Genomic DNA, 56484 nt, shown 5'->3' with positions numbered 1-56484 from the left:
ATCAGCGCGCCGCCGAACTGCGTGCCCTCGAACACCAGCGGTTCCAGCTGGGCCCGTGCCGCGTAAACGGCAGCGGTGTATCCGGCAGGACCCGACCCGACGACGATCAGGTCCTGCACCTCTTCTTGTCCCTCAAGCATTTCCGTGAACCTCGCGTGCTCAGTCGAAGGTGAACGAGTAGGCCTGCAGACCCGGGCTGAGCGTCAACGTCAGCTGACCGGTGTGCAGGTCCGGCGTCTGGGTCAGGCGGTAGAGGTTCGGGGTCCCGGACACGGTGACCGTGCGCGGCGGGCCGTCGCCGTTCGCGATGGTCACCGTGCCTTCGCCTGCCAGCACCAGGTTCGTGCTCTTGGCCGTGTAACCGAGCCGGACCTCCGCGCCCGCGCCCGCCGTGGACTTCTCGTAGTCGATCGTCCAGTTGCCGGCGAAGGCGACCTTGCCGTCCGGCACCGTCTGCGGGAACGCGTACGTCGTTTCCTTCTCCAGCGCCAGCGGGGTTCCGCCCGGGGCGTAGTTCTTCGGCAGCTCACCGCGGCTCAGGTACGTCTCGCGGGTCGTGCGCTGATCGGTCGGCCTGGTGTCGGGCAGGTCTCCCGCCTTCAGCAGCGCCACGCCCGGCTTGGCCTGCTGCAGCAGCTGACGGACGAGGTTCTCCGTCTGGTCGTAGTCGCCTTCACCGAGCTTGAAGTAGCGGACCTGCCCGGTCGCGTCGATCAGGTAGCGGGCCGGCCAGTACTGGTTGCGGAAGTTGTTGAACGTGCTGGTCTCGTTGTCGATCGCGACGGGGTAGGTGATGCCGAACCTCTTCGTCGCGGCCTCGACGTTGCCCTTGTCGTGCTCGAACGCGAACTCCGGCGTGTGCACACCCACGACCTCGAGACCGTCGGCCTGGTAACGGGAGTAGAGGTCCTTGATGTGCGGGATGCTGCGCTGGCAGTTGATGCAGGAGTACGTCCAGAAATCGACCAGCACGACCTTGCCCTTGAGCCCGGCCATCGTCTGCGGCGAGCTGTTGATCCAGGCGTCGATGTTCTCGAACTCCGGCGTCGGACCGCAGTCACGCAACTGCCCCTGGTCGTTGTTCGCGCACTTGTCCAGCGCCTGGTTGCTCGCGTCACCGAGGTTAGACAGCCGCAGCTTGCTGATCGCGTCGCTGCCCTCCACCTTCTCCTGCAGGGCGCCCGTGTAGTTCGGCAGCTTGGTCTGCAGCAACGACGGCAGGTCGAAGTACAGGGCAACCGCGAGCAGCAGCATGACGACGCCACCGATCGCGCGGACCTTGCCGTTGTTCTTGCGGAAGAACTTCACCCGCTCGGAGATCTTGGCGCCCGCCAAGGCGAACACGAGCAGCGGCGCCGTCGCGCCGATCGCGAAGGACACGGTCAGGGCGACGGTCTCGACACCGATCTTCCCGTTGGCCGCGGCGATCGTGATCGCGGTCAGCACCGGCCCGGCGCACGGGACGTACAGCAACCCGAGCCCCAGCCCGAGACCGAAGCCACCGCCGTTGGGATTGACCTTGCGCTGCGGCAGCTTCGAAAACGGCTTCTCCAGCAGGCGTTCCAGAGGCGGGATCAGCAGGCTTAACCCCACGACCGAGAGCACGACCAGCCCGACGATCCGCAGGATGTCGTCCGGCAGGTTCAGTGCCTTGATCAGCAGCGAACCGAGCAGGGTGAACACGGTGAAGCTCAGGACGAGCCCGCCGATCACCGCGTACGGACGGCGGTTGCGGGCCCGCTGCTGCTTCTTGGTGGCCAGGGCGACTCCGCCGTCCGCCTCGGGTTCCGTCCCGGGTGGTGCTTCACCGTCGGCCGTCTTTTTGGCGCCGCCGGCGAAGAACACGACCGGCAGCACCGGCAGGATGCACGGCGACACCCCCGTGATCAGGCCACCGAGCAATCCGATCAAGATCAAGGTCCACATCGCCGTATCCCTCCGCAGTTCCGGCCCGTCGTTCGGCGCCGCACACGGGTCATTCGCGGCAGCTACGGATCGAGACGGGTGTCTGTCACCGCGTTATCGGTTCGAAAGATCCGATCAGCCCGCAGATGCGGAACACCGGGTCCGGCAGGAGGAGGCGGCGATGGAGCGGACGCGGGTCGCGGTTCAGCGCCCCCGACCCCACGACCGGCACCCGCTACAGCAGGGTCCCGGAGAGCGAAGGCACGATCTGCCACCTGACTGGCGGATGCCGGTGGCCGTTCGCGGATGGATTTCGAAGGAGGCGGCGCTCATGGGCATCGGCAAGCGGCTCGCCACGCAAGGCGGTGCGTCGCAACCTCGGCATCACACACTGCGCAAACGACAACCGCTTACGCAGTCACGAGAAAGCAGGAGGGACGGTGATGGCGACAATCGAGGTTCCGAGCCGGGCCGCCGCTTTCGTGATCGGGCGACGCATCCTCGACACCTATCTTCCCGTTGCACCCGTGGCGCTTCACCGTGATCTGCTTCCTCACGGCGGAACCACCGAATGCTGGTCACGCAACGCCGGCTACCCGGACCTCGCCGAAGTCGCGGCGCACTGACCAGTGCGCAAGGTGTCACCAGGACCCAACGTCAGTCTTCCCGCTCCAGCGGTGCCGTGAGCTCGAGCTGGATCCCATCGGGATCGGTGACGGACAGCACCGCGATCCCGAACGGCTCCAGTTCCGCGAGTTCGCCGTGCTCGTACCCTTCGGCGGCACACCGGTCACGGATCTCGGCGAGTTCGGCGCGACTGCCGACCGAGAAGCTGACGTGGTCGAGGCCGACACGCAGGGGGTCGAACCGGTCACCGGCACGGCGGCGCGGGTCGTCGCAGGGCCGCAGTCCGAGTTGCAGCTGCCCGTTGGTCAGCACGATCCCGCCCTGCAGGTTGTAGACCATCAGCCAGTAGTCCGGATCATCCTTGGGCGGCAACGTGTCCACGGCCACCGAGAAGCCCAGCACGCGGGTGTAGAACTCCCGCGCACGGGCCACGTCGGTGACGGTGAGCCGGAGGTGGTGGACCGGGCCGACGGCGGTCATCGGGCCAGGAACGCCAGCAGCGCCTCGTTGAACTCCCGGACGTGGGAGGCGTTGATCGCGTGCGGGCCACCCTTGATCACGACCAGTTCGCTGTTCCCGAGGGACTCCGCCGAGCGCTTGCCGCTGACCTCGAAGGGCACGATCGCGTCCGCGTCGCCGTGGATCACCAGCGTAGGCACGCTGATCTTGGCGACGTCGGCGCGGAAGTCCGTGCGGCCGAACGCCGCGATGCAGTCGAGGGTTCCCTTCGGCGACGCGAACGCCGCGATCTCCTGGGCGTACGCCCGCTGCTCCTCACTGACCAGCAGCTTGCCGTTGGCGCTGAAGAAGTCCGTCGTGAACTGCTTCAGGAACGCCAGGCGGTCACCGCGGACACCGGCTTCGAACTGGCCGATCGTCGCGTCGTCGAGACCGCCGTCCGGGTTGTCGTCGCTCTGGTACAGGTACGGCGGGACGGCTGCCGCGAGCACGGCCTTGGCGACCCGGCCGGTGCCGTGCGCGGCGATGTGGCGGACGACCTCACCGCCACCCATCGAGAAGCCGACCAGCGTGACTTCACGCAGGTCCAGGTGGGTGAGCAGGGTTTCGAGGTCGGCGGCGAAGGTGTCGTAGTCGTAACCGCCCCACGGCTGCGACGACCGGCCGAAACCGCGCCGATCGTAGGTGATGACGCGGTAGCCCGCTTCGACCAGCGCCGGCACCTGCGCTTCCCACGAGCGGCCGCTCAGGGGCCAGCCGTGGATCAGCACGACCGGTTTCCCGGCGCCGTGGTCCTCGTAGTACAGCTCGATCGACGCGGAGTTCTCGTGGCCGACGGTCACGCGGGGCATGGATCCTCCCAACAGGATTGAGGTGCACCGGTGGTTCGCAGCCAGGACCGCCATCGGATTGGTGGCACGCCGATCTTGGCTCCATTGAGGACGCTCAGCCGGGTTCGCCCAGCATGCCGCGCAGCAGCGTCGCGATCGTCCGGCGGTCGGTGACGCCCAGCTTGCCGCGGATCCGGGCCATGTGGTGCTCCACGGTCTTGCCCGAAATGTGGAGCTTCTCCCCGATCTCACGATAGGTGTGGCCCGCCACGACCAGGTGCCCGATGTCCTGTTCACGCGGGGTCAGCGCGGGCGCGGAGGCCGCGGTTGCCGCCTCACCGGTGATCCCGGACGAGAACCGCTTGGCCGCACGCAACAACGTCACCATCGCGGTGCGGTCGGTCACGCGGATCGCCGCCTGCCCGGCAAGCCGCGCGGCGTCCCAGCGAAGTCCGGCGCGGTGCAGCAGTTCGGCCCCGGCGAGCACGGCGTCGGCGTCCACGGTGCCGCCGAGCACCGCCAGCCACACGTCACCGGCCGCGGCCAGCGCGGGCGCGAGACGTCCGGCCGCTGTTTTCAGCGGGGTCAGGGCGTCGCGTGCGGTCTCGGTGTCGCCGGTGATCACCGCGGCGTGGAACATCGACCAGGCCGGCCAGGTGGACCACAGCGCCGGGGCACCGAGCCGCTCGAGCAGGGCGACGGCACGAGCACGGTGCGCGGCGACGCGGGAACCCTCCTCGACGCGGGCCGCCGCGACGAGCAGCTCTCCCAGCGGCAGCAGCGTGAACAGGTCGACCGGCTGACGCATCATCGCCTCGTAGGCCGCGGGCCAGCGCGCGCGGACCGCGTCCGGGGTGTCGCTGCGCCGGGCCAGGCCGAGTTCGAGGGTGTGGAGGAAGAGTTCGTCGCGCGGAGCCAGCGGTCCGCGCACGGCCGCGCGGTGGGTTTCGGCGGCGGCCAGGTCGCCGCGGAGCATCGCGGTCCAGCCGAGCAGGAGGCTGTGCCGGTCGCCGCCGCCCGCCCGGGTGAGGACGCCGTGGGCGAGGTCGAACTCGGCGGCGTGCAACGCCACCAGAGCAGCCAGCGCGGCCGGTGAATCCGGCAGGAGGTGACCGGTGCCGGTGGCCGCCGCCGAGTCGGCCGCGGCCAGCAGCGTCGCCAACGCGGCTTCGGGACGGCCGGACACGGATTCCCGGATGCCGTCCAGCAGCTGCCCGGCGACGTGGCCGTAGGCCGGAAGCGGCCCGGCGCCATCCGGCTCGCCGGGTCTCACCTCGCCGAGGGCGGCCTCACCACTCCCGGCATCACGGAGTCTCGCCTCGCCAGCGGCTGTTCCACCAGCCCCGGCGCCACGGTGTCCGGCCTCACCGAAGGCCGCTTCGCCGACCCCGGCCGTGCTGAGTCCGGCCGCACCCAAAGCAGCTTCGCCGACCCCGGCACCGCTGAGCCCAGCCTCACCGAAAGCCGCTCCACCGCCCCCGGCACCACTAAGCCCGGCCTCGCCCAAGGCAGCTCCACCGCCCCCAACCCCGCTAAGTCCGGCCTCACCGAAAGCCGCCCCACCGACCCCAGCACCACTGAGCCCGGCCTCACCCAAGGCCGCCCCGCCGACCCCAGCACCACTGAGCCCGGCCTCACCCAAGGCCGCTTCGCCAACCCCAGCACCACTAAGCCCGGCCTCGCCCAAGGCAGCTTCGCCGATCCCGGCACCGCTGAGTCCGGCCTCACCGAAAGCCGCTCCACCGCCCCCGACCACGCTAAGTCCGGCCTCACCGAAAGCCGCCCCTCCGCCCCCGGCACCGCTGAGTCCGGCCTCACCCAAGGCCGCTTCGCCAACCCCAGCACCACTGAGCCCGGCCTCACCGAAAGCCGCCCCTCCACCCCCAGCACCACTGCATCCAGCCTCACCGAAAGCCGCTTCGCCGACCACGACCCCGCTGAGCCCGGCCTCACCCAAAGCCGCCCCACCGCCCCCGGCACCGCCAAGCCCGGCCTCACCCAAGGCCGCTTCGCCGACCCCAACACCACTAAGCCCGGCCTCACCAAGGGCGATCCCGGCGAGGTCGGCCAGCCGTCCTGCCCCCGGATCCCCCGACCAGCGCAGCAGTTCGGCGCCCCTGGCCAGGTCGCCGCGGCGGGCGATGACCGTCCCCGAGACCAGGGCCCCGTGGGTCCGGTCTGCGGGCCGGCCGGAGTTCAGGAGCTCGTCGCCGAGGGCCAGCGCCGTGTCGAACTGCCCGGACCGCACGGCGGCGCTGGCCCACCCGGCGGCCAGCCGGGTGCGCGAGCTGCCGCCCTGGGCGGCGGCCGCGTAGAGGTCGGCGGCGAGCGCAGGGTCGTCCGAGAGCGCCTCCCCGGCGGCGGCCTCGAGCCCGGCCCGCACGACCTCGCCCGCGGCGCCCAGGCGCAGCAGCTCCCGGGCGACCGGCAGCACCGGCTGCCCGGCGCCCAGCAGGACGTCGAGCATCCGGACCAGCACCGTGAGCTGCCGATCCACGCCGACGTGGTCACGGACCGCCCGCACGACCACCGGCGGCACCCGGTCGTCGGCGGCCAGCAATCCTGCGGCGCGGACCCGGGCGACGACCGCGGAGACGTCGTCGCGCGCCAGTCCCAGGGCGGCCGCGAGCAGCTCGACGTCACGGCCACTTCCGGTGCCGGCCGCGACGAGGTAGGTCCGGCCGGGGTCGCCGAGCAGGTCCAGTTCCACGCGCAGCTCGTCGATCAGTCCCCCAGCGCCGGACGCCCGCAGCCAGTGCGTCACCAGCCGCGGCACCCCCGCCGCGGCGCGCTGGACGGTGGCCGCCTGCTCGGGCGTCAGGGAACGGCCCAGCGTCTCGTGCGCGAACCCGGCGACCTCGGCGGTGGTCCACGGAGTCAGCCGGATGTGCCGGGTCCCGGGCGTGACCAGCTCGGCGGCGACGGAGGCGCCGGGGGTGTGCGTCAGCACCAGCCGGGTCGCCGCCCCGGCCAGGCCGACCAGCGCCGGGTCGGTGACGGTGTCGGCGTCGTCGAGCAGGACCGCCGCAACCGCCGCGGATGTGACGCCGGAAAGCGCGTCACGGCCGATCACCGGGACGCCGGCGTCCCGGTACTGCCCGGCGATCGCGGCCAGCGCCGTCGACTTCCCGTGGCCGGGCGGACCCGACAGGATCACCCGGACCGGGTCCTCCGGACGGGTGGCGATCCCGGACAGCAGGTCACGCAGCGGCTCCTTCATGACGGTCGGCACCTCCGAACACGGCGACCCGCTCTGGCCACCGCGAGAGGTTCGAGCCAGCGTGGGCGCGCAGATGGGCGGAGCGACCCCGGGTTCTGCGAGGAGACCCACGCCACACTTGCGCCCGATCCCCTAACGGCAGAGGCGTCCCCCTCAGGGGTGGCCAAGATCGTGACTAGGCGTCAGACCCGATGTGCCCGTCACCGGTGCGGCCATAGCGTCGGCACGGTCGATGATCCCCGTGATCGGCGACGTCACCTGTCCCCCACAGAGAGCCTGGTCGATGAACCCCGCGCAGTCGCTGTACGAATTCACGCTCAACCTGCTCAACGACCCGTCCGCCCGCGGCTCCTTCGGCGAGGACCCGCAGCAGACGCTGAACGACGCGGGACTCGGCGACATCTCCGGCGCCGACCTGCACGACATCCTCCCGCTCGTGCTCGACTTCGCCCCCGTCGGCAACCTGGGCGGCGACAACGGCCTGAACCTCGACTCGATCACCGGCCAGGCCAGCGCGATCGACCAGCTCAAGGCCCTCACCCAGAACCTCGCCCTCGGCGACGCCACCTCCGAGAACAACGTGCTCGGCGCGGTGAGCGGGATGACCGCCCTCACCCAGAACATCACCGACCCGTTCTCCGCCGCGGGCGACCTCGCCGGCAGCATCGACCACGTCGGCGGCGGTCAGCTCGACCCGGTCACCACCGTGACCGGCGCGGTCGGCGACGTCACCGGGCACGTCATGGGCGGCGACGTCACCGGCGCCCTCGACGGCGGCAACCTCACCTCGGGCCTGCAGAACGTCTCCGGCCTCACCTCGGCCGTCGACGGCGCGCAGGGCGTCGGCTCGACGATCGGCGACCTCACCGGCTCGCTCGGCGCGAACACCGGCCTGGAGCACACCGTCGGCGACGTCGTGAACCAGGCGACCGCGCACCTGGGCGACGTCTCGCACAACGGCACCCTCGGCGACGTCACCAGCCACCTGGGTGACGTCACCAACCACGTCGGCGACATCGGCTCGCACTCCGGCGTTTCCGACGTCCACGACGTCGTCGGCAACATCGGTGAAGGCGCGCTCAGCGGCAACATCGGCGCCGACCTGAGCCACCTGTCCATCGGCTCGGGCAACGACGTCCACCTGCCCCACTGACCTCCGGTCACCGCGAGGCCCTCCGGTTCGCCGGGGGGCCTCGCGGTGCCGGTCAGCCGCGAGCCCGGCCCCGCGCGACGTCGTGAAACCCGTTCGAGGGATTGACCCATCCGCGGCGGAGACGGCCCCGAAAGGGAAACGTCCACGAAGGATCCGTCCCACCGCGGGGAGCCCCGGCGGGTGGGTGTCGCCCGCCGTTCGCGCGCGGGCGGGGAGGAGTTCGTCCGTGTTTGGCAAACGCTATGCCGCCGCGATGATCAACCGCAGCGCCGAAAACGACCAGGACCGCCGCCGCTTCCTCAAAGCAGCCGGCATGACCGGACTCGGTGTCGTCGGCGCCGGGGCGCTGGGTGGCCTGACCGCCGGAACCGCGTCCGCGGCCACCGCCCGACCCACCGCAGCAGCAGCCGCACCGAGCGGCGTCAGCGACGGCGCCGTCCTCAACTTCGCCCTCAACCTCGAATACCTCGAAGCCGAGTTCTACCTGCACGCCGTCACCGGCAAAGGCCTCGACGACGCGATGACGACCGGCACCGGCACCCGCGGCGGCGTCACCGGCGGACGCGCCGTCCGCTTCCAGACCAAGGCCGCCAAGCAGTACGCCCAGGAGATCGCCGGCGACGAGAAGGCACACGTCCAGTTCCTGCGCTCGGCGCTGGGCTCGGCCGCGGTCAGCCGGCCTGCGATCGACCTGCGGGCGAGTTTCACCGCGGCCGCTCAGGCCGCCGGTCTGGTGAAGCCCGGGCAGACGTTCGACGCCTTCTCCTGCGAAGAGAACTTCCTGCTCGCCGCATTCCTCTTCGAAGACGTCGGCGTCACCGCCTACAAAGGCGCCGCCCCGCTGATCACCAACAAGACCTACCTCGAAGCCGCCGCGGGGATCCTCGCGGTCGAGGCCTACCACGCGGCCAACATCCGCAGCGCCCTCTACCAGCGCGGCGAAGGCAAAGCCACACTCAAGCTGTCCGCCGCCCGCGACAGCCTCGACGGACCTGCCGACGACGACCAGGGCGTCATCGACAGCCACGGCAACGCCAACATCGTCCCCACCGACGCCAACGGCATCGCCTACAGCCGCTCCCCCGGCCAAGTCCTCAACATCGTGTACCTGACGAACAAGGCCGCCACCTCCGGCGGGTTCTTCCCCAAGGGCGTCAACGGCGAAGTGAACACCAGCGCCGCCAACTGACCTCCGGCGCAGGGCGGAGTGGGGGGGGGGGGGGGGGGGGGCGGCCCCGCCCCCCCCCCCCCCCCCCGGGGCCCCCCCCCCCCCGGGGGGCCCCCCCCCCCCCCCCAACCCCCCCCCCCCCCCCCCCCCCCGGGCGGGGGGGGGGGGGGGGGGCCCGGGGGGGCCCCCCCCCACTCCGCCCTGTTCCCCTGAGCGAGCCCAAGCCTCTTGAAGGACCCACCAAAGTGGACCTGGTTTCAACCGCCGGATCGCGGGGAAATCGGCGGATCAGGAAACCTGCAGCACCACAACGGAGGAAGCGATGCGCGCGCTGGCCCTGGTTTGCACCCTCAAGCCGTCACCGGCGAAGTCGAGCAGCGACCTGATCGCCGGCCAGCTGCTCGAACTCTTCGACCGGCAGGGGGTCACCGGCGAGACCGTGCGCGTGGTCGACCACGACGTCCGCCCCGGCGTGGAAGCCGACATGGGCGACGGTGACGCGTGGCCGGGCATCCGGCGCAAGATCCACGAAGCCGACATCGTGCTCGTGGCCACGCCGACCTGGATGGGGCACATGTCCAGCGTCGCCCAGCGCGTACTGGAACGACTCGACGCCGAACTGTCCGAAATGGACGGCGAGGGGCGGCCCGCGATGTTCGGCAAGGTCGCGGTCGCCGCGGCCGTCGGCAACGAGGACGGCGCCCACAAGATCATCGCCGACCTCTTCCAGGCCCTCAACGACATCGGCTTCAGCATCCCGGCCCAGGGCGGCACCTACTGGAACGGCGAGGCCATGCGAGGCGGCGACTACAACGACCTCGACGAGACGCCGGAGGCTGTCGCGTCGGCGAACGCCACGCTGGTGCGGAACGCGGTGCACCTGGCCCGCCTGCTCGAGTCGGCGCAGTACCCCGCCTCCTGAACCAGGTTTCCGGGCGGTGCGCGGGGAGAGCCGGCCGCCGCCACAGCCCTGGAGTGAACCAGCGGTGACGGCGGCCGGCGGAACGCCGCCGCTACGGCGTCCCCCGGTGGCCGGTCCACTGCAACCGGCCACCAGACCAGAACCGCGAAAGTCCCGCCCGGGGACTTCCGCGGATGCGACGCGGCCGCCGCGGCTCCGAGTTGGCGGAGCCACGGCGGCCTGCTGTCACCGGGCCGCCCGCAAGGGGAGGGATGGACGGCCCGGGAGCCGGTATTACTTATTGGTGCCGGGGGTCAGCACCTTGTCGATCACGAAGACGGTGGCGTTCTTGGTGGGGATGTTGCCGCACAGGATCTTCGCGCCGTTGACGGTCATGTTGTCGCCCGTGCCCTCGATCTTCAGCGGGCCACCGGCGGTGTTCAAGCTGTCGAGCGTGCCGGCGGCGGCGAGACCCTTGGCGTCGTAACGCTTGCCGACGACGTGGTACTGCAGGATCGGCGCCAGCTCGGCCGGCTTGCCCGCCAGCTCGTTGAACTTCGCGTCACCCAGCGCCGCGAAGGCCGGGTCGGCCGGGGCGAACACCGTGATGGCCTGCTGGCTGTTGAGGGTGTCGACCAGGTTCGTGGCCTTGACGGCGGCGACCAGCTTGGTCAGCAGCGGGTTGGTCGAGGCGGCGGAGGCGACGGGCTGCGGGCCCATCGAGTCCAGCGAACCCGGCGAAGAACCCTGCGGCAGCTGCGAACAGGCCGGGCCGAAGACGTCGGCGTTGGTGGTCACGCCGTCGGCGGCGGCGGCCATGCTGGACGACGGGGCGGCCATCGACGAAGACGGCGCCATCGAGCTGCTGGAACTGCCCGAGGACGCGGTGTCGCTGCTGCCACACGCGGTCAGGGTGAGCGCGGCGGCCGCGGTCAGGCCGATACCGGCGATACGGATCTTGTTCACGAAAATCACTCCAGGGAATGCGGCTTTCAGTTCTCTGCGGGACTCCGCGGAACTGCTTGGTCTCGACGGTCATTCGGCGCCTGCCGGCTACCGGATGGGTGCGATCGCCAAGTTTTCCGGCGGCCACTCGAACGAGTGAAGCCGAGCCCCTGAACACCAAGACCAATACGCACGGGCTCGGCTCACGAAACATCGGTGACAGCTTGCCCGCAGCGCAATCCCTTTCACTGCGGGCACGGCTCGGCTCCGGCCGGGAAGGAATCACCATGGCCGCCGCGCGCGCCACACTGACCGCTCTTCGACCACCACCCGACCAGGCCGCCGTCGCACCGCCGACGTCCGACGAGCTCATCCGGCGAGTCGCGCTCGGAGACGAACAGGCCTTCGCCGCGCTCTACGACCAGCTCGCCGGCCCGATCCTCGGGACCGTGATGCAGGTGCTGCGCTCCCGTGCTCAATCGGAAGAGGTCACGCAGGAAGTCCTGCTCGAGATCTGGCGCAAGGCCGCGCAGTTCGACCCGGCCCGCGCCAGGCTCACCACGTGGGCGCTGACCATCGCGCACCGCCGCGCCATCGACCGGGTCCGCTCCGAGCAGTCCGCCCGCGACCGCGAGGACCGCGTCGACGTACTGGACTTCCACCGGCCTTACGACGACGTCGCCGAGGCCGCACTGTCCACAGAGGAACACCACCTGGTCCGCCAGGCGCTGGCCACCCTGACCGAACTGCAGCGGGAATCCATCCTGCTCGCCTATTTCCACGGACTCACCTGCCGCGAGGTCGCCGAAAAGCTCGGCGTCGCCGTCGGCACGGTCAAGACCCGGATGCGCGACGGCCTCGTCCGCCTGCGGGACGCGTTAGGAGCAAACCGATGATCACCGCCGAAGCCCACACCCTGACCGGTGCGTACGCGCTCGACGCGGTGACCGATCTCGAACGCGCCGCGTTCGACCGGCACCTCGCCGAATGCCCGACCTGCGCCCGTGAAGTCGCCGAGTTCCGCGAGACCGCCGCACTGCTCGGGTTGGCCATGACCACCGAGTCCACCACCCGGCTGCGTAGCAGAGTGCTCACCGCGGCCGCCACGACGAGGCAGGTCCCGCCGACGGTCGGGACGGCCACGCGGACGGGCCGGTCGTGGCGCAAGCGGATCGTCGTTGTCGTGGGTGGCATCGCCGCCGCGGCGGCGGTACTCGCCGGCGGGATCAGCATCGGCGCGCAGCAGTCGGAGCCCGCGCCGACCGCTCAGGTCGCCGAGCCCGCCGGGGTGGCGAACGCCCCCGACGCGCAGGTGCTCCGTGCGGACGGCGCCGACGGTGGTTCCGCGGTGGTGACCTTCTCCCGGCAACAGGGAGAGGCTCTGGTCACCGCGCAGTCGCTGCCACCGCTCGAGGCCGGGCGCGCCTACCAGGTGTGGATCATCGGGCCGCACGGCGCACGGTCCGCCGGGGTGCTGCACACCGGCTCGGGCAGCGTCACCACGCCGCTTCCGGCCGAAGTCGACCGTGTCGGCGTCACCGCCGAACCCGCGGCGGGTTCAGCGCAGCCGACGACACCGGCGGTCGTCCGGGTCCCGCTCGCCTGATACCCCCTGCTCAACTGGTGGCGAGGTCGGCCCACACCGTCTTGTAAAGGTCGCCGTGGGTGACGACGCCCCAGCGGCGGCTCATCGCGGCGACCAGCACAAGTCCCCGGCCGCGATCCTCGTCCAACGACGAGGTGCCGGTGCGAAGACGGAGATCCGGACGCGGGTCGTCGACCTCCAGCCGGAGCAGCGCGCGGGTGTCGCGGAAGCGGATGCGCAGAGCCCGCGCACCCTGGGCGTGGTCCAGCGCGTTGGTGACCAGCTCGGTGGCCAGCAGCAATGCGTCCTCGAGCAGCTCGACCGGGACGTTCTCCAGCACGGTGCTCATCCATCGCCGCACGGCGCTCAGGTCGATCGGCGCCCCAGCGCTGAAGCGGTATTCGTGGGCGGCGGGTTCCGGTCGGTCCATGTGGTCCTCTGCCGAGCGATATCGGTGCCGAAAGCAGCCTTGCCCCCGGGTTACCCGGACCAACCGGATATACGCACCGATCGCGTATCGCCACCGGCAGGTGAGCGCCGGTGTGGTTTGACCCGATCGTGGGTATCAGGGCGTCATGGTTGTCCGAGCACCTGACCGGGCTCTCCCCACCGAAGACCTCGTCGTCCCCGCACCGCGGCGGCCCGACGACTACTCGCACTGCGCGCCCCTGTTCGAGGAACGCGGCCGGCTCGAGCCGGAAGACCCGCGCCGCGGCGCCCTCCGCCAGGAGCTGATCACCGAGCACCTCCCCCTGGCCGACCACATCGCCCGGCGCTTCAGCGGCCGCGGCGAACCCTTCGAGGACCTGCTGCAGGTCGCCCGGACCGGCCTCATCCACGCCGTGGACCGCTTCGACGCGAGCAAGGGCAGCGACTTCCTGTCCTTCGCCGTGCCGACCGTCATGGGCGAGGTCCGGCGCCATTTCCGGGACACCGGCTGGTCGATGCGCGTCCCCCGCGGGCTCAAGGACCTCCAGCAGACACTGGCCAAGGCGACCAGCGCACTGGCCCACGACCTGGGCCGGTCCCCCACCCCCAGCGAAATCGCCGCCCACCTCGGGATGGACGTCGAAACGGTCCGGGAAGGCCTGCTCGCCGCCGACGCCTACCGCGCGTCCTCGCTGGACGCGCCGATCGGCGGCGGCGATGACGCGCAGACGATCGCCGACCAGCTCGCCGACGACAGCTCCGAGTACACGCACACCGAAAACCGGCTCCTGCTCGAAGCCGCGCTGGCCAAACTCCCCCCGCGTGAGCGGGACATCGTCAAGATGCGGTTCGTCGACGAGCTCACCCAAAGCCAGATCGCCGCGAAGATCGGCGTGTCCCAGATGCAGGTCTCCCGGCTGCTGAGCAAGACCCTCGAGCGGCTACGCGACCACATCGTCGTCGACTGACGCCGGGAGGGGTGCGCGTGTTCGAAGGCTTCGCCCAGGAGACCGTCGACGTCGGACCGGTCCGGCTGCGGGTACGGCACGGCGGGTCGGGCACCCCGGTCGTCCTGGTCCACGGCCATCCCCGGACGCACACCACCTGGCACCGCGTCGCGCCGCAATTGGCGGACGACCACTTCGTCGTCTGCCCCGACCTGCGCGGCTACGGCTGCTCCACGCTGCCGCCGGACGAGCCCGACCACGCCCAGTCGGCCAAGCGCGCGATGGCCGGCGACATCGTCGCCCTCATGCGGCACCTCGGCCACGACCGGTTCTCGATCGTCGGCCACGACCGCGGCGCGCTCGTCGCCTTCCGCGCCGCGATGGACCACCCCGGCGTCGTCGACCGGCTCGTGGTGATGGACGGGCTGCCCATCACCGAGCACCTCGAACGGCTCAACGAGAACTTCGTCCGCAGCTGGTGGCACTGGTGGTTCCTCGCCCAGACCGACAAGCCCGCCGAGCGCGTCATCAACGCCGACCCCGGCGCCTGGTACCGCACACCCGAGCCGCAGGAGATGGGCGACGCCAACCACGCAGACGTGTGGGCGTCGCTGCACGACCCCGCCGTCGTGCACGGGATGTGCGAGGACTACCGCGCCGGCCTGGGGATCGACCGCGCCCACGAGGAAGCCGACCGCGCGGCCGGCCGCCAGGTGCGGTGCCCGACGCTGCTGCTCGCCGCGACCGAAGACGACATCGACATTCACGGCGACCCGCTCGCCATCTGGCGCCCCTGGGTCGCCGGGGAACTGCGCGGCGCGGACATCCATTCCGGACACCACCAAGCCGAGCAGGCTCCTGACGAAGTCGCGCGGGCCATCGGCGAATTCCTGCGCACGACGTGACCGGGATACCGGCTCAATGGTCCGGCCCCACCTGCTGCACGTAACGTGCGCGCCGGAGCGATGACGTCGGACAACCGCCGCTACGCCGCGGCCGGGCTCTGCGTTGACTCACAAGGACGAATTACAACGCGGGGCGTAGTTCCCGTGGACGCGGCCTGAACCTGATCAGCCGAGTGACCAGCAAGAACACGCTTCCTAGCGTGGAACCGTGGCGGCAAACCGACGACTTCCCCGTGACCAGTACCTCTGCTCGACGTGCGGAAGGGCCCATAGACACGGATCCCAGCGGGGCCGCGACTGCGGGCAGACGCCGAGCCGGCCCTCCTACTCCCGTCGGGCCAGTGCCAGCCGCGCGCCGGTTCACCGCCCTGACTGGAACACGCATTCGTCGGCGGCACGGAACACGACACCTCGACCGCCCCGGCCGCAGCGTGACGTCACACCCAAGCCGGACCGCAGGACCGAACGCCGGCAACGCGCCAGGGAGTCACTGAACCGGGATCCGTCGGTGATCGCCGGTGATGCGGTCGCCGTCGTCTTCGACGAGAACGGTTTCTACGTCCGGCTGGCCAACCGCGTGCTCGAGAAGTCGCGCTGGCGCATGCCGATCCGCCGGCGCAACCACGGTCTCTGCATCTGCCTCAACGACCTGGCGAAGAGCCTGGACCCCGGCACGTACGCCAAGCTCACGCAGCTGCCGGTTCGAGCCGGACTCCTCCGTCTGGGATTCCCGCCGTTCCTCGCCGAAACCCTGAGCGCCACGACGGCGTTCGGGGTCAAGCAGATCCTCGGCGCGCTGCCCCAAGCCCAGCTGGCCAAGACGCTCCGGGTCATGATCCCGCTGGTCTGTCCCGACCTGGATGTCTGCCCAGCGCGCGCCGACGTCCTGAGGACCTGCGCCGCACCCGCCCTGGGCACGGAGTTGAAAACGCTCGTCGCCGGTCTTCGCTGATCGATCACCGCGTTCTTCGACGTCGGGCAGTCCCGTCGCTCCCGTGGAAGCGGCGGGAGGACGAGCGTGGGTCGGCTCAAGCAGGGCCGTAGGCCGTGAGGAACACCTCCGCCGCTCGGTCCGCGATCTTCGTCAGCTCATCGTCGTCCGGGCGGGCCTCGGTGCCGGCGAACATCAGCTGGTTCATCGGCTTGTACATGACGAGGCCGGCGAAGTGGTACGCGGCGAGGGTCGGGTCGGCGAGCTCGCGCAGCAGACCGCGGCCGGCCATCCGGGACAGTGCCTCGCCGAGCAGCACCAGCGAATGCTGGAAGCCGCGCTCGAACCACTCGCCGGAGATGGCGGGGAACCGGTCGGCCTCGGCCAGGACGAGCCGGCGGAGCTGGATCACCTGGGGTTCGCAGATGTCGGCGGCGAACCGGCGCGCGAGGTCGCGCAGCGCCGTCGCGGCGTCCGCCGCCTCGTCCAGCGCTCCGTAGAGCGTGGCGAGGCGGGCGCCGAGCTGCGCGTTGCTGCCGAGGATGACTTCGGCGAACAGGTGCTCCTTGTCGGCGAACTGCCGGTAGACCGTCTGCTTGGAGACCCGGGCCCGCGCGGCCACCTCGTCCATGCTCGCGCCCAGGTAGCCGTGCTGCAGGAACACCCCCGCCGCTTCGGCGAGGATCGCGCGTCGCTTACGGGCCGTGCGGCCCTCCTCCAGGCTCGTCTCGAGTTCACTGTCGGTCCCGGCGCCCGGTGCCAGTTGATCCATGGTCCTCCTCCCGGCTGCCCACAGCGTACTAGACAGTCTCGTTCCTGTGTGGGTACTGTACGGTCTCGTTCTGGTCGAACCGGCGAACAGGGAGAAGAGCCATGGGAACAGTGCAGAGCAAGGACGGCACGACGATCCACTTCGAGGTCCGGGGCAGTGGCCGGCCGGTGATCCTCGTGGACGGCGCCACGGCCTACCCGGCGGTCAGCCCGGAGACCGTCTCGCTCGCCGAGGCGTTGAGCGAGACCTTCCGCGTGTACACCTACGATCGGCGCGGCCGGGGACGCAGCACCGACACGCTGCCCTACGCCGTCGAGCGCGAGATCGACGACCTCGCCGCGATCATCGCGGAGGCCGGCGGGACCGCGGTGCTCTTCGGCTGGTCCTCCGGCTCGATCCTGTGCATGGACGCTGTCGCGGCCGGGCTGCCGGTCTCCCACCTCGTCGCGTTCGAGCCGCCGTTCGTGGTCGACGACGCCCGTTCGCCCCTGCCGACCGACTACGTCGAGCGGCTGGAGGCGGCCTGCGCCGCCGGGCAGCCGGGCGACGCGGTCGAGTTGTTCATGACCGCGGCGGTCGGCATGCCTCCCGAGTTCGTCGCCGGCATGCGCCAGAGCGAGTACTGGCCCGTCCTGGAGGCGGTCGCGCCGACCATCGCCTACGACGGGCGGGTCGTGTGCGATGTGATGCAGGGCCGGCCGCTGCCGGCCGGCCGGTGGGCGGGGATCACCGTGCCCACCGTGGTCGTGCACGGCAAGGACACGTTCCCGTTCCTGATCACGGGTGCACGGGCGGCCGCGGAGGTGCTGCCGAAGGCGACGCTGCAGGTAGTGCCGGGGGAAAACCACACCGCTGCCGCCGACGTGCTCGCCCCGGCGATCCGGCAGTTCGTCCAGGACCACTGAACAAGGAGCGGCGTGGGAGGGAGCCGGGATGGGGAAGATCGTCGTCACGGAGTTCGTCTCGCTGGACGGGGTCGTCGAGGCCCCGGCCGGTGAGGGCTTCGTGCACCAGGACTGGACGTTCGCCTTCGACCGGGGGGACGACGGTGAGCGCTTCAAGGTCCAGGAGGCGCTGGGCGCCGACGCGCTGCTGATCGGGCGCCGCACCTACGAGTCGTTCGCCGGGGCTTGGCCGCACGTCGACGGCGAGCTGGGCGACAAGTACAACAGCATGCCCAAGTACGTCGTGTCGAGCACGCTCACGGATCCGGCGTGGAACAACACCACGGTGCTGGCGGGTGACGTGATCGCCGAAGTCACGGCGCTCAAGGAGCGGTTGGACGGCGAGATCCAGGTGCCGGGCAGCATCCGGCTCGTCCAGGACCTGGTGGAGCACGACCTCGTCGACGAGCTGCACCTCATGACGTTCCCCGTCGTCCTCGGCACCGGGCGGCGGCTGATCGAACGGACCAGCGACATGTCGCGCTGGCGGCTCGCCGGCGCGCTCACGGTGGGCGAGGGGATCATGGTCACGACGTTCGAGCGCGCCCGCTAGAACGTCCGCCCCGTGAGGTCGGGAACGCGGGAGGGCAGCGGCCCGCCCGTCCCGGTCGTGCGGGACTACGCCGGGTTCTCCGCGACGGCGAGGTAGTCCGTGTAGATCTGCGGTGAGCCGGAGAACGAGGCCAGCTGCTTCCACTCCTCGTACATCTGCTTGGTGTCACGGTGGGTGGACGCGAACTCCGCGGCCTCGCCGGTGGCGATGTCGGGCTCGGGGTAGAAGACGTCCAGCGCGTCCAGGCCCGCGATCTCCATCATCATCACGTACTGGTCGAGCCGGTTGCCCCGCTCGCCCTTGAGCACGTGGAACCGCCAGTCCGGGTAGTCGTCGATCCGGTGGTGGTTCTCGGCGATGAAGCGGTCGAACACCTCCTCGGTCACCCCGGCGCGCAACGCCAGGTTGTGGATCCCGACGACCCGGGCGACGGGCTCCTCCCCCGGGCGGTCACGGTAGCGGGGGCCGGGCGTGACCGTGCTCCGCGGATTGTCGGCCAGCAGCCGGTAGTCGGTGAACAACGTCGGCAGCTCACCGAACGTCCCCAGCCGCCGCCACCGCGTCAGCACCGCCTCCGCCTCGGGGTGCCGCGCCCAGAACAGCCGGGCCTGCTCGGTCTGCTCACCCCGGGGGGTGACGTAGCGGTCGCGCTGCTCGGCGCTCTCGATCTCGTACAACATCAGGTACTGCCCGGTCCGCTCCCCGCGCAACCCGCGCAGCAGGGTCCACCGCCACCCCGGGTACAAGGGCAGGTGAACGCCTTCACCACGCACGAAGGTCTCGAACTCTTCCGGCGTGACACCGGCCTCCGTGTCGATGGCGATGTACTGGAAGGTGAACACCGACAAGCGTCCCAATGCGCGTCCAATCCTCGGGCCGGGAAAGGGATCGCGCGTCCGGCGAGCACGACTCCCGCACCACATCCTGCCCGCTCCGGAGCGACGGGGCTCGCGAGCCCTCTGAGTAATCGAGAGACCACGGGCGAGGTAGCGATCCGTAACCGCAAGGTGACACTTACCCTTTTCAGTGCACACCCCGCGATGTACCATCGGATTTGATCAAGCCGACGGAATCGGGGCCCGGACGGCACAATCTCCCGGACGGTGTGCCGTCCACTCCCATGCCGAGGTGTCGGACCCATGAGGTCGGTAGTCGGCCGCGCGCTGCGCGGATTCTTCGTCGCCGTTGTGCTGGTCGCCGGCAGTGTGAGCACGGCAGGGGCGGTGACCGCGCCCGCCGACGGCCAGAAGGCGGCGGAGCGGACCCCGCTCGCCGACGCCGCCAAGACGCCGGAGCCGCAGGTCCCGGACAAGTCGTGGCGGGTCGACGGGAACGGGACGTTCACCGACTCGATCGCGATCCGGGTCCCGGCCTTCCACGACATCACCCCGGAGTTCTCGCTGGCCTACGACTCCTCGGCCCTCAACGGGCTGGCCGGGGTCGGCTGGACGCTGAGCGGCCTCAGCGAGATCGAACGGGCCGGCACCGGCAAGGGCGCCCCCAAGTACGACGGCTCGGACGTCTACCTCGCGGACGGCGAGGAGCTCGTGCCCTGCGTCGCCGGCAGCGTGAGCCCGAGCTGCACCTCCGGTGGCACGCACTCGACCAAGAACGAGTCCTTCCGGAAGTTCGCGCTGACCGGAACCGGGGCCGCCAGCCGGTGGACCCTGACCGCGAAGGACGGCGTCAAGCGCGTCTACGCGCCGGTGCTGTCGGCCGGGACCGATCTCGTCTACCGGTGGGGCCTGAGCCAGGTCGTCGACCCGAAGGGCAACACGGTCACCTACAACTGGGCGGCCAACCAGTTCGCGTGCTGCTGGGAGTACCTCGATTCGGTCACCTACAACGGGACCACGGTCAAGTTCACCTACGAGCAGCGCACCGACACCGACCTGCGGGCGATGGGCAACGGCGGCATCCGGACCGTCCAGGGCCGTATCAAGACCATCGACGTGGGCGTGAGCGGCAACCGGGTCCGCGCGTACAAGCTGACCTACGCCACCAGTGACGCGACGGGACGCTCACTCCTGTCGGCCGTGCAGCAGTTCGGCACCGACGCCGTCCTGGACGCCGCGGGCACCGTCACCGGCGGCACCGCGATGCCACCCGTGACGGCGACCTACCAGGCCGGCGCGCCCGCGTTCGTGTCCGGCAACAACAACCAGGCGTTCACCGGCAACAACAACGCCGCCAAGAACATCCCGATGGACATCAACGGCGACGGCAAGACCGACATGCTGGAGCTGTGGCCGAACTTCGGCTCCTACCAGCGCAAGACCTGGCTCTCCAACGGCACCGACTTCACGCTCGCGTCGACGGAGGGCGCGACGTCGCTCAACGAGAACGCGCGTTACCTGCCCGGTGACTTCACCGGCGACGGCAAGTCCGACCTGCTGGAGTTCTCCCCCTCCGGCCTGGGCCTGGCGCGGCAGCTGTGGGTGTCCACCGGCACCGGCTTCACGGCGGGTTCGACCGGCGCGGCCCAGGGCCGCAACGACGCGAACGCGCGCTTCCTGCCGATGGACGTCAACGGCGACGGCAAGACCGACGTCCTGGAGCTGTACTCCTGCGGCATCTTCCCGGTGAACTACTGCCGCGCGACGTGGCTTTCGGACGGCACCACCTTCACCCTCGCCTCCAACGACGCCGGCATCGGCTACGACGCGCAGCGGCAGTTCGAGCCCGCCGACGTGAACGGCGACGGCAAGACCGACTTCGTCGAGCTGTCGTCCGCGCTCTTCGGTGCCGGCAACCGGCACATCTGGCTGTCCACCGGAACCGGCTTCGTCTCCGGGGCGACCGACTCCGGTATCTCCTGGAGCGCGCCGAGCGCGGAAGGCGGCGGCAGCCGGTTCCTGATGATGGACGTCAACGACGACGACAAAGTCGACATGGTCGAGCTCTACCCGCTGCTCGGCACGTACACCCGCCGGACGTGGCTCTCCACCGGTTACAGCTACAAGCTGGGCGCCACCGACACGAGCATGGCCTACGCCGAGACGTCCAAGCAGCTCGTGATGGACGTCAACGGTGACCACCGGATGGACATGGTCGCCCTCTCCCCGGGATTCCTGGGGGCGTCGACGAAACGCGACATCTGGCTGTCCACCGGTTCCGGCTTCGCGCTCGGCGCGAGCGACCCGACGATGGGCACCTACTCCTGCAGCAAGGGCATCTGCACCAGCGACTTCCTGGAAATGGACGTCAACGGCGACATGCGCACGGAGATGGTGGAGCTCTACAACACCAACTTCGGCCTCAACAAGGGGCGCCACATCTGGAACATGGGTGGTGCGGCGACCGACGTGCTGACCTCCCGCACCAACGAGTGGGGCGACAAGGCTTCGGTGAGCTACACACCGTCGTCGGCGTGGGCGAACACGAACAACCCGCCGCTGACCCAGACGGTGTCCGCCGTGACCGACGACGCCGGCCCGGGTGGGGCCGCGACCACGAACTACAGCTATTCCGGCGGGGCGTACGACCACCCGGAACGCACGTTCCTCGGGTTCCGCACGCAGCGGGAGACCAAGCCGTGCAACGCGGGCGAGACGCCGTGCCCGTACGCCGACACGACGTTCCGCCAGGACCTCGCCGCGATCGGCCAGCCGGAGCGCGTCGAGAACCACGGCGGCGACGGCGCGCTGCTGAGCTCGACGGCCACCGACTACGTCACCAACGGCACGACCGTGCCGAGGACGGCGCTGCCGACCGGCACGATGGAGACCGCGTACACCGGCAAGAGCGCGGTGTGCCCCGGAGCGGACTGCAAGCGCACCTACACGAGCCGGACGTACAACGCCTACGGCGAAGTGGTGACCCAGATCGAGAACGGCGACAACGAGCAGGCGGGCGACGAGCGCACGACGGTGACCACGTTCGTGCCCAACACGGCCGCCTACATCGTGAACAAGCCGGCCGCGGTGAAGGTCGTCGCCGGTGTCGGCGCCGGTGGGACGAAGCTCAGCGAGACCCGCACCGGGTACGACGGCGCGGCGTGGGACCAGGCTCCAGCGGCCGGTTACGCCACGTCGTCGGCCCAATGGCTTTCGACCCGGGACGCGTTCGTCGGGACCGGCAAGGAGTACGACGCGTGGGGCAACCTCACCGCGGAGATCGACGCGGCCGGCGGGCGCACCACACTCGGCTACGACCCGGCGTACCACAGTTTCCAGGTCTCGGAGACCAACGCGCTGTCCCAGACGGTCGACGCGACGTGGGATCCCGGCTGCGGCACGCCGACCCGGGTGAACGACCTCAACCGGCAGGCGACCACGGTCACCTACGACCCGCTGTGCCGGGCGGCCGAAACCACCCAGCCCGGCGGCAAGTTCGAACGCCACCGGTGGGTGGACGTCGGCGATCCGGCCAAGCAGTACGAGCAGGTCGAGAAGCCGGCCGCGGACGGGACGAGCGCCCCGCAGTGGAGCCGCCGCTACGTGGACGGCCTGCAGCGCCCGTACCGCACCGCGGACAAGGGCCCGGACGCGGCGACCGGCGACATCTACGTCGACACGGTGTACAACGCCCGCGGCCAGGTCGCGTCGAAGACCGCGCCCTACTACTGGGCGGCGGGCACCGCGCAGCCGGTGACGTACCCGACGCTCACCGCCTACGACGGGCTCGACCGGGTGGTCAAGACCACGCTGCCGGGCGGGGCGGTCCAGACCAAGAGCTACCGCCCGTGGTCGACCACCAGCACCGACGAGAACGGCCACACCACGACCGACCGCGTGGACGCCTACGGCAAGCGCGCCGAGCGCCAGGAGACGGTCGGCGGCAAGCACGTGACCGCCCGGTACGACTACGACCTGCGGGGCAACCTCGCGAAGTCCACCGACCCGGCCGGGGCCGTCATCACCTACACCACCGACTCGTTCGGGCGGCAGACGAAGGTGGCGGATCCGGACAAGGGCGTCACCACCTACGAGTGGGACGACGCCGGCCGCGCGGTCGCGCAGACCGACGCGAACAACCAGCGCACGACGTTCGTCAACGACAAGCTGGGGCGCAAGACGAGCAAGACGGCCAACGCGGGCACCGCGTCCGCCGCGACGGTGTCCTGGACCTACGACCAGGTCCGCGCCGGCTACGCCAACGTCGGCAAGGTCACCGCGAACACGGACGCGGCCGGCACCCGGACGTTCGACTACGACGCCCTCGGCCACACCGTCAAGACCGTGCGGACCGTGGGCGGCACGAGCTACGAGTTCCGGTACGGCTTCGACGCGGGCGACCGCAAGCTCTGGACCACCTACCCCGACGGGGACACGCAGGGCACCGCGGCGGCGCCGTTGCGCTACGACAGCGCGGGCCGGCTCACGGCGATCCCCGGCTACGTCACCTCGGCGACCTACAACGCCGAGGGCCAGGTGACCGCGATCGCCAACGCCAACGGCACCACGACCACCCGCCCGCACGACGCGGAACGCGGCTGGCTCACCGGCATCGTGACGAAGTCGGGCGCGAACGTCGTGCAGGACAACGAGTTCACCCGCGACGCGAGCGGCAACATCACGAAGGTCACCAGCCCGTTCCCCGACGAGAGCTGGACCTACACCTACGACGACGGCGGCCGGCTCACCAGCGCGACCGACGACGCCGGCCCGGCGAACAACCAGTCCCTCACCTACGACGCGGCCGGCAACATCGCCGCGAACTCCCGGACCGGTGCCTACGCCTACGACCCGGCGCACCCGCACGCGGTGACCACCGCCGGTGCGAACACCTACACCTACGACGCGGCGGGCAACATGACCTCCGGCGCCGGCCGCACCCTCACCTGGAACGGCGACGGGCTGCTCGCTTCGGTCGTCAAGGGCGGTGTCACCTCGACGTTCACCTACGACGCCGACGACACCCGGCTCCAGCAGGTCGAGGGCGGGGTCACCCGCCGCTACCTCGGCGTCGACTACGAGGTGAACGTCACCACCGGCACGACCACCAAGTACATCTCGATCGAGGGCACGCCGGTGGCCCGGGTCGACGGCGGGACGAAGTACTGGGTGCACACCGACATCCAGGGCTCGGTGCAGGCCGAGACCGACGCCGCGGGAGTGGAGGTCCACCGCAAGAAGTACCGCCCGTTCGGCGAGGTCCTCTCGGCCGGCGGGACGCTGCCCTTCGAGTCGCGCGGTTTCATCGCCGAGCGCCAGGACTCGACCGGGCTGGTCTACCTCAACGCCCGCTACTACGACCCGCAGCTGGGCCGGTTCATCTCGCCCGACCCCACCATCGACGGCGAAGACACCATCGGCCTCAACCGGTACGCCTACGCCGCGAACGACCCGGTGAACCAGGTCGACCGCACCGGTCTGTCCTGCCAGAAGGCGGACGGCAACAAGTGCGACCCCGAGAACGAACCCAAGATCACCCGGTCGGAGATCATCGCCCGGGCGCAGTACTGGGTCGACCACAAGCCCGGGCCGTACTACGACCCGGACAACTTCGCACCCGGTGACAACGGCTTCTCACCCGGACCGGGTGACGGGCGCGTCTACCGCCGCGACTGCTCCGGGTACGTCTCGATGGCCTGGCACCTCAGCTGGAGCGCGAGCACGTACACCTTGCCCTACTACGGAGAGAAGATCGACCGCTCCGAGCTCCAGGCCGGGGACATCCTGAACTCGACCACCGAACACGTCCTGCTCTTCCACAAGTGGCTCGACGACAAGGGGAACTTCGAGTACTACTCGTTCGGCGCGACCCCGGTGAAGCGCGTCACGGCCAACATCAACGACCCCACCCTCGACAGTCACGCGAACGGCAACTACCAGGCGTACCGCTACGTCAATGTCGTCGACGACCCCCCGCCGGCACCCGGCGTCATCGGGAACTCCGTCGGCCGTTCGCCGTTCTCCTGACGGCCCGCACCCGCGCCGCCGAGCGGGTCCGGCGTTCCTCGCCGGCACTCCGGCGTTCGTGCGCCGGATGACCTGGCTCAGGCATTGGCCGACGCGGGTCTCCGGCGCCGACCGCCGTCATGGTGGTACGCGGTTCCAGCGACAGCACCATCGCCGATCGCTTCGCCGAAATCACGACGGCGACGCGGGGTATTTCCACGTCTGCGTGCTCAAAGGACTTTGAACCCCACACGTGGGGACGCATCGCACTCGACTTCGAACCCAGACTCAGCCTGCTCCTGCGCGCGGCGGCCGCAGCGCTCGCCCAGCAGAAATGACACCTGCGACAAAGCAGCGCCGGACCGAGTATTCCCGCCAAACCCGGCAGCGACCGATCACCGCGCCGTGAGTTCCGTGACGCTCGCCGGCCCGATGTGAACGATTGGCGCACTGAACGTCGCTGACCTGCGGTTACTCCACGTCGAGCACACGGCTGACTGAACAAGTTCGAACGTTCACTTCGTGCATAAGAACCGGCCACCACGCGATTAGCGTCCTCGGGTACCGGCGATCTCTTCGCCCACGAAGTGGAGGAACGGTGCCCAAAACCCTGCCTGCCTTCCGAGCCGTCGCTCTCGCGGCGTGTCTCGCCACGGCCGTCACCTCGGTGGTGACCGGAACCGCCAGCGGCGCTCCACCGTCACCGCTGGTCCCCCTCGCCCCGCACGGCGCTTCCCTGCCGGCCGGCGCACACCGCGACGGTGCGCTGCCGGACGCCCAGGCCCTGCACGTCGCGGTGTCGCTGCGGCCGCACGACCAAGCCGGTCTCGACCGGTTCGTGACGGCGGTCAACGACCCGCGCTCCGCCACCTACCGGCACTTCCTGAGCTCGGCGGAGTACAACGAGCTGTTCGCACCGCGTCAGTCCGATGTGGACGGTGTGACGAACTACCTGCGCGGCAAGGGTCTCCACGTGGACGGCGTGTCCGGCAACCGGCAGGTCGTCGACGCGTCCGGCTCGGCGGACGTCGTGCGCCAGGCCTTCAACACCCCGCTGAGCAGCTACACCGGCCCCGACGGGAAGCGCTTCTACGCCAACGACAGCGCACCGGAGGTGCCCGCCGACCTCGCCGCCGCCGTGCGCGGCGTGGCCGGTCTCACCAACCGGGAGGTCGCCCACCGCGCGTCGGCGCCCGGCGGCCCCAGCGGACCCGCCGGCGGCTACACACCCGCCCAGTTCCGCACCGCCTACACCATGAAGAACCTGTCCGCGTCCTACACCGGGGCCGGGCAGACGGTCGGGCTCATCGAGTTCGACGCGTTCAAGCAGTCCGACATCAACGCCTGGACCAGCTACTTCAGCCAGCCCTCGGTCACCCCGCGGGTGGTCCCGGTCGACGGCGGGGTGTCCAGCCCCGGCGGCAACCAGCTCGAGGTGACGCTGGACGTCGAGGCCGTCGCGGCGACCGCTCCGGGCGCCGCCCAGGTGGTCTACGAGGCACCCAACACCGACAACGCGTGGGTCGACGAGATGGCCAAGATCGCCTCCGACAACGCGATCACCGTGCTGTCGGGGTCGTGGCTGCTCGGCGAGAAGTGCGAGTCCGACCCGATCGCCGCCTCCCACGACTCCTACGCCCAGCTCGCCGCGCAGGGTGTGACGATGCTGTCCGCCTCCGGCGACTGGGGCGCCACCGGCTGTGGTTACAACGGCGACAACTCCACCGTCCAGGCCGACTACCCGCCGTCGGACCCGCTGTTCACCGGTGTCGGCGGCACCCAGCTGCGCACCGCCGACAGCGCCGGCACCTACACCTCCGAGTCCTGCTGGAACCAGGGCGGCACCGGCAACACCCGCTCCGGCGGCGGCTACTCGGCGATCTACGACCGCCCGGAGTGGCAGACCGGGAGCAACGCCCACCGCTCGGTGCCCGACGTCGCGATGGACGCCGACTACGGCGCCGGCGCCCTGTCGGTCTACATGAACGGCGGCTGGCAGGACGTGGGCGGCACCAGCCTGTCCTCCCCCCTGTGGGCCGGCTACGTCGCGATGGTCAACCAGAAGGCCAAGGCGGGCGGCAAGGCCAACCTCGGCGGTATCAACCCGGCGCTGTACTCGATCGCCAAGGGCGGCGCCTACTCCTCGAACTTCCACGACGTCACCTCCGGCAGCAACGGCACCTACCCGGCGGGCACCGGTTACGACCTGTGCACCGGCTGGGGTTCCATGCAGGGCGACACCCTGGCCGACTCGCTGATCGGCGGCACGACACCGCCGGCCGCCGACGACTTCTCGATGGCGGCGAACCCGGCGTCGGTCAGCGTCGACCCGGGCAAGTCCGCGACCACGACGATCTCCACCACGGTCACCAAGGGCAGCGCCCAGACCGTGGCGCTGTCGGCCGGTGGCCTTCCCGCCGGCGTGACCGCGACGTTCGACCCGGCCTCGGTGACCGCGGGCAAGCCCTCGACGCTCACCGTGACCGCGTCGTCGGCATCGCCGGGACAGACCACCGTCACGGTGACCGGCAAGGGCTCCGACGCCACCCACACCGCGACGGTGTCGTTGACGGTCAACGGCTCCGGACCGGGTGACTTCTCCCTCGGCGTCACCCCGGGTTCCGGGTCCGTGGCGGCCGGGCAGTCCACGTCGGCCACCGTTTCGACGGCCGCGGCGGTGACCGGCCGGGGCGCGAGCCCGAGCGTGATCAACGGGCAGCCGACGACGGTGGCCAAGTACCCGTTCATCATCTCCCAGCACCGCACCGGCGGGGTGCGCCCGCAGGAGCAGTCCTGCACCGGCAGCGTCGTCGCCAAGCGGGCCGTGCTGATCGCGGCGCACTGCAAGTTCGCCCAGGGCGACCCGAAGTACCTGATCTACGGGCGCGACGACCTGGCCGACACCGGCAAGGGCACCCGGATCGAGATCGCGGAGTACCGGATCCACCCGGACTACACCCCGCAGAGCGACGAGGGTTTCCGCAACGGCAACGACGTGGCGATCATCTTCACCAAGACCGACATCCCGGTGCCCGCCGGCATGACCTACCCGGCGATCGCGTCGTCCTCCGACACGCTGCCGCTGGGGACCCAGGGCACCGCGATCGGGTACGGCAAGACCGACGCCAACGACGCCACCAAGAACACCAAGCTGCGCGAGGTGGTGCTGCCCACCGTCGACGGCCAGAGCTGCAAGACCATCGACTCGTCGATCTTCAACCCGGACTACATGTTCTGCGACGGGTACGGCGACGGCAGCAAGGGCCTGTGCCAGGGCGACTCGGGCGGGCCGTACTACTACAACGGCAAGATCTACGGCGTGTTCTCCTGGCTGCGGACCGACTGCGCGTCCTACAACGCGCACGGCAAGCTGTGGGGCTCGATGGGTGACTGGGCCAACGCGCAGATCGGCAGCACCCCGCCGCCGGGTGGCGGCGACATCGCCCTGTCGGCCGCCGGGCTGCCGTCCGGCGCGACGGCGACGTTCGCCCCGGCCTCGGTCAACGCGGGCGGTTCGTCGAAGCTGACCATCGCGACCAGCGCGTCGACCCCGGCCGGTACCTACGCGGTGACCATCACCGGCAAGAACGCGACCGCCGGTCACGACACCACGTTCACGCTGACCTTGACCAAGGGCAGCGGCGGACCGGTGACCGTGAAGGACCCGGGGTTCCAGTTCACGCAGCACGGCCAGCGGGTGAACCTGCCGCTGTCGGCGAGCGGCGGTACCGGCAGCTACCGGTGGTCGGCGACCGGGCTGCCGCCCGGCCTGTCCATCGACGCCGGTACCGGGTCGATCAGTGGTACGGCGGGCAACGTCAACCAGGTGTTCCCGGTGACGGTGACCGCGACCGACACCGCGGGAACCAGCGGGCGTGACCAGTTCTCCTGGTACGTCTACTGATCCTGGGGAGAGGGGACGGGCCGGTGGCTCCCGGTGGGGGTCACCGGTCAGTCCCATTCCCAGCTCAGGCCGACGATCCCCGGCCGCACGTCCTCGAGCACGAGGTGCACGGTGTTGGACGCGCCGATCCACAGTGGACGGCCCTGCCGGGGTGCCGCGGCCGGGGTGCGCTGCCGGTAGGGCACGCAGTGCGCGGGCGCCGATCCGGCGAACCCGACCTGGAGCACCAGTTCCCGGGCCGGGCGGGTGAACCTGCGGTGGTAGTGGGTGAGTTCCGGGCCCGGCGGAAACCGCCAGGTGAAGTCCAGGACCGTGCGTTCGTACGCGGCCAGCCGCTGGTCCAGGACCAGTTCGCACACGGTGGCCCCGGCTGCCTGGTCACGGCGGATCCGGCCGAGGCGGCAGAACCGCGGATCCACCAGCTGGGGCAGTTCCGACTCCTCGACCCACTGGTAGATGAGGCAGCGGTCCACGTGATCACGCTGCGCTTCCACCACCATCCGGGTCCGCACCTCGGCCAGGCGCCGATCGGCGTCCACCAGGACGTGCTCGTGGATGGTGAGGTAACGCAGCTGGTCGTCGACCGGTGCGGTCAGCGAGGTCAGCAGCGGGTCGTGGGTGGGCCACATCCGTTCACGGGCGATCGAGCCCGGTTCCGCGGCCTGGCCCCGCGGGCGCGGCGGACCGAGCAGGGACACCAGCGTGGACTCCGGGAGCCCGAACACGTCCTCCAGCGCCCGCACCGCTCGCAGCGACTCGTCCCGTTCCGGCCGGCTGCGCCCGGTGCGCCAATAGCTCAACGCCGCCCTGCTGATGTGCGCGCCCCGGGCCGCGAGCTGCTGCTGCAGGCGTTTCAGGCTCAGGCCGTGCGTGTTCAGGCAGTGGTCGAGGACCTGGGCGAAGGTGCCGTGGCGAAGCAACCTGCGCAGCTCGCGATCCGGGGGAAGGACGGCGGGAAGGCGATCGGCGGACACGGGCCTCCTCGGGACGGCGTCGTTCCACTATCACCGGCCGTCCGGTCCCGGGCAAGTACCGTCCGGTGCGCTCGGCCGTCACCGGTTCGGCGCAAGGTACACAGTGGACGCGCGCCGGTCCGGCGCGGTTACCGGCCCGCTCGGTCCACGGACGTCACGACCAGGGCGGCACAGCGCGCCAGGGAGATGTGCCGCTCGCGTGCCATCTCCCTCAGCTCGGCACCGGCCCTCACCGTGCCGAGGCCCTGGGCGGCGAGGATGGCGACCGCGCGGTCGACGTCACTGAGGGGCACGGTCATCCTCTTGCGAATCCGCATAACAAACCTCTCGCTGCGCTACTCCGTCGCGCGCGGGTACCCCCGGGAATCTCCTCCTAATCACGGAACCCCGTCACCTTGGTGGGTGACGCCCCCATGTTCATCCGGGACTCCCACGGGGTATCTCCCCTGCCGGATGCCCCGTGAGGTGGTCGCGGGGCTCGGCGGAAGGCGAGCACCCGATGACGATCGAGCAGACGCGGCCCGGCACCGACGACCTGCGGGTCGTCGCCCTGGAGGTGGCGGACGACCTCAGCGAGCTCGCGGCGGTGCGCGTCTGGGCCGACCGGCTCCTGCTCGACCTCCCCGACGACCTGCGCCACGACGTCGTGACGGTGGTCGACGAGCTCACCTCCAACGCCTTGCGCCACGGCGAACCCCCTCGCCAGGTCCGGTTGCTGCGGCGCCCGAACTGGCTGTGCGTCGAGGTCGACGACGCGTGTCTCGATCCGGCGTGCTCCCAGCCGTCCATGGGTGCCGCGCCGCACGGGCTGGTGCTGGTCGCGGGCCTGAGCGTCGCGTGGGGACAGTGGCAGCGCTCGACGGGGAAGACCGTGTGGGCCGAGATCACCCTCGACGCGCGGTAGGGAAGCCCGGGCCTGCTCGGCTCACAACGCGCGAACGCGCCAGAACACGGCCAGCGCGCCGGTACAGCCGGCCGGACACGGCGATCAGGATCTACAGCACCGTCCACACCGGACCGAACAGTCAGGACGGCGGCGCCCAGGACGGCTGCTCGAGCCCGGCGTACACCGCGCGTGACGACGACGCGGCCAGACCGGCGCCGGGGCGGAACGGTGCACGGTGGTCATCCCGGTTCTCCCCCGTTCCCGGTGTCGGAGGCCGTGCCGAGCAGGTGCGCCAGCGCGTCGCCGAGCCGGGTGTGCCGGAAGACGTGCCCGGCCGCGAGCAGCCGTTCCGGTTGCACGCGCTGATCGGCGAAAGCCAGTTCACGGGCGCCGTCCCGGCCGAGCAGCAGCCGCGGCCCGAAGCGCGGCACCTTGAGCAGGGCCGGGCGCCCGAGGGTCTGGGCCAGGACCCGGGTGTACTCGGTGTTGCGCACCGGTTCGGGACTCACGGCGTTGACCGGGCCGTCGAGACCGCGGTCGGTCAGCGCGCGCAGGTAGATGTCGGTCAGGTCGTCGAGGCCGATCCACGGCGTCCAGTGCCGGCCCGCGCCGAGCGGGCCGCCCAGCCCGGCCGCGAACAGCGGGTACTGCAGCCGCAGCAGGCCGCCGCGCGGGCTCAGCGCGAGGCCCGTGCGGACCTGCACTACCCGGATCCCGGCCGCCTCGGCGGGCTGGGTGGCCGCTTCCCACTCGCTGACGATGTCGGCCAGGGCACCCTCCCCCGGTTTGCTGTCTTCGGTGAGGACGTCGTCGCCGCGCTCGGGGCCGTAGTAACCGACGGCCGAGGCCGACACGAACACCCCGGGTCCGTCCGGGGTGCGGGCCGCCAGTTCCGCCAGCGCGCGGGTCGGGCCGATCCGGCTGTCCCGGACGGCTTTCAGGTGCCGGTCGTCGAACCGCCCGGCGACGGAGGTGCCGGCCAGGTGGACGACGGCGTCGGCACCGGCCAGCAGCCCGGCGGCCGGCGCGGCCGGGTCCCACGTCCGCTCGTCGCCGGTGCGCGCGGGCCGGCGCACCAGCCGGATCACCCGGTGGCCGCCGGTGGTCAGCAGCGCCGTCAACGCGGTCCCGACCAGCCCGCTCGCGCCGGTGACGGCCACGGTCAGCGGTTCGTGCCAGTACCGGTGCTGGGCGGCGAGATCGGCGGCGAGCTGACGGTGGCGGTAGGCGAACATGGACCGGAGCAGCGCTTCGGGCACCCGGGTTTCGACGAGGTCGGTGACGACCGTCCGATCAGGACCGCCGTCGGCGAAGCGGTGGATGTGCCGCCAGGACACCAGGTTCGCCAGCACCGGGGTGTCCAGCCGGTCCACGAACTGGTGCGGCGGCCGGTAACCGGCCGGGTCGTGGGCCGCGACCCAGCGCAGGCCGCCGGGCAGGTTCAGCCGCGCCCGGCCGTCGCGCAGCGAACTGGCTTCGGCGCCCACCTTGACGGGTTGCCACGGCGGCGTCAGCCGCACGATCGCCCCGGGCAGCCCGTGCCACGCGAACACTTCGTCGAGCGGAGCGGCCACCACGGCGGAGAACTCGAGGGTCACGCGATCACCTCCGCGACGCAACTACGATCCGGACCTGCGCAGCGTAGGTCGCGCACCCGGCCGTCGCACGCCAAACGCGATGCAGATGCGATGCAAGCTCGGTTCAGACTCCGGACAATCGTGGCCGCGAGCGGCCCCGCCACCGGGCTCTCGGCGCCCGCCGCGGCCGCGGCGATGCTCCGCTCGACCCTTCGTCGACAGCCCGAGCACGATCCCGCCCACCAGCGTGGCGAACGCCGCCGGGATGACCACGAAGTCCTCGACGCGCTCGATCATCTGGTAGGGGACCTCGCGGACGCCGGGCTCGGCGGTGTACCCGGCGGTCATCGCGAGCACGACGTTGGCCGCGCCCGCCCCCAGCCAGCCGACGGATACCGTGACGTGCACGAACACCATCACCTGTCGCAGCCGCTTCCCGGCCGTCCGGCGCCCCGTTTCCCCATCGTGACCGACGGCGGCCGGACCCGCGGCACGATCCGGCGAGTGCGCGCCGCACGCGATTCAACTGCGATGCACCATCGGCCGTGGACCGGGTTTTCGTTGCGGTGGCGATGAAGCGGTGTGACGATCCCAGTGCGGGCCACCGCCGAGGAGGATCGCCGATGAGTTCACTCACCACGCCGACCAAGGGGCCGGGCGCGATCGAGCGGGCGGCAGTCGGCGCCGCGGACAACGCCGATCAGCGCTACCGCCTGGCCAAGGGCCTGCGGCACCAGATGAACAAGGTGTTCCCGACCCACTGGTCCTTCCTGCTGGGCGAGATCGCGCTCTACAGCTTCATCATCCTGCTGCTCACCGGCGTGTACCTGACGCTGTTCTTCGACCCCTCCATGCAGGAGGTCGTCTACCACGGCAGCTTCAAGAACATGCAGGGCCTGGAGATGTCGCAGGCCTTCCGCACGACGCTGGACATCTCCTTCGACGTCCGCGGCGGCCTGTTCATGCGCCAGCTGCACCACTGGGCCGCGCTGATCTTCGTCGCGTCCATGGCCGTGCACATGCTGCGGGTGTTCTTCACCGGCGCGTTCCGCAAGCCGCGTGAAGCCAACTGGGTGATCGGCGGGCTGCTGCTGGTCCTGGGCTGCTTCGAGGGTTTCTTCGGCTACTCGCTGCCGGATGACCTGCTGTCCGGTACCGGTATCCGCGCGACGCTGTCGGGCATCGTGCTCTCGGTGCCGGTGATCGGCACCTGGATCCACTGGGCGCTGTTCGGCGGGGAGTTCCCGGGCGATCAGATCATCCCGCGGCTGTACACGCTGCACATCCTGCTGCTGCCGGGCATCATGCTCGCCCTGGTCGGGGCGCACCTGGCGCTGGTCTGGTACCAGAAGCACACGCAGTTCCCGGGGGTGCGCCGCAAGGAGACCAACGTCGTCGGCGTCCGGATCATGCCGTACTTCGCCCTCAAGGGCGGCGCGTTCTTCGTGATCGTGCTGGGCCTGCTGGCCCTGATGTCCGGCCTGCTGCAGATCAACCCCGTGTGGAACTTCGGGCCGTACAACCCTTCCCAGGTCTCCGCCGGCTCCCAGCCGGACTGGTACATGGGCTGGGCCGACGGACTCCTGCGGATCTGGCCGGCCTGGGAGCTCTACCTCGGTGACCACACCGTGCCGCCGGTCTTCTTCGCCGGCGCCATCGGCATCGGCGTGCTCGTGACGCTCCTGCTGAGCTATCCCTTCATCGAACGGAAGCTCACCGGCGACCACGCGCACCACAACCTGCTGCAGCGGCCGCGGGACGTCCCCGTCCGCACCTCCATCGGCGCGATGGCCCTCACGTTCTTCCTCGTGCTCACGCTGTCGAGCTTCAACGACATCCTCGCCTTCGAATTCAATATTTCGCTGAACGCCCTGACGTGGGCCGGGCGGATCGGCCTGCTCCTGGGACCTCCCATGGCCTACTTCGTGGCCTACCGGTTGTGCGTGGGCCTGCAGCGGGCCGACCGCGAGGTGCTGGAGCACGGCGTCGAGACGGGCATCATCAAGCGGCTGCCGCACGGTGAGTTCATCGAGATCCACCAGCCGCTCGGCGCGGTCCCGCTCGAGTACCAGGGCGCGCCCGTGCCGAAGAAGATGAACAAGCTGGGCACCGCCGGCCACGCCGTGCCGGGGTCCCTGCTGCGCCCGGATCCCGACGACGAAACCCGTGCCCTGCAACGAGAGCGCCGCTGATCAGCTGCCGAAGGCGCCCAGCGCCCCGGTGAACGACGGCGGGAGCGGCTCGCCCACCGTCGGCAGCCCGCGCCAGCCCGGGCCCGCCGGGCGCACCGGCACCCCGTCGGCGCTCAGGACGCGCAGGAACCGCACGTCGGCCGACTGCGCGGTCATCGACCACACCACGACGTCGCGCGGCGCGAACCGGGCGGACATCGCCCGCAGGACGTCGACCGAAACCGGCCCGCTCAGGAACGCGGCCGCGGCGCCGTCGTCGCTCAACGCCGCGCTGAGCATCTTGACCGGCAGCTCGTGCCGCTCGGTCGGGCCGCAGACGAACAGCACCGGCGCCGAGCCCGGTCGGGCGACCGCCGGGGCCGCGTAGCGGTCGATCGCCGCGGAGGCCGTGGTGGCCAGCGCCCATTCGGCGACCATCGCGTTGCGATCGTCGTGCTCGGCCCAGCGTTCGCCGATGAGGCGCAGGACCGGCGCGACGACCTCGGTCCACGTCTTGGCCACGCCCAGGCTGGTGAAGGCGTCGTCGACCAGCGAGCCGATCGTGGGCAGGTCGAAGGACTCCGCGGCTTCGGCGAGCCGCTCCCGGCGCCGCCGGACGGTCGTCCCGGCGGCCGACCGCGACAGCACGAGCCGGGCCGCGTCCCGCGCGCTGGTCCCCTGCGCCTGCAGCGCCCGCATCCGGCGCAGCCGCTCGACGTCCTCCGGGGTGTACCGGCGGCGGTTGTTGCCCTCCCGCTCGGCGGCGCCGATCCCGTACCGCTTCTCCCACGTCCGCAGGGTCACCTGCGACACCCCGAGCGCCCGCGCCACCTCGCTCGAGCCGAGTGAACGCGCTTCGGACGTGTCGGTCACGCCGTCTCCCGGTGTTCGCCCGCCGCCGGCTCCGGCGCGGTCATGGCCCAGCGCACCGCCTTGACCAGGGCGCCGGCCGCCAGCCGGACGACCGTGGCCTCCGCCACCGGCAGGTACGGCAGGCGCAGCCGGGCCCGGGTCCACACCGGCAGCAGCGCGACCGCCGAAGCCGCGAGCACGGCGTAGGGAATCCTTGCGGGCCAGGGAATCGGCGGGGTGACGAGCAGGAACCGGGCCGCCTGGCGCGCGTCCTGACCACCCCGCAGCTCCGGCCGGTACGCCTCCAGCGCCCGGTCGAGCTCGGCCCGCGTCCGTGGTGGCTCGAGGACGCCGAGCTTCTCGGCGACCAGCGCGGTCTCCGCGACGTAGCGGTCGCAGCCCGCCTCGTCGAGCGGATGGGCACCGTAACGCTGGTGGGCCCGCAGGAAACTGTCCGTTTCCGCGACGTGCACCCACTTCAGCAAGTGCGGGTCGTCGGCCCGGTAAGGCAGCCCGTCGGCGGTGGTGCCGCGCACGCGCCGGTGCACGCCCCGCACGGCCGAGACGGCCCGCTCGGCGTCGTCGGCGGTACCGAACGTCGTCACGGCGAGGAACGTGCTGGTGCGCTGCAGCCGGCCCCACGGGTCGCCCCGGTACCCCGAATGGGCGGCCACCGCGGCCATCGCCGACGGGTGCAGCGACTGCAGCAGCAGTGCGCGCAGCCCGCCGACGAACATCGCCGTGTCGCCGTGCACCCGGCGGATCGCGCTGCCGGGGGCGAACCAGCGCGGGCCGGGCGCGTGGTGGATCCGGTCCCGGTTGCGTGGCCCGTCCGGACCGGCCACCCGCGCGAAGAGCGCGTCCCGAGCCCGTTCCCGTACCTGCGCGACGCTTGTCATGGGCCTGATCTCCGTCCTGCCGAACCGCGACTTCGATGCAACTGCGATGCAGATTCGGCTCACTGTCGACGTTCCCGCATCGCCTGAGCGACCTGGCCCCACCCAGCCTACCTGCTGAAACGCGGCCAATCACGCCGATCTGGTGAGGACTCCGCAGTGGATCACCGTCGGCCGAGCGCGGACAACCGCCGGATCCTCCGCCTACGTTTGCATCGTCCTTGGATCGACGGCCGGAAGGTGACCCATGGCCGAGAGCAAGCCACGAGCCGCCTCGCGCGGGCCGCGCCCGGCGAGCAGCCGGTGCGCCGCCGCCCGGGTTCGATGAGCCGTCGCGAGCACGGCGGCCATGGCGTCCGCGACCGCCTGCGGCGTCAGGCCGTGCGGGTCGAGCACGCGACCGGCCGGGATGCGCTCCAGGTCGTGGGCGACGGCGAACTGGTCGCTGGAAAACGGCAACGCCAGCGCCGGCACACCCGCCGCGAGGCACTCGGTGAAGGTGTTGTTGCCGCCGTGGTGCACCACGGCGGCCACCCGGGCCAGCAGCGCCCGCTGGGGCACCTGGTCTTCGACCTCCACGCGGTCGTGCCCGGTGAAGGCCGCCCGCACCGCCGCGGCGCGGTCTCCGGCCGCCACCAGGACCACGACGCCGGGGATCCGGAGCAGGCCGGTCACCACGGTGCGGAGCACGTCGTCGCGAGCCGACAGGAACGTGCCGAAGGACACCAGCACGAGCCGGCGCCCGCCGCCGGTCAGCCGGTCGATCCGCCGCTCCCAGTCTTCGGTCAAGCTCGCCTCCCCGACATCGCTGCAGTGCCCGGCGAACCGCAGCGCCGGGCCGCGCGGCAGGTCCGGCAGCCACGGCAGCTCGGGGTAGTTGAACAGCACCGCCTCCGCGGACGTCAGGCCGAACGCGCTGGGCGGCGCCGGCCGGGCCGGGGCGTGCTCGGCCAGGAACTCCGCGAACAGCTCGGTGAACAGCCGGTCGTTGGCCTCCGCTTCGGCCCGGAGGCGAGCCAGCTCCGCGACGCCGGGACGGATCGCGTCCGGCCAGTACGGCGGCAGCCCGAAGAAGCGCCCGGGACCTTCCAGGACGTAGCCCGGGTGACCGGGGCAGTAGGCCGCCCAGCGCCGGCCGAGGGCGTGGAGCGCCAGGGTGACGGCGTAGGCCAGCTGGTCGACGAGGTACCAGTCCGGCCGGAACCGGTCGTCGAACGCCCGCACCGAAGCCAGCACCGCGGCGGGATCGGGCAGCATGTCGGCCCGCCGGTGCCGGGCCTGGGCGAGCAGCGCCGGGATCGCGCCCGCCCGGGTCGCGTCGAGGAATTCGGCCAGGCGGGCCGCACCGGCGGCTTCCTGCCGGGTCCGCTCGGCGATGCCGGTGTTGGCGTTGTCCCCGAACGCGAGCGCGCCGAAGGGCAGCCCGTGTTCCTCGGCGAGGCCCGCGAAAGCCGGCGCGCACGCGAAGGTCACGTCGGCACCCTCGGCCGCGAGCGCGGCGCCGACCGTCGCGAGTGGACGCGCGTGCGAAGCGAACGGCGGGCTCACCACAGCTATCCGCGGTCCCGTGGCTGCGGTCATCCGCACCTCCTTCTCCGTCCCCACCGACCCTACGGCCTGAGCACGGGAGCCCCGCTGTGACGATTTCGGCGACCACGACCACCACGCACCCCGCCGACGCGGTGGCCCGGCTGCGCGCGCTCGGCCCCGGGGCGGCCCCGGACCGGATCGACGGCGTCCGCCGCGCCTTCTCGCCGTCGTTCGCCGTCCCGGCGCTGATCGAGTACGCCGGTGTCCGCCCGGCGCGCCGCGACCCGGACTCCGCGCTGGCCGCGCTGCGCGCCCTCGCTCGCGCACCGGTCACCCCATCACCCGCCGAAGTCCTCGCGGCCACACCGGAAACCGGCGACGAGCTGATCGACTCCCTCGCGACGGCGGTGGCCATGGACGTCTTCGGTGACGCTGTCGCCGCACACGGCCCGGCGGCCGCCGCGGCGGCGATCGGCGCGTCACCGCTCCGCCGGACCCTGTTGCTGGACCTGGCCGAACGCCACGCACTCCGCTGTTTCCCGGTGCCCGACGTGATCGCCGGCATCGACGGCGACCGCGGCCACCGGCACGCGGCGTTGCGCTACCTGTCCCAGTGCGGCGGAGATCCGGCGGCCGCCGAAGCCATCGCGTCGGTCCGCGAAAGCACCGACGACCCCTACGAGCGCGTGCTGGCCTCGATCTGCCTGGCCCGGCTGGCCGGCGTCCCCGACGGCGCTCCCTTGTGGACGGTCCCGCCGCCGGACCGGCCGGGACTGACCGTGGCCCAGTCGATGCTGCTGGGCTCGTTCGACCACCCGGGCGCCGGCGCCAGCGGCGGCCTGACGGTCCTGCTGCGCCACCTCGGGCACGCCCTCCCCCGCCGTCCCGGGATCGCCCGGGTGGTGACCCTCACCCTGCTGGGCCGGGACCGGCTGGCCGAACGGCCCGCGCTGGCCGAGCCCGACGGGACCGGGCACGTGGTGCTGCGGCTCCCCGTGGACGCGCCGGGCGCGCCGGCCCAGATCGACCTGTCCCGGCACCGCCCGGCGATCACGTTCCTGGCCCGGCAGCTGCTGTGGCTCTCGGGCTGCACGCCGGACGTCGTCCACGTGCGGTACTCCGACGACGGATCCGCCGCGATCGCCCAGGCCGCCCGCGCCCTCGGCGCCCGCACCGTGTTCACCCTCACCGCCGACCCGCACCGCACGCTGGCCGAGCGGCACGCCGCGGCCAGTCCCGCTGATCCGGCCGCCGCCCGGTTCGACCTGCACCGGATGTACACCGCCGACCGGCTGGTCGCGACCGCGGACACCCTGGTGGGGCTGCCCGGCCGTCCCGAGGGCGAGCTCTCCGGGTACTTCCCGCGGCTGCGGGGGCGGGAACCGGACTCCGTCGCCGAGGGGATCCCGCTGCTGCCCCGCGTCCCCACGGCCGAAGCCCGCCAGCAGCGGCTCGCCGAGTCCCTGTTCGCCCCGGCCCCCGGCCTGCCGCGGCTGGGCGACGCCGCCCGCGGCCTGCCGGTCGTCCTGTCCGTGGGCCGGCTGCACCCGGTCAAGCAGCAGGACCTGCTGGTCGAGGCCTGGCTCACGCGCGGCCTGTACCGGCAAGCCGCGCTCGTGCTCGTCGGCGGTGACCCGGCCGCCCCGACCGCGGAGGAAACCCACGTCCTCGGCCGGATCCTGGCCCTGGCCGAAGAGCACCCCGAAGCGGCGGGCCGGCTGGCGGTGCTGCCCGCGCTCGGCAACGACGACGTCCGCCTGCTCGAACACGGCGTCACCCGCTGGCTCCCGGCGCCGACGCCCCACCTCTACGTGTGCCCGAGCCGCAAGGAGGAGTTCGGCATCGCCGTGCTCGAAGCGATGGACGCGGGCCTGCTGGTGCTCGGCCCGCGCCGCGGCGGACTCGGTCACTACGTCGAGCACGGCCACAACGGGATGCTGGCCGACACCGGGACGCTGAGCCGCTTCGCCGACGGGCTGACCGCGTTCGTGCGCGCCGCGGCCGGCGATCCCGTCCGGGCGCGGGCCGCCGCGGCCGCCGGCCGCGCGACCGTGGCCCGGCGGTTCGGCATCGACCGGGTCGCCGGGCGTTTCGCCGACGTCTACCAGCACAGCGTCGCCACGCCCTGGACGAGGCAACCGTGAACACGTCCCGTGGCGAGAACCTCGCTCGGCCTAGGGTGCCGAAGATGTCGTCCGTCGCGCTGAGCTGCACCGTCCTGGGCGGGACCGGGTTCGTCGGGACGGCCCTGGTGACCGACCTCGCCGCCGCGGGACACCGCGTCCGCGTCCTCAGCCGCGGCCGGGAGCACCCCTTCCCCGCGGGGGTCTCGGTGGTGCGCGGGGACGCGGCGGACAGCGCCGCGCTCGAAGCCGCCGTGCGCGGCTCGGACGTGGTCTTCCACCTGGTCCATTCCCTGCGCGAACCGGACTTCGCCGAGCGGGACCGCGCCATCGCCGAGCGCCTCGTCGCGCTGAGCGCGGCCGCCGGGGTCCGGCAGATCGTCTACCTCGGCGGCCCGCGCCCGGGCCCGGCGACGTCGCCGCACCTGGCCTCCCGCTCCGAGGTCGCCGACATCCTGCTCGCCGGGCCGGTCCCGGCCGTGGCGCTGCAGGCGTCGATGATCCTCGGCCGCGGGTCGGCCGGGCTCGAACTGCTCGCCCGGACCGCACGGCTGCCGATCCGGCCCCGGCCGGGCTGGACCGCCCGCCGCAGCCGGCCGGTCGCCCTCGCCGACGTCCGGCACTACCTGCGCGCCGCCGCCGAGGGCACACCGCTGCGCGGCCGGTTCGACGTGAGCGGTCCCGAACCGATCAGCTACGACGACCTCGTGCGCCGCTGCGCCCGTATCCTGCGCCGGCCGGGTGGTCTCGCGCTGCCGGCGCCGCTGTGGTCGCACACGGCCGCCGCGCTGGTCGCCGGCCTCGCCTCACCCGTGCCCGCGTCGGTGGCGGCGCCCCTGTTCGCGTCCCTCGACCACGACCTGCTCCCCGTCGACGTCCCCGTGGAGACCGTCCTGCCCGCGCCGCCCGGCGGCCCGGCGAGTCTCGACAACGCGCTGCGCGCCGCGCTCGGCGCCCCGGCCGCGACCGCGCCTGCAGGGCGGTCGTACCTCGGCGAGCACACGGTGCGGACCGACGCCGGCCCCGACCGGGTGTGGCAGGTCATCACCCGCCTCGGCGGCGAGCACGGCCGGTTCGCACCGGCCCCGGCCTGGGCGCTGCGCGGCTTGCTGGACCACGCGCTGGGCGGGGTCGGGCTCTACCGCGGCCGGCCCGGCTCCCCGGTTCCCGGCGACGTCATCGACTCCTGGACCGTCCGGCACCGCGACGACGCCGCCCGGGAACTGGTCCTGGGGGCCGACATGCGCCTGCCCGGCGACGCGGAGCTGAGCTTGCGCGCCCAGCCCGCGTCGACCGGGACGAGCCTGCGGCAACAGGTCCGGTTCACCCCGTCCGGACCGCTCGGGGACGTCTACTGGCACGTGCAGAAACCCCTGCACGACCTGGTCTTCGCGGTGATGGCCCGCTCGATCGTCCGTGAAGTGGGCCGCTCAGCGGACTGACCGGCCTCGGCGAACTCGCCGGCGGCCCGGCCGCCGGTTCAAACCCGAAACGAGCGAGAGTTACCCCACGCCGGTCTCCTCGTGACGTTCGAGCGCCGGCCGGGTCCATCAGGTGTCCAGGCAAGCGGGAGCCTCCCGCGAACGCCAGACCCCAAGGAGTCCCCATGACGAACCCGGTCACGACCAACCCCGCCCCCGCGGCCACCACCGTGGTGGAACGCGAGAACGGCGCGGCGGCGTCCCCGCACGGCACGACGGCCATCTCCGACGTCGTGGTCCAGAAGATCGCCGGCCTGGCCACCCGCGAGGTCGCCGGGGTGTACGCCCTCGGCGGCGGCGCGACCCGGGCGTTCAACGCCCTGCGCGAGCGGATCCCCGGCGCGACCGCGTCCGCCGGCCAGGGTGTGGCCGTCGAGGTCGGCGAGCGCCAGGCCGCGATCGACCTGCAGATCCTCGTCGAATACGGCGTCTCCATCGCGGACCTGTCCCGCGCCGTGCGGCGCAACGTCATCAACGCGGTCGAGACGATGACCGGGCTCGAGGTCGTCGAGGTGAACCTCACCGTCTCCGACATCCACCTCCCCGGCGACGACGAAGGCGACGACACCGCCACCGTGACCGGTCGCGTCCAGTGATCCCGGGCGTCGAGCCCGACGCCGCCGTGGTTGCCACACTCGTGACGGCTCTCCCGCAGGTCGCGGCCCTGCACACCGGTCACTTCGGGGAGATCGCCACGCTCCTGCCCGGACGCCGGGTCCCCGGCGTCCGGATCCGGCCCGAGGAGATCACCATCGGCGTCACCGGCCGCTATCCGGCCGGCGCGGCCGAGATCGCGACCGCGGTCCGCCTCGCGATCGGGCCGGCCGACCGGCCGGTGCACGTCCACATCGGCGACATCGCCGCCCCCACCTCGACCCTCGTGGCCGCCGTCGTCATCGAGGAGCTCCCGTGAACCACACCCACATCGGCCTGCTGACCGGCCTCGTCCTGGGCCTGGCCGCCGCGTTCGGCGGCTTCTGGGCCTTCCTGCTGGTCCTCGTCCTCGGGGGCCTCGGCCTGCTGGTCGGCCGGTTCCTCGACGGCAAGCTGGACGTCTCCGCGCTCTCCGGCCGGGATCGGGGCTGAGCACCGGCATGACGACCACAACCACGTACGCCGCCGCCGGTGAGCGCGGCGCGCTGACCATCAGCGACAGCGCCGTCGAGCGGATTACCGCCCGCGCCGTCACCGAGGTGGCCGGCATCGGCGGGGCCGCCACCCGGGTCCTGGGGGTGGCGGTCGGGGGCGAGACCCCCGACCGCGGCGCCAAGGTCACCGCGACGGTCACCGCCGGGACCGCCGCCCTGGCGGTCCGGCTGTCGATCGGCTACCCCCAGCCGGTCCGCGAGACCACCGAAGCGGCCCGGAACCACCTCACGCGCCGGGTCGGCGAGCTCACCGGCCTGACCGTCGAGCGCGTCGACATCACCGTGACCGCCCTGCACACCGACACGGCCGAAACCCGGAGGGTCCAGTGAAACGCCGGCCTCGCCGCAGCACACCCGCCACGCTCGTCGCGGTGGTCCTGCTCGCGATCTGTGCACTGGCCGCCGTCGTGGCGATCCAGACGATCCTCGGGCAGACGCCGTGGGTCGGTTACCCGAGCGTCGCCGGATGGCTGCACGCCACCCGCTGGAGCGACGTCGTCCCCGTGCTCGCCGGAGCGGCGGCAATCCTGCTCGGCCTGCTGCTGCTCGCGGCGGCCGTCCTGCCGGGCAAGCTCGTCGTGCTGCCGCTGGCAGGAGAAACCGACTCCGGCGCTTCCCGGCGCAGCTACCGCGGCACGCTCCGGGCAGCCGTGTCCGATGTGGACGGTGTGGCCGGCGCGGCGCTGAAAGTCAAGCGCCGCAAGGTCATCGCCCGCGTCCGCACCGCGCGGACGAACACCGAAGGCCTGCCCGACGCCGTGCGCACGGCGATCGAACGCCGGCTCTCCCAGATCGCCCCCGCCACCGTGCCCGCCGTCAAGGTCCGGGTCACGTCCACCAGGAGCACGTCATGAGCCTCAACCGCCCGGTCCGGCTGAACCGCACGCTGCTCGGGTTCATCGGCCTGGTGCTGCTGGCCGCGGGCGGGTTCGCCGTCGCCACGCACTTCGGCAAGCTGACGCTGCTCGACGCGAACGCGACGCTGACGCCCGGCACCACGGCGCCGCCGACCTGGGTCTGGTACGCCGTCGCGGCGGGAGCGATCGTCCTCGGCCTGCTCCTGCTGCGCTGGCTCGCGGCGCAACTCGCGCGGAAGCCGAAGACCCACACCTGGCGCTTCGAGACCGACCCCGACCGCGGCCGCACCGAACTGGCGGCCGGCACGGCAATCGCGCCGTTCCTAGCCGAAGTAGAGGCCTACCCCGGAGTCCACGCCGCCCACGGCACCCTCGCCGGCACCCATGACGACCCGGCCCTCGCCCTCGTGCTCAGCACCGAACAGGAAGGCGACCCGACCGCCATCCGCGACCGCCTGGAAACCCACGGCCTCCCCCGGTTGCGCCAGGCCCTCGACCTGGAGGTCCTCCCGGTGACCGTCGAGTTCCGCTTCACCGCCAAAGCCGCCGCCCGCACCCTCTGACTCTCGACATCGCGGTCAAGCCCTGACCATCCGGGAACCGTACGGCGTCCGGGGTGGAATGACGGCCGCTGAACGTGCTGCGCTCTTGCGCCGTCCGCGCCCGCCGGCTGCATCCGGCCCGGTTGGCGCGGCGGCGGAGCAGTCCACCGGAGAACTGGTCGACGGCGACGCCTGGTTCCACGCCGTCTCCGCGCAGGCCCCGTGCGGCGATGCAGAGAAACCCCAGCTTTCGTGCGGCCGGAAACCGGTGAGGCCAAGCCGAGTCGTCAAGGGCGGGGTGCGACGCCGTCGAGGACGAACCCGAGAAGGCGGCGGACCCCGGCGGGGTCACCACCGCCGGCGTGCGCGACCGCCGCCACCAACGCCATCAACTCGTCCGCGCGCAGATCCGGGTGCGCGGCACCGGCGGCCTGCGCGTCACGCAGCAACGGGACCGCCGCCTCGTCGGTCATCCGATGCCACTCGGCCAACTGAGGGGTTTCGCCGAGGTGATGGGCGTCGGCGAACGCGTCCCGCAGTCCCCGGCTGCCGCTGATGTGGTCGACCACCGCGCGCAACCACCCCACCAGCGCAGCGCCGGCCGGTTCGGTCGCACGGACCTGCTCGGCCAGCACGCACAGAGCACCGATGCGCTCCTCGTACACGGCGTCGATCAGCTGCTGCCGGGTCGGGAAGTGGCGGTACAACGTCGCGTTCCCGACGCCCGCGGCACGAGCGATGTCGTCCAGCGACGCTCCCGCACCCTGGGCGTTGAACGCACTTTCGGCGGCCGCCAGCAGATTCCGGCGGTTGCGCTGAGCGTCGGCGCGAGGCCGGGGACCGGGCATCGCGGACCACCTCTTGCCGATTCGGGGACAGTCCCCGTATCGTACCGACAGCGAAACGGGGACAATCCCCGTTACGAGATCCCCGCACAAGGAGACCAGCGATGACCCCACCGTCGACCCCCGCGGAGGTGAACCGGGCGATCCTCGTCGCCCGCGCCGCCGGCGACCTGGACACCGCGTTGAGCTACGTCGCGGCCGAATCGCGAGACCAAGGACACCGCGTCACCCGCGGAGACTGGCGAAGGAAATGGGAGGGCCTGCTGACCGGCGTTCCGGACTTCGACGTCGTCGTCGAGTCCAGCGTGGAGAACGGCGAGTGGGTCGCCAACCGCTACACCGTCCGCGGCACCCACACCGGCGACTTCTTCGGTCGGCCACCGACCGGCCGCCGGTTCGAGGTCACCGGCATGGACATGATCCGGGTGGTCGACGGTCACCTGGTCGAGCACTGGATGGTCGCCGAACCCTTCTGACCCCGCACCCCGACCGCCCGCGAGACCACCCACCCACCGAGCCGAAGCGATTCGCCATACCGACCGCTGTTCTCGCCGGCGGTACCGGCGAGAACGGGAAAGGGTCTCGCCGAGTTGACCGGAGCCGCGGATGGCGACCACAACCCGAGGTCTTCTCGGGCGCGGTGATCACGCCGCATCTCGCTGGTCAGGTGGCAGCCTGATGCGATTCGCGTTCTACAGCCGGGTTTCCACCGAAGACCAGCAGGACCCCGTCGCCTCCCTGAACTGGCAGCTCGCCCGCGCCAAAGCCCTGGTCAATGCCCACGGTGACATCGTGGCCGAGTTCTTCGACATCAGGCAATCCCGTTCGATCCCGTGGAACGACGCCCCGAAGCGACCCGGCTCCTGGCCGCATTGCGCGAAGATGAGCGCGGGTTCGACGCGGTCGTGTTCGCCACGGACCTGCAGCTTAAGTGACCGCGACAGAACCATCGCCGATCGCTTCTCCGAAATCACGACGGCGACGCGGGTTTCGGCTTCGGCCTCGCTAGCCGTACGGAACAGCCGCACCGGGCCGTAGAGCGGGGCGGCGCTCGATAGCCATTGCGACTCTGCGAAGTCTGTGGACAAGCTCAGAAGAGCGTCGTCTGGCCAGTCGCGCAGACATGGTCCCACTGTTCCAGAACCTTGAGCGCAGGGCGCGAAAGAAGCATCAGCGCACCAACGTCAGCCCATTCGAAGTCGGCGAAATCACCGACCTCTACCGGTCAAGAGAACCGTCTCGCGCGCTCAGGCCCCATCTCGAAATCACCATCATCCAACTACGACACCGTGAGGTGGACCCCAGGCCGAATTCGACGAGGACACATTCACGGCGCCGTCGTCGGGATCTCTGACGGAAGTGACGGTCGGAATCACGCTGTGCGCTGGGACCGTGGCGCCCAATCTCGGAACCCAGTCGGGCGACACGAGAAGCAGAGCCGCGGCCATCAATGGCGCAGGCACCGCGTCGTGGGCAGCTCCGAGACCCCGGTCGGCCCCGGTGCGTCCGATAAAAGCGAGGCGTCGCTGATAAGCAACCGCGGCGACATCATCGGAATTGCCTCACTGACCGCTGACGGGAACCTCCATGCTGCGCTCTGGCCGCATCCATCACACCGGAGTGACACGGCTCACGACGTCAGATCCGCACTCGCAACCGTCCCAGCGACGCAACGGGGCCGGTCCGCGCAGCCACGAACCACCAAGTACGGCGAGCGCGAGGACACAGCCGAGCGGCTGTCATCTTCTTTGCCGGCAACCGGTTTTCCAGTGGTTGCCGGTGTCGTGGCCACGAGCGTGCTCGAGGCAGTGGGTTTCGAAGACTGTCGTCGCGGTCGACGTTGGCGACGACGCCGAATTCGGCCACGCAGCGCCGGCTCCGCGGCGGTGGCCCCACCGTCGAAGCCGAGGTCGTCGAATTGTTCGACGGTCACGGCAGCACACGTCTGCGACGAACCTTCGTGGTGGGAAATTTGCAGTCAGGCGTCTTGACGTCACCCAATCGACACGGTTTACTGTCAGTTGCCTCGATGGAACCGGTTCCGCGGCCGCCACCTGGACCACTCCAGCATCTCGGGTTAGTTGATGCTCCACTGCTTCAAACGTCGGACCCGTCAGTTCACTCCCGGGCGCGACCAAGCTTCAGTGGTAAGTCTGCTACATCACCCGAATGCCGACGCGAGCGGTGCGCTCGTATCGGCATCGTGACGCGCGTAGCGCGCGGCACGATGGATCACGACTGATCAGGTGGGCTCGATGAGATCAAAGACGTTCTCCCGACCACGACGTGCCATAGCACCACCGAGCGCAGCCGCGGGTGCATCCGCCGCCCGCTCCGCCCGCGCGTTGCCCCGTGTCCGCGGGATCGAGTCGTTGCAGCACGACTTCCGTGCGGCCGCCGACTCTACCGCGAACAATGGTGCGCCGGCGCCAGCATGCATCCCCCGGTCCCGGTTCGCGGCCGACCGTGATCGCCGACGCGAGCGGTACCACAACTTCTCGACAGTGGGCTGCCGTCCTCGCGAGCGGCATCACCACGGAGCCTAGGCATCCGAGACGATCCGGTACCACTGCGACGATCGCAAGATCCGCGGCCACGGGTGCGTGAAGCGCACGCGTTCAGCTGCCCAGCGGTATCGGCGCGATCGTGCACCTCAACGGCAACCATGACATTTCCGCGATTGCATTGATCCAGATCTTCGCGATATGCGACTGTTCGGCGCGCCTGATCTTCTGTTCCAATGTTTCGAAGAAGTGCCGGTCAAACCCGGCCACGGAAGACATTTCACTTGATCCTGACACAATTGAGTGTACAAAATTTCGACAGCGAAAGTAAGGATATTCAAATGCGAAATACGTTAAATCGGGCTGCTGGTTGTCGACCTCGACAGTCCCGGCTTCGGATCCGGGCCGTCCTCACCACAGCCCTCGCTCTGGCGCTGGCCGGGAGTACGGCCTTCGTGGCCGGCGCGACCGAAAGCAACGGACCGGGATCCGCTGCGGCCGGGGCTTCGGGCAACTCCGTCGCGGCGGATGCCGGCTGGGTGGATGTAGACCAGGCCCGGTACCAACGCGAACTGGCCGACTACCAGGGCATCGTGCCGCCACCGGTGCCGGCCGGGACGACGAGGGTGCCTGAGTTCCACACCGACTGCACGATTGCGAACGAAGCCAAGGACGATGCGATCATCTTCCCCCGTCTTTCCGGCGCCTCCCATATGCACACGTTCTTCGGGCCGAGGAACGACGCCTTCATGACTACGGAAACGCTTCTCGCCGCCGGGTCGACGACGTGCAACTCCCTGGGTGACAACGCCGCTTACTGGGTACCGCAGTTGCAGAGGAACGGTGTGGCCGTTCCGTTCAAGAGCATGCGCATCTACTACGGTTCCCGGCTCCCCGACCCGTCGGCCGTCCGGCCGTTCCCGCCCGGTCTGGTGATGGTGCAGGGTGACGCCAAACTGCAGGTACCCACCCCGAAGGGGCAGGGAAACCAATTCTGGTGCGCGGGCAGCGCCGAGGTCGGGCGGAGTGCCGACGGGAACTGGCCCGTGTGCACCCCTGGCGGGAACCTGATCTTTCAACTCCCGTTCAAGGATTGCTGGGACGGCAAGCACATCGACTCGCCCGACCACAAGTCGCACATGGGGGACGCGGTCGCCGGCAAATGCCAGGGAGCCTACCCGGTCGCGATACCGAACCTCTCGTACATGGTCAACTACGACATCCTGGGCGGCGACGGCCTCGCGCTGTCGTCGGGAATGGCGTCGTCGATGCACGGTGACTTCATGAACGGCTGGGACCACGTCAAGCTGGCCGCACTGGTCAAGACCTGCCTGAACCAGAACGCGAAGTGCGGGACCACGCCGAGCTTCACCGGCGGCTGAGAGCGACGGCAAGTGGCCGCCGCGCCGTGTCGTCCCGATCGACCGACACGGCGGCCCTCGTCTCAGAACGGGGGTGACGCTGCCGCGCTCTTCAGTTGACTCTTCCTGGCGATCGCGATTGTGGAAGCCGGCAGTGATCGATCGACGAGCTCAGGACGAGGCGCTCCGCGCGCGGTGCGGCCGAACGTCGCATGGTCACGGCTCAACGTTCGACCTGATCGCGCCGGCGCGGCACCCCACCGGTGCCGCTATTCAGCCAGCGCGGAGAGCCGGTCTTGTTCTTGCAGGACTCGCGAAGCCAGGCTCACGGTCTGCGGCTCTTTGCCGGACGAATTCTCGTCGAGCGCCAAACGTCCCGTTTGATCCAGGTGATCGCGCAGGCACTTTTTGAAGTAGCTGTCGAAATCCGTATCGCGCAAAGCGCCGGCGTGCGTGATCTGGTTCGAGGAAACCATTCCGGGCATCTCCATCCCTTTGTGGGGGTTTTCCGCCGGGAGGTCGGCCTGATCATGAAGCCGCCGCAGATCCAACAGCTCTGATTTCGTCGATGCGTCAGCTTTTTCACCGAGGTCGCGGACGGCCGCGGATCCGGTGTGGCTGCCGACAAGGGCGAGCATTGGAACAAGCTGCTCGTCCATAGCTATGTTGATCTCAATCCAAGCGCGGTCCGTAGCAGTGAACGACGACGCCGCAGTGGGGGTGGATGTACTTGTGGACGGATTGCTGGTGGCGCAGCCGCCGGCGCATATCATGCCCATGATGCCTAATCCAATAAAAATGCGCATGTACTGATTACATGCCATGCCCGCCGGTGAAGTCAACATGTCTTCGTTTTTACCGCGCGCGACACAAGTGCAGCGACGATCCGATGGCGTTCCTGCGCGGGCGTCCGGGAACGCGGTCGCCCCGCGGTGAAGTGTGCGCACAAGCCTCTGACTTGTCGCGCGGCCTTCACTACACCAAACCCTCCGAAATTCGGATGGTCCGCCCCGGGCCAACCGGAACCCACCCGGCAACTGCCGCGGCACCAGCTTTCACTGCAACGATTCCACGCAGTCCCCCTCACCGGTCCAGGAGACGTGGCCCAGGGCGTGATCGCTCACGCTTCGGACGCGCCTGCGAGGAATCGATGACCAGACGCGAAATATCAGGACGGCATGACTCGGCGACCTGGAGCATGTGAAGATCGACGGGCTCGGACACACCCAGTAGCGCCGGTCGTGTCGAACGGTTGCGCCCAGGAGTGGTTCAACCGCTCGGCACGCCCCTCAGCAGTACCGGCCTGACTCGGCTCCGTCATCGGTTGAAGGTCCGGACGCCGGCGAGCACGATGTCCGTGATCATCTCGGCCTCGACGCGGGTGAACTCGCGGATGCCGCGGGTGACGTAAAGGTGGACCGGACCGGAAAGCAGCTCGGCGAGGAAATACGCGTCGATCGGCGGCAGCTCGCCTTGCGCGACCGCGTGCTCGATCCGGCGCTCGACGACGGCCACGCGCCGCTCGATGAACGCGCGCACGGTCTGCCGGACCTCGGTGCGATCACCGGCCGTCCGCATCGCCGTCACCAGCGCCTGGCCCGTCGGCGTGGACAGGCTCGCTGCGAGCGCTGTGAGGAAGTCGACGAGGTCCTGGCGCAGGTCGCCGGTGTCGGGCAGGGGCGCCTCGTCCTGAGCGAGCTGGACGAGCGCCTCGCTGATCAGCTCGTCACGGTCCGGCCAATTGCGGTACACGCTGGTCTTGTTGACCCCGGCCAGCTCGGCCACGTCCTCGTAGCGCAGCCCCGCGACACCGTGACTGGCCACAAGGGTCACCGTCGCGTCCAGGATCCGCTTCCGCACGCGGGCGGTGCGGCCGCCCGGCCGCTGGACGGCGGGGTGTTCCGCCGGACTTTCGGCCATCAGTCGCCCACTCCGTTCCCTCGTCACGCCCTGAGGACGGTAGCCCACCGCCTTAAAGCTACAAAAAGTTGCATAAGGTGCTACGGTGAAACCATGACCGAAGCAGCGGAGCACATCGAGATCGGCCCGATCTCCGTCGCCTACATCGAGTCGGGCGAGGGCGAGCCGGTGGTGTTGCTGCACGGCGGGGAAAGCAGCCTGCGCCAGTTCGACCTGTTCCGCCCGCTGCTGGAGCCCGGGATCCGGGCGATCGCCTACGACCAGCGCGACGTGGGCGGCACCGTGAACGGCCCGGATCCCTACACCATCGCAACCCTGGCGGCGGACTGCGCCGGCCTGATCGAAGCGCTCGGCCTGGAACGGGCCCACGTGGTGGGCGCGTCCCTCGGCGGCGCGATCGCGATGAACGTGGCCCTCGACCACCCGGGACGGGTCGCCAGCCTGACGTTGATTTCGGCGCCACCGAGCGTTCCGGTCGCCACCGACGCCACCGCCAAGAAGGTCATGGCGATGAGCCCGCCCGAGCGCGCGGCGTTCATGCTCGACGCGGTGCTCACCCCGGACGGACAGCGCCGGGACCCCGGACTGGCGGCGCAGGTCCGCTCGTTGCTCACGGCGTCGGCGGGGCTCGGGGAACGCCGTCAGGCCGCGATCCGCACCCACGACTGCACGGACCGGCTGGGCGGCATCTCCGCGCCGACCCTGGTGCTCAACGGGACGGACGATCCGCTGGTCCCGGTCACGACGGCGGAACTGCTCGCCGAGCGGATCCCCGGGGCGGTGCTCGAGCTGATCGAAGGCGGCCGGCACGGGCTGACGCTCGAACAGCGGGACGTCACCGCCGGCCTGGTGCGCCGGTTCGTGCTCGAACACGGCAGCCGAACCCGGGAAGGGCCGGAATGACCGAGCCACCCACCGCACCGGGCGACACCCTGCTCTTCGAGAACGACCGGGTGCGCGTCTGGTCGATGACGCTGGCCCCCGGCGGGATGTTCGACTTCCACCAGCACCACCACGACCACGTCGTGCTCTGGCCGGAGGCAGGCCGATCCCAAGGCCAGGAGCTCGGCGAACCGGAGTGGGGCATCACCCAGGACGCGGAACCGGGGTTCGTGCTCTACAAGGCCGTCGGCCGGGCCGGGCCTCTGCGGCCCCACCGGATCCGCAACGTCGGCGACACGCCGACCACGCACCTGATCGTCGAACTCCTCGGGCCGTCCCCGCACGCGGCGGAAGAGCCTTGGGTCCACAACGGACTCGGCCGCTTCCGGCGGAACGCCTGAGTGGAACCTCATTCACCCAAAGGGAAAGAGCTTTCGGATGAACATCCTCGTGTCCGGTGCCGGAGTGGCCGGACTGTCGCAGGCGCTGAACCTCGCCACCCGCGGCCACCAGGTCACCGTCATCGAACGCAGCGGCCACTTCCGCGTCAACGGCTCACCGATCGACGTCCGTGGTGACGCCCTCGGGATCGCCGAGAAGATGGGGCTGCTCGACCGGATCCGCGAGCAGCGGGTGCACATGACCGAGCGGAGCGTGTTCGTGGACCAGGACGGCGAACCGATCGTCCAGCTGCCGGTGAGCGAAACCAGCGACTCCGGCGACGACGTCGAGATCGCCCGCGAAGACCTGGCGAACCTGCTCGCCGGCGAACTGCCCGCCGGGACGACCGTGCGGTTCCACGACTCCGTCACCGCGCTGGCCGACGACGGCGACGGAGTCGACGTCCAGTTCGCTTCCGGCGCCGCCGGCCGGTTCGACCTCGTGATCGGCGCCGACGGCCTGCACTCCGCGGTCCGGCGGCTGGCGTTCGGGCCCGAGCGGGACTACCTGAAGTACCTCGGCTGCTACGTCGCCCTCAGCGAGCTGCCGTCGTCCGACGGCCAGGACGACCGGATCAACCCGATCTACAACTATCCCGGGCACATGGCGGGCATCACGCGGTACCACGACAAGGCGCTTGCCGTGCTGATGTTCCGCTCCGAGCTGCTCGACTACGACTACCACGACCTCGACGTGCAGAAGAAGATCGTGATCGACGCTTTCGCTGGGCACCCGGAGTGGAAGATCCCGGAACTGCTCGACGCCGTCCGCGACGACCCCGAGCTGTACTTCGACTCGGCGAGCCAGATCCACCTGCCCACCTGGCACACCGGACGGATCGTCCTGGTCGGTGACGCCGCGCACGCCGCGTCCGGTCTGTCGGGACGCGGCACGTCGCTCGCGCTGACCGGAGCCTGGTTCCTCGCCGAAGAGCTCGACCGGGCGAACGGCGACCACACCGTCGCGTTCGAACGCTACGAAGCCCGGCAGCGCCCCTATGTCCACACCGGACAGGCGAGTGTGGGCGCGGGCGCGGACCTGGTCGTGCCCGCGACGCGGGAGGCCATCAACGCCCGCAACAACCGGATCCTCGCGGCCGCGGCCGACGTCAGGAGCTGAGCCGACGACCGCTGCTGGCCGGAGACTCCTCGGCCGGAAAGACCCGCGCCCTGTTCGAGGCGGTGATGCCGGACTGGTGGCGCTGCGGGAGTCGCCGCGCATCCGGCCGGGCGGACGGTGCTGTGGCTGAACGAGCTGCAGGACTACCTCGACTTTGCCGGGGGCGTGCCGGGCGGCCAGGTCCGCGAGCTGATCGCGGCCGGGGTCGTGCTGGTCGCGACGTGCCGGCCGGGCGAGCACAGCAAGCGCGTGGCGCTGCCTGAGAAGGACCGGCCGGACCCGTATGCCAACGACCGGCGCCTGCTCGGTCCGGCTGACGTGCTGCACGTGCCCGCCGCGTTCAGCACCGACGAGGGGCGCCGCGCCAAGGACCTCGCCGGCACCGATCACCGGATCCGGACCACGCTCGACACCCCCGACGCCGGCTTCACACAGGTGATGACCGCAGGACCGGAACTGATCCGCCACTGGACACAGGCACCCGGCCACGCCATGGCGGTTATCACCGCTGCACTCGACACCCGCCGCGTCGGCGCCCACGCACCTCTCTACCCGCGACTCCTCGCCGGTGCCGCACCCGGCCACCTCAACGAGCAGGACGTGGCCACCGCACCCCAGACTGGCTCAAGGAGGCCGTGGACTACGCCACCAGGCTGCTGCAAGGCGCCACCGCCGCGCTCACTCCCGTTCCCGGCGGCATGGGGACCATCGCCGGCTACCTACACCAGCACGCCCTGCGAGTTCGCCGTCGCGAGCACCTTCCCGACGCCGCTGGCACGCCCTAACCCGCCACCACCCGGTATTCCGCGTGTGTACGGGGATCCGGTCAAGTCGCTGTGACGCCTGTGTGACCGTCTCACCCGTACGCTGGCGTTTCGGTCCGGAGCCCGACTCGGGGGCGGGGAGGGCGATGGATGAGGGTCTTGGTGGTCGAGGATCACGTGCGGCTCGCTCAGTCGGTGGCGCGGGTACTGCGGCGCGAGGGCATGGCGGTCGACGTGGCCTTCGATGGGGCAGCGGCGCTCGACCGGACCGTCGAGGTGGATTACGACGTGGTGGTCCTGGACCGGGATCTGCCGGGAGTGCCCGGCGACGAGGTGTGCCGCCGGCTGATGCGGGAGCCGCTGCGCACGCGGGTGCTCATGCTGACCGCCGCCGCGACCGTCGCCGACCGGGTGGCGGGGCTGTCCCTCGGCGCGGACGACTACCTGCCGAAGCCGTTCGCCTATCCCGAGCTGGTGGCGCGCATCCGGGCGCTCGGCCGGCGGGCCCAGCCCGCCGTGCCACCCGTCCTGGCGCGCGGTGACCTGGCACTGGATCCGGCTCGGCGGATCGCCACCCGGGCCGGGACGCGGCTGGCGCTCAACCCCAAGGAGCTGGCGGTCCTCGAATGCCTGCTGGCCGCTCAGGGCCGGGTGGTCTCCGCGGAGGAGCTCCTGGAACGGGTGTGGGACGAGGCCGCCGATCCGTTCACGACGACGGTGAAGGCCACCATGAACCGCCTGCGGTCGAAGCTCGGCGAGCCGCCCGTCATCGAGACGGTTCCCCGTGCCGGCTACCGGATCTGAGCTGAAGGAAGGAGTCCTCGTGGGCCTGATCTCCCGGATGTCCGGCACGCGGGTCCGGCTGCGGCTCACCCTCTTGTACGGCGTGCTCTTCCTGCTCTCCGGCGCCGTGCTGCTGACCATCACCTACCTGCTGGTCGGGCAGAGCGGGTCGAACGTCGCGCTGTCCACCCACACCACGTCGTCCGCCGGCGACCAGAGTGTCAGCGTCATCCTGGGTGAGGCCTTGCCTGCGGACTCCCGGCTGACCGATGCGGAGCGCCGGATCGCCGAGGTGGTCCAGGAGCAGGCCGTCCAGCAGCACGCGGCGACCATGCATCAGCTGCTCGTGAAGTCGGGGGTGGCGCTCGGCGTCATGTCGGTCATCGCGGTCGTGCTCGGCTGGCTGGTGGCCGGGCGGGTGCTGCGGCCGCTGCGGACCATGACCGCCACCATTCAGCTCATCTCGGCGCGGAACGTCCACGAGCGGCTCGCTGTCACCGGTCCGCGCGACGAGGTGAAGAGCCTCGCGGACACCGTTGACGGGCTGCTCGGCCGGCTGGAGTCCGCGCTCGAGTCGCACAAGCGGTTCGTGGCCAACGCCGCGCACGAACTGCGGACGCCGCTGACGCTGGAGCACGCCCTGCTGGAAGAGAGCGTCCTCGACACCGACGCGACGGCGGAGGGTTTCCGCGCCCAGTTCAAGGAGCTGATGGTCGTCAGCGACCAGCAGGCCCGGCTCCTCGAGTCACTGCTCGTCCTGGCGACCAGCGAGCGCGGCCTGGACCGCCGGGAGAGCGTCGATCTGTCGGGACTGACCGGCGACGTGCTCCAGGCGGCCGAACCGAAGGCACGGCACCACGACCTGGCCGTCGATGCGGAGGTCATGCCCGCGCGCGTCACCGGCGACCCCGTGCTCGTCGCGCGGATGGTGGCCAACCTGGTCGACAACGCGCTGAGCTACAACGTCGCGGGCGGGCGGGTCGAGGTGGCGACGGGCACCGAGGACGGGCGTGCCTTCCTGTCGGTGGCCAACACGGGGCCGCTCGTTCCGCCGGAGTCGGTGGAGCTGTTGCTCAGCCCGTTCGAACGGCTCGACCGCGCGGCCGCCGACGACGGTCACCACGGCCTCGGGCTGTCCATCGTCGACTCGATCGCCGCGGCCCACTCGGCGGACCTGACCCTCTGCGCCCGGCCGACCGGTGGCCTCCGGATCAGAGTTCTGTTTCCTGGTGAGGAAAGCACGGTTCTTGTGCCCGTGCTGTGACCGGTCGTGGAGTAGAACTTCACGCATGCCGACGAACAAACGTCCACTGTGGACCATCTCCGCATCGTTTCTGCTCCTGGCCGTGACAGCTGGTTGCGCCGCGGAGCAGGACCCGAAAGTCGTGACCGCGAACCCCGGCGCCACCAGCAGTTCAGCTCCGGCGGGCAACGGCGAGGCTTCGCTGCTGAAGTTCTCGCAGTGCATGCGCGATCAGGGCTTCTCGTGGTACCCCGACCCTCAGCCCGACGGCGGTTTGGTGGTGCACAACCCCGACGGCGTCGACCAGAGCAAGCTGGCGAAGGCCGAGGAAGCGTGCAAGAAGTACCAGCCCGGCCAGGGCGGGCAGGGCCCGCTTCCCGCTGAGGACCTCAAGAAGATCCAGCAGGTGTCGCAGTGCATGCGGGATCACGGATTCGCGAAGTACCCGGACCCCGACGCGAACGGTTCCATCACGGTCGACTCGCGGGCGCTCGGTGTCGAGCCCGGCGACCCGGCCTTCCAGAAGGCGATGCGGGAGTGCCAGAAGTACCTGCCGGCGCCGAAG

The 56484-nt window shown here is 70.9% G+C and carries 53 protein-coding genes (1 of these 53 cut by a window edge); 33 read left to right on the top strand and 20 right to left on the bottom strand.

Features of this window, described 5'->3' with window-relative positions:
- Positions 1–140, bottom strand: a 140-nt coding sequence (locus tag ACIOD2_RS49930) for an FAD-dependent oxidoreductase (protein ID WP_400553172.1), incomplete at its 3' end; no start/stop codon positions are given.
- A gap of 19 nt (positions 141–159) precedes the next feature.
- Positions 160–1926: a cytochrome c biogenesis protein DipZ gene (locus tag ACIOD2_RS49925; RefSeq protein WP_400553167.1), complete on the bottom strand. Its 1767-nt coding sequence runs from the start codon at positions 1924–1926 to the stop codon at positions 160–162.
- Positions 1927–2348: 422 nt separating this feature from the next.
- On the opposite strand from ACIOD2_RS49925, the gene ACIOD2_RS49920 reads away from it, so the two are divergent.
- Positions 2349–2531: a hypothetical protein gene (locus ACIOD2_RS49920; RefSeq protein ID WP_400553165.1), complete on the top strand. Its 183-nt coding sequence runs from the start codon at positions 2349–2351 to the stop codon at positions 2529–2531.
- 31 nt (positions 2532–2562) lie between these two features.
- On the opposite strand, the gene ACIOD2_RS49915 is transcribed toward ACIOD2_RS49920, so the two are convergent.
- From ACIOD2_RS49915 to ACIOD2_RS49905, 3 genes are all read right to left on the bottom strand, one after another.
- The gene (locus ACIOD2_RS49915) at positions 2563–3012 is read right to left on the bottom strand and encodes a VOC family protein (protein WP_400553164.1); all 450 of its coding nucleotides are present in this window, start codon (positions 3010–3012) and stop codon (positions 2563–2565) included.
- Complete coding sequence (locus ACIOD2_RS49910; RefSeq protein ID WP_400553163.1) at positions 3009–3842, bottom strand: alpha/beta fold hydrolase; 834 nt, start codon at positions 3840–3842, stop codon at positions 3009–3011. The genes ACIOD2_RS49915 and ACIOD2_RS49910 overlap by 4 nt, the downstream gene beginning before the upstream one ends.
- Before the next feature lie 94 nt (positions 3843–3936).
- Positions 3937–7041, bottom strand: coding sequence for a LuxR C-terminal-related transcriptional regulator (locus tag ACIOD2_RS49905; RefSeq protein ID WP_400553162.1), 3105 nt, complete (start codon positions 7039–7041; stop codon positions 3937–3939).
- Positions 7042–7324: 283 nt separating this feature from the next.
- Between ACIOD2_RS49905 and ACIOD2_RS49900 the strand changes: the two genes are divergently transcribed.
- From ACIOD2_RS49900 to ACIOD2_RS49890, 3 genes are all read left to right on the top strand, one after another.
- On the top strand, positions 7325–8194 hold the full coding sequence (locus ACIOD2_RS49900; protein WP_400553160.1) for an IniB N-terminal domain-containing protein: 870 nt from the start codon (positions 7325–7327) through the stop codon (positions 8192–8194).
- Between the two features lie 226 nt (positions 8195–8420).
- A complete protein-coding gene (locus ACIOD2_RS49895; RefSeq protein WP_400553159.1) occupies positions 8421–9383 on the top strand; it encodes a ferritin-like domain-containing protein in 963 nt (320 codons plus the stop codon).
- Between the two features lie 301 nt (positions 9384–9684).
- Positions 9685–10284, top strand: coding sequence for a flavodoxin family protein (locus tag ACIOD2_RS49890; protein ID WP_400553158.1), 600 nt, complete (start codon positions 9685–9687; stop codon positions 10282–10284).
- 273 nt (positions 10285–10557) lie between these two features.
- Here the strand turns inward: ACIOD2_RS49890 and ACIOD2_RS49885 are convergent, their stop codons facing one another.
- A complete protein-coding gene (locus ACIOD2_RS49885; protein WP_400553157.1) occupies positions 10558–11229 on the bottom strand; it encodes a fasciclin domain-containing protein in 672 nt (223 codons plus the stop codon).
- 266 nt (positions 11230–11495) lie between these two features.
- Here ACIOD2_RS49885 and sigK point away from each other — a divergent pair, with 266 nt between their 5' ends.
- Positions 11496–12104 carry an ECF RNA polymerase sigma factor SigK gene (gene sigK, locus ACIOD2_RS49880; RefSeq protein ID WP_400553156.1) on the top strand — a complete coding sequence of 203 codons (609 nt, stop codon included), beginning with the start codon at positions 11496–11498 and terminating at the stop codon, positions 12102–12104.
- The gene (locus tag ACIOD2_RS49875) at positions 12101–12814 is read left to right on the top strand and encodes an anti-sigma factor domain-containing protein (RefSeq protein ID WP_400553155.1); all 714 of its coding nucleotides are present in this window, start codon (positions 12101–12103) and stop codon (positions 12812–12814) included. The genes sigK and ACIOD2_RS49875 overlap by 4 nt, the downstream gene beginning before the upstream one ends.
- Positions 12815–12824: 10 nt before the next feature.
- Here the strand turns inward: ACIOD2_RS49875 and ACIOD2_RS49870 are convergent, their stop codons facing one another.
- Positions 12825–13223, bottom strand: coding sequence for an ATP-binding protein (locus ACIOD2_RS49870; RefSeq protein WP_400553154.1), 399 nt, complete (start codon positions 13221–13223; stop codon positions 12825–12827).
- A gap of 145 nt (positions 13224–13368) precedes the next feature.
- Between ACIOD2_RS49870 and ACIOD2_RS49865 the strand changes: the two genes are divergently transcribed.
- From ACIOD2_RS49865 to ACIOD2_RS49855, 3 genes are all read left to right on the top strand, one after another.
- The gene (locus ACIOD2_RS49865) at positions 13369–14190 is read left to right on the top strand and encodes a SigB/SigF/SigG family RNA polymerase sigma factor (protein WP_400553153.1); all 822 of its coding nucleotides are present in this window, start codon (positions 13369–13371) and stop codon (positions 14188–14190) included.
- An 11-nt stretch (positions 14191–14201) separates the two neighbouring features.
- Positions 14202–15074 (top strand): alpha/beta fold hydrolase, encoded by an 873-nt coding sequence (locus ACIOD2_RS49860; protein ID WP_400553152.1) that lies wholly within the window; start codon positions 14202–14204, stop codon positions 15072–15074.
- A 508-nt stretch (positions 15075–15582) separates the two neighbouring features.
- A complete protein-coding gene (locus tag ACIOD2_RS49855) occupies positions 15583–16026 on the top strand; it encodes a hypothetical protein (protein WP_400553151.1) in 444 nt (147 codons plus the stop codon).
- A 76-nt stretch (positions 16027–16102) separates the two neighbouring features.
- Here the strand turns inward: ACIOD2_RS49855 and ACIOD2_RS49850 are convergent, their stop codons facing one another.
- Positions 16103–16777 (bottom strand): TetR/AcrR family transcriptional regulator, encoded by a 675-nt coding sequence (locus ACIOD2_RS49850; RefSeq protein ID WP_400553149.1) that lies wholly within the window; start codon positions 16775–16777, stop codon positions 16103–16105.
- A gap of 101 nt (positions 16778–16878) precedes the next feature.
- On the opposite strand from ACIOD2_RS49850, the gene ACIOD2_RS49845 reads away from it, so the two are divergent.
- Positions 16879–17682, top strand: a complete 804-nt coding sequence (locus ACIOD2_RS49845) for an alpha/beta fold hydrolase (protein WP_400553148.1) — start codon at positions 16879–16881, stop codon at positions 17680–17682.
- Between the two features lie 28 nt (positions 17683–17710).
- Positions 17711–18274, top strand: a complete 564-nt coding sequence (locus ACIOD2_RS49840) for a dihydrofolate reductase family protein (protein WP_400553147.1) — start codon at positions 17711–17713, stop codon at positions 18272–18274.
- A 65-nt stretch (positions 18275–18339) separates the two neighbouring features.
- On the opposite strand, the gene ACIOD2_RS49835 is transcribed toward ACIOD2_RS49840, so the two are convergent.
- A complete protein-coding gene (locus ACIOD2_RS49835; RefSeq protein ID WP_400553146.1) occupies positions 18340–19116 on the bottom strand; it encodes a hypothetical protein in 777 nt (258 codons plus the stop codon).
- Between the two features lie 297 nt (positions 19117–19413).
- Between ACIOD2_RS49835 and ACIOD2_RS49830 the strand changes: the two genes are divergently transcribed.
- Both ACIOD2_RS49830 and ACIOD2_RS49825 read left to right on the top strand, forming a co-directional pair.
- On the top strand, positions 19414–25137 hold the full coding sequence (locus ACIOD2_RS49830; protein ID WP_400553145.1) for an RHS repeat-associated core domain-containing protein: 5724 nt from the start codon (positions 19414–19416) through the stop codon (positions 25135–25137).
- Positions 25138–25714: 577 nt separating this feature from the next.
- Entirely contained in the window at positions 25715–29020 is a 3306-nt protein-coding gene (locus ACIOD2_RS49825) for a protease pro-enzyme activation domain-containing protein (RefSeq protein ID WP_400553144.1), read from the top strand.
- Positions 29021–29067: 47 nt separating this feature from the next.
- Here ACIOD2_RS49825 and ACIOD2_RS49820 read toward each other — a convergent pair whose 3' ends face one another.
- Both ACIOD2_RS49820 and ACIOD2_RS49815 read right to left on the bottom strand, forming a co-directional pair.
- Complete coding sequence (locus ACIOD2_RS49820) at positions 29068–29994, bottom strand: helix-turn-helix domain-containing protein (RefSeq protein ID WP_400553143.1); 927 nt, start codon at positions 29992–29994, stop codon at positions 29068–29070.
- A gap of 128 nt (positions 29995–30122) precedes the next feature.
- Complete coding sequence (locus ACIOD2_RS49815) at positions 30123–30293, bottom strand: hypothetical protein (protein ID WP_400553142.1); 171 nt, start codon at positions 30291–30293, stop codon at positions 30123–30125.
- 200 nt (positions 30294–30493) lie between these two features.
- Between ACIOD2_RS49815 and ACIOD2_RS49810 the strand changes: the two genes are divergently transcribed.
- On the top strand, positions 30494–30898 hold the full coding sequence (locus ACIOD2_RS49810; protein ID WP_400553140.1) for an ATP-binding protein: 405 nt from the start codon (positions 30494–30496) through the stop codon (positions 30896–30898).
- A 221-nt stretch (positions 30899–31119) separates the two neighbouring features.
- Here the strand turns inward: ACIOD2_RS49810 and ACIOD2_RS49805 are convergent, their stop codons facing one another.
- On the bottom strand, positions 31120–32478 hold the full coding sequence (locus ACIOD2_RS49805) for a TIGR01777 family oxidoreductase (RefSeq protein ID WP_400553139.1): 1359 nt from the start codon (positions 32476–32478) through the stop codon (positions 31120–31122).
- Between the two features lie 21 nt (positions 32479–32499).
- Positions 32500–32877, bottom strand: a complete 378-nt coding sequence (locus ACIOD2_RS49800) for a hypothetical protein (protein ID WP_400553138.1) — start codon at positions 32875–32877, stop codon at positions 32500–32502.
- 203 nt (positions 32878–33080) lie between these two features.
- Here ACIOD2_RS49800 and ACIOD2_RS49795 point away from each other — a divergent pair, with 203 nt between their 5' ends.
- A complete protein-coding gene (locus ACIOD2_RS49795; RefSeq protein WP_400553137.1) occupies positions 33081–34649 on the top strand; it encodes a cytochrome bc complex cytochrome b subunit in 1569 nt (522 codons plus the stop codon).
- On the opposite strand, the gene ACIOD2_RS49790 is transcribed toward ACIOD2_RS49795, so the two are convergent.
- From ACIOD2_RS49790 to ACIOD2_RS49780, 3 genes are all read right to left on the bottom strand, one after another.
- Complete coding sequence (locus ACIOD2_RS49790; RefSeq protein ID WP_400553136.1) at positions 34650–35501, bottom strand: MerR family transcriptional regulator; 852 nt, start codon at positions 35499–35501, stop codon at positions 34650–34652.
- Positions 35498–36379, bottom strand: coding sequence for an oxygenase MpaB family protein (locus tag ACIOD2_RS49785; protein ID WP_400553135.1), 882 nt, complete (start codon positions 36377–36379; stop codon positions 35498–35500). Before ACIOD2_RS49785 ends, ACIOD2_RS49790 begins: the two co-directional genes overlap by 4 nt.
- 201 nt (positions 36380–36580) lie before the next feature.
- Entirely contained in the window at positions 36581–37957 is a 1377-nt protein-coding gene (locus tag ACIOD2_RS49780) for a glycosyltransferase (RefSeq protein WP_400553134.1), read from the bottom strand.
- Positions 37958–38013: 56 nt separating this feature from the next.
- Between ACIOD2_RS49780 and ACIOD2_RS49775 the strand changes: the two genes are divergently transcribed.
- From ACIOD2_RS49775 to ACIOD2_RS49740, 8 genes are all read left to right on the top strand, one after another.
- On the top strand, positions 38014–40050 hold the full coding sequence (locus tag ACIOD2_RS49775; protein ID WP_400553133.1) for a glycosyltransferase: 2037 nt from the start codon (positions 38014–38016) through the stop codon (positions 40048–40050).
- Between the two features lie 44 nt (positions 40051–40094).
- Positions 40095–41471, top strand: coding sequence for a DUF2867 domain-containing protein (locus tag ACIOD2_RS49770; protein ID WP_400553132.1), 1377 nt, complete (start codon positions 40095–40097; stop codon positions 41469–41471).
- A gap of 164 nt (positions 41472–41635) precedes the next feature.
- Positions 41636–42106 carry an Asp23/Gls24 family envelope stress response protein gene (locus tag ACIOD2_RS49765; RefSeq protein WP_400553131.1) on the top strand — a complete coding sequence of 157 codons (471 nt, stop codon included), beginning with the start codon at positions 41636–41638 and terminating at the stop codon, positions 42104–42106.
- Positions 42107–42147: 41 nt separating this feature from the next.
- A complete protein-coding gene (locus ACIOD2_RS49760; protein WP_400553130.1) occupies positions 42148–42423 on the top strand; it encodes a hypothetical protein in 276 nt (91 codons plus the stop codon).
- Positions 42420–42596: a DUF2273 domain-containing protein gene (locus ACIOD2_RS49755; protein WP_400553129.1), complete on the top strand. Its 177-nt coding sequence runs from the start codon at positions 42420–42422 to the stop codon at positions 42594–42596. Before ACIOD2_RS49760 ends, ACIOD2_RS49755 begins: the two co-directional genes overlap by 4 nt.
- 8 nt (positions 42597–42604) lie before the next feature.
- Complete coding sequence (locus ACIOD2_RS49750) at positions 42605–42988, top strand: Asp23/Gls24 family envelope stress response protein (protein WP_400553128.1); 384 nt, start codon at positions 42605–42607, stop codon at positions 42986–42988.
- Positions 42985–43512, top strand: coding sequence for a DUF6286 domain-containing protein (locus ACIOD2_RS49745; RefSeq protein WP_400553127.1), 528 nt, complete (start codon positions 42985–42987; stop codon positions 43510–43512). Before ACIOD2_RS49750 ends, ACIOD2_RS49745 begins: the two co-directional genes overlap by 4 nt.
- The gene (locus ACIOD2_RS49740; RefSeq protein ID WP_400553126.1) at positions 43509–44078 is read left to right on the top strand and encodes an alkaline shock response membrane anchor protein AmaP; all 570 of its coding nucleotides are present in this window, start codon (positions 43509–43511) and stop codon (positions 44076–44078) included. Before ACIOD2_RS49745 ends, ACIOD2_RS49740 begins: the two co-directional genes overlap by 4 nt.
- A 266-nt stretch (positions 44079–44344) precedes the next feature.
- On the opposite strand, the gene ACIOD2_RS49735 is transcribed toward ACIOD2_RS49740, so the two are convergent.
- On the bottom strand, positions 44345–44905 hold the full coding sequence (locus ACIOD2_RS49735) for a TetR/AcrR family transcriptional regulator (protein ID WP_400553125.1): 561 nt from the start codon (positions 44903–44905) through the stop codon (positions 44345–44347).
- 101 nt (positions 44906–45006) lie between these two features.
- Here ACIOD2_RS49735 and ACIOD2_RS49730 point away from each other — a divergent pair, with 101 nt between their 5' ends.
- Entirely contained in the window at positions 45007–45378 is a 372-nt protein-coding gene (locus ACIOD2_RS49730) for an ester cyclase (protein ID WP_400553124.1), read from the top strand.
- A gap of 202 nt (positions 45379–45580) precedes the next feature.
- A complete protein-coding gene (locus ACIOD2_RS49725; RefSeq protein WP_400553123.1) occupies positions 45581–45940 on the top strand; it encodes a hypothetical protein in 360 nt (119 codons plus the stop codon).
- Between the two features lie 1580 nt (positions 45941–47520).
- On the opposite strand, the gene ACIOD2_RS49720 is transcribed toward ACIOD2_RS49725, so the two are convergent.
- The gene (locus ACIOD2_RS49720) at positions 47521–47685 is read right to left on the bottom strand and encodes a hypothetical protein (RefSeq protein WP_400553122.1); all 165 of its coding nucleotides are present in this window, start codon (positions 47683–47685) and stop codon (positions 47521–47523) included.
- Positions 47686–47861: 176 nt separating this feature from the next.
- Here ACIOD2_RS49720 and ACIOD2_RS49715 point away from each other — a divergent pair, with 176 nt between their 5' ends.
- The gene (locus ACIOD2_RS49715) at positions 47862–48788 is read left to right on the top strand and encodes a DUF1996 domain-containing protein (protein ID WP_400553120.1); all 927 of its coding nucleotides are present in this window, start codon (positions 47862–47864) and stop codon (positions 48786–48788) included.
- 248 nt (positions 48789–49036) lie between these two features.
- Here the strand turns inward: ACIOD2_RS49715 and ACIOD2_RS49710 are convergent, their stop codons facing one another.
- Both ACIOD2_RS49710 and ACIOD2_RS49705 read right to left on the bottom strand, forming a co-directional pair.
- Positions 49037–49612 (bottom strand): DUF305 domain-containing protein, encoded by a 576-nt coding sequence (locus ACIOD2_RS49710; RefSeq protein WP_400553119.1) that lies wholly within the window; start codon positions 49610–49612, stop codon positions 49037–49039.
- A gap of 472 nt (positions 49613–50084) precedes the next feature.
- On the bottom strand, positions 50085–50687 hold the full coding sequence (locus ACIOD2_RS49705) for a TetR/AcrR family transcriptional regulator (protein WP_400553118.1): 603 nt from the start codon (positions 50685–50687) through the stop codon (positions 50085–50087).
- Between the two features lie 93 nt (positions 50688–50780).
- On the opposite strand from ACIOD2_RS49705, the gene ACIOD2_RS49700 reads away from it, so the two are divergent.
- The 7 genes from ACIOD2_RS49700 to ACIOD2_RS49670 all read left to right on the top strand — a co-directional run.
- Positions 50781–51590: an alpha/beta fold hydrolase gene (locus tag ACIOD2_RS49700; protein WP_400553116.1), complete on the top strand. Its 810-nt coding sequence runs from the start codon at positions 50781–50783 to the stop codon at positions 51588–51590.
- Positions 51587–51970: a hypothetical protein gene (locus tag ACIOD2_RS49695; protein WP_400553115.1), complete on the top strand. Its 384-nt coding sequence runs from the start codon at positions 51587–51589 to the stop codon at positions 51968–51970. The genes ACIOD2_RS49700 and ACIOD2_RS49695 overlap by 4 nt, the downstream gene beginning before the upstream one ends.
- A gap of 37 nt (positions 51971–52007) precedes the next feature.
- Entirely contained in the window at positions 52008–53129 is a 1122-nt protein-coding gene (locus tag ACIOD2_RS49690) for an FAD-dependent monooxygenase (RefSeq protein ID WP_400553114.1), read from the top strand.
- Positions 53130–53246: 117 nt separating this feature from the next.
- Positions 53247–53969: a hypothetical protein gene (locus tag ACIOD2_RS49685; RefSeq protein ID WP_400553113.1), complete on the top strand. Its 723-nt coding sequence runs from the start codon at positions 53247–53249 to the stop codon at positions 53967–53969.
- A 74-nt stretch (positions 53970–54043) separates the two neighbouring features.
- A complete protein-coding gene (locus ACIOD2_RS49680) occupies positions 54044–54697 on the top strand; it encodes a response regulator transcription factor (RefSeq protein ID WP_400553112.1) in 654 nt (217 codons plus the stop codon).
- A gap of 19 nt (positions 54698–54716) precedes the next feature.
- The gene (locus tag ACIOD2_RS49675) at positions 54717–55940 is read left to right on the top strand and encodes a sensor histidine kinase (RefSeq protein WP_400553111.1); all 1224 of its coding nucleotides are present in this window, start codon (positions 54717–54719) and stop codon (positions 55938–55940) included.
- An 82-nt stretch (positions 55941–56022) separates the two neighbouring features.
- Positions 56023–56484, top strand: partial view of a hypothetical protein gene (locus ACIOD2_RS49670; RefSeq protein ID WP_400553109.1) — the 5' portion only. The gene runs 21 nt beyond the window's last position; 462 of the gene's 483 nt are visible here — the first part of the coding sequence; the start codon lies at positions 56023–56025; the stop codon falls past the right edge of the window.

It is taken from the genome of Amycolatopsis sp. NPDC088138, from assembly GCF_044741685.1.
Lineage (GTDB): Bacteria > Actinomycetota > Actinomycetes > Mycobacteriales > Pseudonocardiaceae > Amycolatopsis.
This window is presented reverse-complemented; position numbering and strand designations above follow the sequence as displayed.

What these genes read in the sequence shown, in the direction of transcription:
- ACIOD2_RS49910 (WP_400553163.1), bottom strand. Translation starts at nt 3,842, where the DNA reads ATGCCCCGCGTGACCGTCGGCCACGAGAACTCCGCGTCGATCGAGCTG.
- ACIOD2_RS49845 (WP_400553148.1), top strand. Translation starts at nt 16,879, where the DNA reads ATGGGAACAGTGCAGAGCAAGGACGGCACGACGATCCACTTCGAGGTC.
- ACIOD2_RS49890 (WP_400553158.1), top strand. Translation starts at nt 9,685, where the DNA reads ATGCGCGCGCTGGCCCTGGTTTGCACCCTCAAGCCGTCACCGGCGAAG.
- ACIOD2_RS49705 (WP_400553118.1), bottom strand. Translation starts at nt 50,687, where the DNA reads ATGGCCGAAAGTCCGGCGGAACACCCCGCCGTCCAGCGGCCGGGCGGC.
- sigK (WP_400553156.1), top strand. Translation starts at nt 11,496, where the DNA reads ATGGCCGCCGCGCGCGCCACACTGACCGCTCTTCGACCACCACCCGAC.
- ACIOD2_RS49735 (WP_400553125.1), bottom strand. Translation starts at nt 44,905, where the DNA reads ATGCCCGGTCCCCGGCCTCGCGCCGACGCTCAGCGCAACCGCCGGAAT.
- ACIOD2_RS49830 (WP_400553145.1), top strand. Translation starts at nt 19,414, where the DNA reads ATGAGGTCGGTAGTCGGCCGCGCGCTGCGCGGATTCTTCGTCGCCGTT.
- ACIOD2_RS49810 (WP_400553140.1), top strand. Translation starts at nt 30,494, where the DNA reads ATGACGATCGAGCAGACGCGGCCCGGCACCGACGACCTGCGGGTCGTC.
- ACIOD2_RS49710 (WP_400553119.1), bottom strand. Translation starts at nt 49,612, where the DNA reads ATGTTGACTTCACCGGCGGGCATGGCATGTAATCAGTACATGCGCATT.
- ACIOD2_RS49730 (WP_400553124.1), top strand. Translation starts at nt 45,007, where the DNA reads ATGACCCCACCGTCGACCCCCGCGGAGGTGAACCGGGCGATCCTCGTC.
- ACIOD2_RS49925 (WP_400553167.1), bottom strand. Translation starts at nt 1,926, where the DNA reads ATGTGGACCTTGATCTTGATCGGATTGCTCGGTGGCCTGATCACGGGG.
- ACIOD2_RS49740 (WP_400553126.1), top strand. Translation starts at nt 43,509, where the DNA reads ATGAGCCTCAACCGCCCGGTCCGGCTGAACCGCACGCTGCTCGGGTTC.
- ACIOD2_RS49680 (WP_400553112.1), top strand. Translation starts at nt 54,044, where the DNA reads ATGAGGGTCTTGGTGGTCGAGGATCACGTGCGGCTCGCTCAGTCGGTG.
- ACIOD2_RS49750 (WP_400553128.1), top strand. Translation starts at nt 42,605, where the DNA reads ATGACGACCACAACCACGTACGCCGCCGCCGGTGAGCGCGGCGCGCTG.
- ACIOD2_RS49870 (WP_400553154.1), bottom strand. Translation starts at nt 13,223, where the DNA reads ATGGACCGACCGGAACCCGCCGCCCACGAATACCGCTTCAGCGCTGGG.
- ACIOD2_RS49780 (WP_400553134.1), bottom strand. Translation starts at nt 37,957, where the DNA reads ATGACCGCAGCCACGGGACCGCGGATAGCTGTGGTGAGCCCGCCGTTC.
- ACIOD2_RS49915 (WP_400553164.1), bottom strand. Translation starts at nt 3,012, where the DNA reads ATGACCGCCGTCGGCCCGGTCCACCACCTCCGGCTCACCGTCACCGAC.
- ACIOD2_RS49765 (WP_400553131.1), top strand. Translation starts at nt 41,636, where the DNA reads ATGACGAACCCGGTCACGACCAACCCCGCCCCCGCGGCCACCACCGTG.
- ACIOD2_RS49700 (WP_400553116.1), top strand. Translation starts at nt 50,781, where the DNA reads ATGACCGAAGCAGCGGAGCACATCGAGATCGGCCCGATCTCCGTCGCC.
- ACIOD2_RS49695 (WP_400553115.1), top strand. Translation starts at nt 51,587, where the DNA reads ATGACCGAGCCACCCACCGCACCGGGCGACACCCTGCTCTTCGAGAAC.
- ACIOD2_RS49905 (WP_400553162.1), bottom strand. Translation starts at nt 7,041, where the DNA reads ATGAAGGAGCCGCTGCGTGACCTGCTGTCCGGGATCGCCACCCGTCCG.
- ACIOD2_RS49815 (WP_400553142.1), bottom strand. Translation starts at nt 30,293, where the DNA reads ATGACCGTGCCCCTCAGTGACGTCGACCGCGCGGTCGCCATCCTCGCC.
- ACIOD2_RS49840 (WP_400553147.1), top strand. Translation starts at nt 17,711, where the DNA reads ATGGGGAAGATCGTCGTCACGGAGTTCGTCTCGCTGGACGGGGTCGTC.
- ACIOD2_RS49865 (WP_400553153.1), top strand. Translation starts at nt 13,369, where the DNA reads ATGGTTGTCCGAGCACCTGACCGGGCTCTCCCCACCGAAGACCTCGTC.
- ACIOD2_RS49725 (WP_400553123.1), top strand. Translation starts at nt 45,581, where the DNA reads ATGCGATTCGCGTTCTACAGCCGGGTTTCCACCGAAGACCAGCAGGAC.
- ACIOD2_RS49920 (WP_400553165.1), top strand. Translation starts at nt 2,349, where the DNA reads ATGGCGACAATCGAGGTTCCGAGCCGGGCCGCCGCTTTCGTGATCGGG.
- ACIOD2_RS49795 (WP_400553137.1), top strand. Translation starts at nt 33,081, where the DNA reads ATGAGTTCACTCACCACGCCGACCAAGGGGCCGGGCGCGATCGAGCGG.
- ACIOD2_RS49785 (WP_400553135.1), bottom strand. Translation starts at nt 36,379, where the DNA reads ATGACAAGCGTCGCGCAGGTACGGGAACGGGCTCGGGACGCGCTCTTC.
- ACIOD2_RS49875 (WP_400553155.1), top strand. Translation starts at nt 12,101, where the DNA reads ATGATCACCGCCGAAGCCCACACCCTGACCGGTGCGTACGCGCTCGAC.
- ACIOD2_RS49720 (WP_400553122.1), bottom strand. Translation starts at nt 47,685, where the DNA reads ATGTCTTCCGTGGCCGGGTTTGACCGGCACTTCTTCGAAACATTGGAA.
- ACIOD2_RS49690 (WP_400553114.1), top strand. Translation starts at nt 52,008, where the DNA reads ATGAACATCCTCGTGTCCGGTGCCGGAGTGGCCGGACTGTCGCAGGCG.
- ACIOD2_RS49900 (WP_400553160.1), top strand. Translation starts at nt 7,325, where the DNA reads ATGAACCCCGCGCAGTCGCTGTACGAATTCACGCTCAACCTGCTCAAC.
- ACIOD2_RS49770 (WP_400553132.1), top strand. Translation starts at nt 40,095, where the DNA reads ATGTCGTCCGTCGCGCTGAGCTGCACCGTCCTGGGCGGGACCGGGTTC.
- ACIOD2_RS49850 (WP_400553149.1), bottom strand. Translation starts at nt 16,777, where the DNA reads ATGGATCAACTGGCACCGGGCGCCGGGACCGACAGTGAACTCGAGACG.